This is a genomic window from Streptomyces sp. NPDC005266 (genome assembly GCF_040607655.1).
Lineage (GTDB): Bacteria > Actinomycetota > Actinomycetes > Streptomycetales > Streptomycetaceae > Streptomyces.
This window is the reverse complement of record NZ_JBEXHC010000001.1, coordinates 443229-485293: the sequence shown is the minus strand read 5'-3', so window position 1 is coordinate 485293 and position 42065 is coordinate 443229. Positions and strand designations below refer to the sequence as shown.

Sequence of the window (42065 nt, the reverse complement as noted above, 5' to 3'; positions counted from 1 at the left end):
TGCTCAGCCTCTGGTGAGGGACGCTACGGGGGGCCCGGGCTACGGCGGGCCCGGACTCGGTGGAGGGCCTGCTCAGCCTCTGGTGAGGGACGCTACGGGGGGCCCGGGCTACGGCGGGCCCGGACTCGGTGGAGGGCCTGCTCAGCCTCTGGTGAGGGACGCTACGGCGGGCCCGCGCTACGGCGGGCCCGCGCTACGGCGGGCCCGCGGCGCAGGCGTCAGCCCTCGCGGCGGCGGATCTTGTTGCCGAGCCAGACCAGCGGGTCGTACTTACGGTCCACCGCCCGCTCCTTCAGCGGGATCAGCGCATTGTCCGTGATCTTGATCTGCTCCGGGCAGACCTCCGTACAGCATTTGGTGATGTTGCAGTACCCGAGTCCCTGCTCCTCCTGGGCACCGCGCTTGCGGTCGATCCCCGCGTCGGCCGCGGCGTCCAGCGGATGCATGTCCAGCTCCGCGATCCGCATCAGAAAGCGAGGCCCGGCGAAGACCTCCTTGTTCTGCTCGAAGTCGCGCACCACATGGCAGGTGTCCTGGCACAGGAAGCACTCGATGCACTTACGGAACTCCTGCGACCGCCCCACGTCCTCCTGCCGCATCCGGTACTCGCCCGGACCCAGCCCCTCCGGCGGCACGAAGGACGGCACCTCCCGCGCCTTGGTGTAGTTGAAGGAGACGTCCGTCACCAGATCCCGCACCACCGGGAAGGCGCGCAGCGGGGTGATGGTGATCGTCTCGTCACGGCCGAACACCGACATCCGGGTCATGCACAGCAGCCCGGGCCGGCCATTGATCTCGGCACTGCACGAACCGCACTTGCCCGCCTTGCAGTTCCAGCGGACCGCGAGATCCGGCGCCTGGGTCGCCTGGAGCCGGTGGACGATGTCCAAAACGACCTCGCCGTCATTGACCTCGACGTGGAAGTCCTTCAGACCGCCGCCGTCCACATCGCCCCGCCACACCCGGAAGTGGGCCTCGTACGCGCTCACTGGGTCAGCTCCTCGTCCGTCAGGTACTTCACCAGCTCGTCCTTCTCGAACAGGTTCAGCAGATCGGGCCGGATGGGCGGCATCTCGCGCCGCTCCAGCCGGATCTGCCCGTGTCCGGCGTCCGGCGCCGCCAGCCCGCCCGAGGGGTCGGAGAGCCGGCAGACCAGATTGACCCGCCGCCATTCGCGGTCCATCTGCGGACAGTCGTCGCGGGTGTGCCCGCCGCGGCTCTCGGTCCGCTCCAGCGCCGCGCGTGCCACGCACTCGCTGACCAGCAGCATGTTGCGCAGATCGATCGCCAGGTGCCAGCCGGGGTTGAACTGCCGGTGCCCCTCGACCCCGGCGCGCCGGGCCCGGACCCGCAGGGAGGCCAGCCGGTGCAGCGCCTCCTCCATTTCCGGGGCCCGGCGGATGATGCCCACCAGGTCGTTCATGGACTGCTGGAGCTCCTGGTGGAGCGTGTACGGATTCTCGGCCGGGCCCACGGACCCGGGCGCCTCGCCGCCCTCCGCGCTGAACGGGCGCAGCGCCTCGGCCGCCGCCAGATCCAGCTGTGCCTCGGCCGGCACCGGGCGGGCGCCGGACTCGGCGGTCTCCCGCGCGTAACGGGCCGCGTGGAGCCCGGCGCGGCGGCCGAAGACCAGCAGGTCGGAGAGCGAATTGCCGCCGAGCCGGTTGGAGCCGTGCATCCCGCCCGCGACCTCACCCGCGGCGAACAGACCGGGCACTCCGGCCGCGGCGGCGGTGTCCGGGTCGACGTCCACGCCGCCCATCACGTAGTGGCAGGTCGGGCCGACCTCCATGGGCTCGGCGGTGATGTCGACGTCCGCGAGCTCCTTGAACTGGTGGTGCATGGAGGGTAGCCGGCGCTTGATGACCTCGGCGGGCATCCGGGTGGAGACATCGAGGAAGACTCCGCCGTGCGGGGAACCGCGGCCCGCCTTCACCTCGGCGTTGATGGCGCGGGCCACCTCGTCGCGGGGGAGCAGCTCGGGCGGGCGGCGGTTGTGGTCCGGGTCCTCGTACCAGCGGTCGCCCTCGTCCTCGGACTGGGCGTACTTCTCCTTGAAGACATCCGGGATGTAGTCGAACATGAACCGCTTGCCGTCGCTGTTGCGCAGCACCCCGCCGTCCCCGCGCACCGACTCGGTGACCAGGATCCCCTTGACCGAGGGCGGCCAGACCATTCCGGTCGGATGGAACTGCACGAACTCCATGTTGATCAGCGGGGCGCCCGCGAGCAGCGCCAGCGCATGGCCGTCACCGGTGTACTCCCAGGAGTTGGAGGTCACCTTGAAGGACTTGCCGATGCCGCCGGTCGCCAGCACCACGGCCGGCGCCTCGATGGCGAAGAAGCGGCCGGACTCGCGCGCGTAGCCGAAGACCCCGGCGACGCGCTCGCCGTCCTTGACGATCCGGGTGACCGTGCACTCCTGGAAGACCTTCAGCCGCGCCTCGTAGTCGCCCGTTTCGGCCTTGTCCTCCTGCTGGAGGGAGACGATCTTCTGCTGCAGGGTGCGGATCAGCTCCAGACCGGTGCGGTCCCCGACATGGGCGAGCCGGGGATATTCATGGCCGCCGAAGTTCCGCTGGGAGATCCTCCCGTCCGGGGTGCGGTCGAAGAGCGCGCCCCAGGTCTCCAGCTCCCACACCCGGTCCGGGGCCTCCTGGGCGTGCAGCTCGGCCATCCGCCAGTGGTTGAGGAACTTTCCGCCGCGCATGGTGTCGCGGAAGTGGACCTGCCAGTTGTCGCGCTCGTTGACATTGCCCATGCTGGCGGCGATCCCGCCCTCGGCCATCACGGTATGGGCCTTGCCGAACAGCGACTTGCAGATGACGGCGCAGCGCATGCCCTGCTCGCGGGCCTCGATCGCGGCCCGCAGCCCGGCGCCGCCCGCGCCGATCACGACCACGTCCCACGCCTGCCGCTCGACTTGCGTCATCGATGAGCACCTCTCCTAGAAAAAGCGGGGATCGTCGAAGGCGCCGCTCGCCACCAGATACACATAGAAGTCGGCGACGGCGACGCTGATCAGCGACGCCCAGGCCAGCTCCATATGGCGTGCGTTGAGTCCGCTCACCCAGCCCCAGAGCCGGTAGCGCACCGGGTGCCGGGAGAAGTGCTTGAGCCGGCCGCCGACGATATGCCGGCAGGAGTGGCAGGAGAGGGTGTACGTCCAGATCAGGACGATGTTGGCGAGCAGCACCAGCGTCCCCAGGCCCATATGGCCCCACCGGCCGCGCTCGTCCCGGAAGCCGAGCACGGTGTCATAGGTGAGGATCCCGGCGACGATCACCGCGAAGTAGAAGAAGTAGCGGTGGATGTTCTGCAGGATCAGCGGGAAGCGGGTCTCGCCGGTGTACTGGGCGCGCGGCTCGGCGACGGCACAGGCGGGCGGCGAGGCCCAGAAGCCCCGGTAGTACGCCTTGCGGTAGTAGTAGCAGGTCAGCCGGAAGCCGAGCGGGAAGATCAGGATCAGCAGGGCGGGGGACAGGCCCCACCACGCACCGAAGATCTCCCAGTTCGCGCCTCCCTTCATGGGCACGCAGTTCTGCGCGACGCAGGGCGAGTAGAAGGGCGAGACATACGGCTCGGCGTAGTAGTCGTCCCCGGCGAAGGCCCGCCAGGTCGAGTAGACGATGAACGCGAGCAGCCCGGCGGCCGTGACCGCGGGCGACAGCCACCAGCGGTCCGTCCGCAGATGCCGGGGGTGGATGGCGGCTCGCGACGGGCTGTGCACGCCGCTGACGGCGGCCTTCTGATCGGACGGCGTGGCGGCTTGGGGGTCGGTGCCTGTGGCCAAGGGGAACTCCGCGGTGGAGTGGTGTGAGGGGACGGCGGGGCGCGCCGTGGCGCCGGGCCGTCCCTAGGGCGCGTGGCGATCGCGCGCGCCGAGGCCTTCGTCGTCGACGTCCGACCACAGCGCACTGTTGTACGGCGCGTCGGGGACCGGAACCATCTCGGGGCGTGGTCGCTCCGCGGGAGCCGTGTCGCGCAGCAGGGCGAGGCTCTCGCGCAGATGGTTCGCGTCGGTGCGGACGCGGCGTATCTCCAGCCCGCCGGCGCCGACCCGCTCTTCCAGCCGGGTAACGGAGCGGACCAGGTCATCGAGACAGCGTTCGACGGCCGTCACATCGTCGTTCACGGACATGACGTGTCCTCCCTTCCGCTGTTGCGGTTGGCGACGCTCATGCGACAGCGAGTGTTACGCGACACCGTCGTGGTTGGGAAGGGATCTGCCGCGATTGGCGGAGCCACCGGCGCGATTCCGCCTTTGTGCGCCGGGGTGTGCGCCCGTCGTATTGATCCGGTCGGGTGATCCTGTCCTCTCCTGGCCGTCTCCGTGGCCCTCTCGACGTGCTGTCTCGTGAACCGTCGCTTTGGGTGAGCAGTATATGCGATCAGCGTCACACTATGCCAAATGAGCACAAACCCGGCACATACCGGAGGTACGAGCCATGTCCATCGCCAAGCGCCGCTGCGCCATGCTGCTCGCCGCGGGGGTGATGCTGCCGCTGCCCGTACTGACCGGCTGCAGCTCCGACGACGACGGCCCGCCGCCCCCGGCCGCCTGGGACGTCGCCAAGGCGCCGCGCGCCCAGACCACCGGCACCGGGACGCTGCGCTGGGCCGTGGACACGACGCCCACGACGTTCAACGCCTTCCAGGCGGCCGCCGGCACCGGCACGCAGCGGATCGCGGGCGCCGTGCTGCCCGTCCTCCACACGCTGGACGCCCGGGGCAGGCCCCAGCGCAACGGCGACTATCTGGAATCCGCCGACATCACCGCGCGCGAGCCCAAGCAGGTCGTCACCTACAAGCTCAACCCCAAGGCGGTGTGGAGCGACGGACGCCCGCTCGGCGCGGAGGACTTCCAGGCCCAGTGGAAGGCGCTGCGCGGTACGGAGAACGCGTACCGGACGGCGCGCAACGCCGGCTACGACCGGATCGCCGGGATCGAGCCCGGGGAGAAGGACCACGAGGTCAAGGTCACCTTCGCCAAGCCCTACACCGACTGGCGGTCGCTGTTCACCCCGCTGTATCCGAAGAACGTGATGAGCGACCCCGCCGTCTTCAACGCCGGCGCCCGCAAGGGGCTCGCCGTCAGCGCCGGGCCCTTCATGGTGCGGACCGTCGCGGACAAGTCCGTCACCCTCGTCCGCAACCCGCGCTGGTGGGGCGACCGGGCGCGGCTGAGCCGGCTGGTCTTCCAGACGGTGCCCGCCGAGCAGCGGGCCGCGGCCCTGATCGGCGGGCAGCTCGACATGGCCGAGGTCGACCGGTCCACCGCGCGGCGCATCCGGGCCACCTACCCCGACGGCAAGAAGCAGGCGGCCGGGGCCAAGAAGTCCGGCGGCGCGGGCGAGGCCGGAGCGCCGGACCCGGCCATGGACGGACAGGACCCGGCGGCCACCCCGCGCACCGGGGCGGCGGAGCACGGGCCGGGGCAGGACCGGCCCGAGACCGTCGCCCTGCGCAGATTCACCCTGCGCAAAGCCCTGGACCCCGGGTACACCCAGCTCGCCCTCAACGGCACCAAGGGCCCGCTCGCCGATGAGCGGGTGCGCCGGGCCGTGGCCCGCGCGATCGACCGGCAGGAGCTCGCGAAGCTGGTCCTCGGGCCGCTCGGCCTGCCCACCAAGCCGCTCGGCAACCATCTGCTGATGGCCGGGCAGAAGGGCTACAAGGACCACAGCGGTGCCCTCGGCGGGCGGGACACCCATGCCGCACAGTCGCTGCTCGCCGACGCGGGCTGGCGCGCCAACGGCTCGTCCACCCGCCAGAAGTCGCTCGACGGCAAGACGGACGACCGGGCCCCGCGGCGCGCCGCCCCGACCGCCATGGCCTCGGACACGGCGACTGCCACCGCCTCGGACACCGCCTCGGACACCGCCTCGGCGGGGACCGGCACCGCGTCCACCGCATCCCCCGCGTCCGAGGCGGGGACCGGCACCGCGTCCGGCGCGGCGTCCGGCACCCCATCCGCCACCGCCTCCGGGGCGCCCCCGGCGGCGGGCGACGCGGGACGGTCCGGCCGGGTCGGCGAGACGGCGGTCGTACGGAAGAAGGGCCGCCCGCTCGTCCTGCGCCTCGTGCTCCCGAACGACGCCGCCTCCGCCCCGCTGCGCACCGTCGGCGAGCGCATCGCGCGGATGCTGGAGGCCATCGGCGTCCGCACCGAGATCACCAAGGTCCCGGGCGCCGGCTACTTCAAGGACCACATCGCCACCGGCAACTACGACCTGGCCCTCTACTCCTGGCCCGCCAGCGCCTACCCGGCCACCGACGGCCGCCCGATCTACGCCAAGCCCCAGCCCGCGGCCGACGGCTCGCTGGTCGTCGAGCAGAACTACACCCGGGTCGGTACGGACCAGATCGACCAGCTCTTCGACCAGGCCCTCACCGAACTGGACGGCAGCGCCTCCCGGGCCCTGATCGGCAAGGCGGACGCCCGCATCTGGGCGGCGGCCGGATCCCTTCCGCTGTATCAGCGCCCGGAGCTGGTGGCCATGCGAAAGGGCCTGGTCAACGCGGGAGCATTCGGCTTCGCCACGCCGCGTTACCAGGACATCGGCTTCCGCAGGTAAGGCGCGCGAGCCCGTGGGCCGGGGTGTCCTACGGCCGCGGTGACGGGTGGCGGCACCCCTTCCCGCGGCCTCCCCGTACCATGGGGGCGAGGCCGCGGCGTGTTCAGCCCGGCGGACGGGCGGTCCGGACCGGACGCGCCGTCATCCACGATTCCGGGAGAAGCGCCGCGAGTATGCCCACGCGCCACGACATTCGTAACGTCGCCATCGTCGCCCACGTCGACCACGGCAAGACGACCCTCGTCGATGCCATGCTCAAGCAGGCCGGCGCGTTCGCCGCACACCAGCAGGTGGACGACCGGGTCATGGACTCCAATGACCTGGAGCGCGAGAAGGGCATCACCATTCTCGCGAAGAACACCGCCGTGAAGTACCACCCCGCGGACGGTGGCGACCCCGTCACCATCAACATCATCGACACCCCCGGCCACGCCGACTTCGGTGGTGAGGTCGAGCGCGGTCTGTCCATGGTCGACGCGGTGGTCCTGCTGGTGGACGCCTCCGAGGGCCCGCTGCCGCAGACCCGCTTCGTGCTGCGCAAGGCGCTGCAGGCCAAGCTGCCGGTCATCCTGTGCATCAACAAGACGGACCGCCCGGACTCCCGGATCGACGAGGTCGTCAACGAGGCGTACGACCTCTTCCTGGACCTGGACGCGACCGAGGAGCAGATCGAGTTCCCGATCGTCTACGCCTGCGCCCGCGACGGTGTGGCCTCGCTCACCAAGCCGGAGGACGGCACCGTTCCGGCCGACAGTGACAGTCTGCAGCCGTTCTTCTCCACCCTGCTGGAGACCGTCCCGGCGCCCGAGTACGACGCGACCGCCTCGCTCCAGGCCCATGTCACCAACCTGGACGCGGACAACTTCCTCGGCCGTATCGCGCTGCTCCGGGTCGAGCAGGGCGAGCTGAAGAAGGGGCAGACGGTCGCCTGGATCAAGCGCGACGGCACCGTCTCCAACGTCCGGATCACCGAGCTGCTGATGACCGAGGCGCTCACCCGCAAGCCGGCCGAGGTGGCCGGCCCCGGTGACATCTGCGCGGTCGCGGGCATCCCCGACATCATGATCGGCGAGACCCTGGCCGACCCGGAGAACCCGGTCGCGCTGCCGCTGATCACCGTCGACGAGCCCGCCATCTCGATGACGATCGGCACCAACACCTCCCCGCTGGTCGGCCGTGGCCCCGGCGGCAAGGGCGCGGACAAGGCGGCCGTGAAGGACCGCAAGGTCACCGCGCGGCTGGTCAAGGACCGCCTCGACCGCGAGCTGATCGGCAATGTCTCGCTGCGCGTCCTGCCCACCGACCGCCCGGACGCCTGGGAGGTCCAGGGCCGGGGCGAGCTGGCGCTGGCGATCCTGGTGGAGACCATGCGCCGGGAGGGCTTCGAGCTGACCGTCGGCAAGCCGCAGGTGGTCACGCGGGAGATCGACGGCAAGCTCCACGAGCCGATCGAGCGCATCACCATCGATGTGCCCGAGGAGCACATGGGCGCGGTCACCCAGCTCATGGGCACCCGCAAGGGCCGGATGGACAACATGTCCAACCACGGCTCCGGCTGGGTCCGCATGGAGTTCATCGTGCCGTCCCGCGGTCTCATCGGCTTCCGTACGGAGTTTCTGACCGCGACCCGCGGCACCGGTATCGCGCACTCCATCCACGAGGGCCACGAGCCGTGGTTCGGGGAGCTCAAGACCCGGAACAACGGCTCGCTGGTGGCCGACCGCTCAGGCGCGGTGACCGCCTTCGCGATGACCAACCTCCAGGAGCGCGGTGTGCTCTTCGTCTCGCCCGGCACCGAGGTGTACGAGGGCATGATCGTCGGCGAGAACTCCCGCTCCGACGACATGGACGTGAACATCACCAAGGAGAAGAAGCTCACCAACATGCGGTCCTCCACCGCGGATGTGACCGAGTCGCTGGTCCCGCCGCGGCTGCTCTCGCTGGAGCAGTCCCTGGAGTTCTGCCGCGACGACGAGTGCGTCGAGGTGACCCCGGAGACGGTGCGCATCCGCAAGGTCGTGCTGGACCAGAAGGAGCGCGCTCGCTCCGCCGCCCGCGCCAAGCGCTGACGTACCGCCGAGCGTTGGCGTACGGCGCCGAGCGTTGGCGTACGGCGCCGAGCGTTGGCGTACCGCGCCGAGCGTCGGCGCCCGTCGCGGGCGCCGACGCGCACGCCGGCGCCGGTTACGCAGCGTTGACGCCCTGCTGTGCGTCCGCAAGCTGCCGACAGCCCGCGATCCCCGCTTCCATGGCGGGGGTCCGGGCTGTTGCCATGTCAGGAAGGTGACAGTCAAACGGTTATCCGGGGAAAGGCGTCCGGATATCGGCGAGCGGGCTCCGCATGATGTGTTAACAGTCCGTTTCGCGTGTGTCTGTCTGCGGCAGTTTTGTCCGGATTTCGAAGCTCCGCGCGTAGATGATGTGACCAAAGCGAGACCCATAAACGGTGGTTTACAGGGTCGGAGTGCTCAATCATGGGGTCCATTGAGCTCGGGTCAATGGGTCACACGCTGTGGGGAGCGCGGACCTACGAGCACATCTGGGGGGTTCCGGTCCCTTTCGCTGTCAGGGGTGTCAGCGTGTCTCCGGACGCCCCCCTCTCGTAGTGACAGAGGACTCCTGAGGAGGCAAACCCATGCGCGGTGCCAAGAGCGCCAAGTGGGTCGCGTTGGCCGCAGTTGTGGCGCTGGCCGCAACCGCCTGCGGTGGCGGCGACAGCGACAGCGGCAGCAATGACATGAACAAGGGCAAGGCGGACCCGAATGGGATTCTGACCGCCCAGCTCAGCGAGCCGCAGAACCCGCTGCAGCCGGCGAACGCCAAGGAGAGCCAGGGCAGCCGCGTCATCCGGCAGATCTTCTCCCAGCTGGTGGACTACGAGCCCCGCACCGGCAAACTCCAGTACATCAACGCAGAGTCCGTGACTCCCAACAAGGACTCCTCCGTCTGGACCGTCAAGCTCAAGCCGGGCTGGAAGTTCCACAACGGCGAGGCCGTGACCGCCAAGTCCTATGTGGACTCCTGGAACTGGTCGGCCAACGTCAAGAACAACCAGACCAACTCCAGCTGGTTCCAGGACATCAAGGGCTACGCGGACGTCCACCCGGAGAAGGGCAAGCCCAAGGCCGACAAGATGTCCGGCCTCAAGATCGTAAATGATAACGAGTTCAAGATCGAGCTCGTTGGCCCGGTCTCGTACTTCGCCTACAAGCTGGGCTATGACGTGTGGTCGCCGCTGCCCAGCGGCTTCTTCAAGGACCCCAAGGGCTACGGCGAGAAGCCGGTCGGCAACGGCCCCTACAAGTTCGTCTCCTGGGACCACAAGAAGCTGATCAAGGTTCGTAGGTTCGAGGGCTACCAGGGCCCGAACAAGGCCAAGAACGGCGGCATCGACTTCAAGAACTACACCACCGCCGACGCCGCCTACTCGGACCTGCGCTCGAACAACCTCGACTGGATCGAGCAGGTCCCGACCACCGCCCTGACGAACTACAAGACCGACCTGGGCAAGCGCGCGATCGACGAGGAGTACTCGGCGGTCCAGTCGATCGTCCCGGCGTTCTACACCAAGCAGTTCAAGGACATCGACCCCAAGGTCATCCAGGGTCTGTCCATGGCGATCGACCGTGACACGATCACCAAGACCGTCCTCCACGGCTCCCGCACCCCGGCCGACAGCTATGTCGCCCGCGGTGTGCTCGGCTACAAGGCGGGCGCGCTCCAGGAGCAGGTCAGCTACGACCCGAAGAAGGCCAAGGCCCTCATCAAGGAGGGTGGCGGCGTCCCGGGCAACAAGATCTCGATCCAGTTCAACGCCGACCAGGACCACAAGCCCTGGGTCGACGCGGTCTGCAACAGCATCCGCAAGGCCACCGGCGTCGACTGCGTCGGCGCCTCCAAGCCCGACTTCCAGGCCGACCTGAACGCGCGCGACAAGCACCAGGTCAAGTCGATGTACCGCGGTGGCTGGGTGCTCGACTACCCGGTCAACTCGAACTTCATGAGGGACCTCTACGGCTCCAAGGCCGCCGGTAACACCAGCGGCTACAACAACCCGGAGTTCGACAAGCTGAGCAAGAAGGCCGACGAGGCCGCCACGCTCGACGAGACCGTGAAGCTCTACCAGGAGGCCGAGCAGGTCCTCGCCAAGGACATGCCGGCGATCCCGCTGTGGTTCTACAAGGTCAACAGCGGCCAGTCCAACAAGGTCCTCGGGAAGGTCCCGTACGGCCAGGACGGCGACCCCATCTTCACCGACGTCCAGGTGAAGAAGAAGTAACCATCGGGACCGCCGGCCGGTGCCGCCGCTCCTCCCACCGGGGAGTGGCGGCACCGGCCCGCAGGCGTGAGGCCCGCAGCTCTTCCCCCCACCCCAGTGGCGCAGACGAGACGTGGCCTTCGCCGCCCCCCAACGGCATGGAGGCATGATGGGGCGCTACGTCGCCAGGCGACTGCTCCAGATGATCCCGGTCTTCATCGGGACCACTCTGTTGATTTTCCTCATGGTCCACGTACTGCCCGGTGACCCCATCCGGGCGATGTGGGGAGACAAGGCCGCGGACCCCGCGCAGGTCGCGTCGCTCCGCCATGAGTTCGGGCTGGACCAGCCCCTGTGGAAGCAGTACATCGATTACATGGCCGATCTCTTCCGGGGAGACTTCGGCAAGACTTTCGGCGGCCGTCCGGTCTCCGAGGAGATGGGCATGGCCTTCCCGGTGACCCTCCGCCTCGCGACGGTGGCCCTCACCATAGAGATGCTCGTCGGCATCGGCCTCGGCGCCTGGGCCGGACTCAAGGCCGGCAAGGCCGTCGACACCGGCGTCCTGATCTTCACGCTGATCGTCATCTCGATGCCGGTCTTCGTGCTCGGCTACCTCGCCCGGTTCATCTTCGCCGATGAACTCGGCTGGCTGCCGCCCAACGTGCAGGACTCGATGGACCTGCAGCAGCTGCTGCTGCCGGGCTTCGTGCTCGCGATGCTCTCCATGGCGTATGTGGCCCGGCTGACCCGGACCACCTTCGCGGAGAACCTGCGCGCCGACTACATGCGCACCGCGCTCGCCAAGGGCCTGCCGCGCCGCCGGATCGTCGGCGTGCACCTGCTGCGCAACTCGCTGATCCCCGTGATCACCTTCCTCGGCACCGACGTCGGCGCGCTCGTCGGCGGCGCGGTGGTCACCGAGGGCATCTTCAACGTCCAGGGCGTCGGCAATCTGCTCTTCAAGGCGCTCGGGCAGCGGGAGGGCACCACGATCGTCGGCACCGTGACGGTCTTCGTGCTCGTCATTCTGCTGATCAATCTGCTCGTCGACCTGCTGTACGCGGTCCTGGACCCGAGGATCCGGTATGCCTGACGTGACCAAATCCCAGTCCGACACGGCAGTCGACAGCTCGGCCGCCACGGCGGTCGTCGACGCCGTGGCCCCGCCCACCGACGTGGACGCCCCGCCGGCTTCGGCTGCGGGCCCCGCCTCCCAGGGCAAATCGCGCTCGCTGTGGGGCGACGCCTGGTTCGAGCTGCGCCATCGGCCGCTGTTCTGGATCTCGGCGGTGCTGCTGCTCCTGCTGCTGGCCATCGCGGCCTTCCCCGGACTGTTCACCGGCGCCGACCCCCGGGACGGCGACCTGACCAACCACTTCCTGACCAAGCCGGAGCTGACCCACTTCTTCCAGCCGGACTGGTTCGGCTACGACGTGCAGGGCCGCTCCATCTACTCGCGCGTCATCTACGGCACCCGCGCCTCGATCCTCGTCGGCGTCGGCGTGACCGCGGTGGTCACCCTCGTCGGCGGCTTCCTGGGGATGATGGCCGGATACTTCGGCGGGCTGGTCGACTCGATCATCTCCCGGATCACCGACATCTTCTTCGGCCTGCCGTTCCTGCTCGGCACGATGGTGATCCTCAACGCGTTCACGGAGCGCAAGGTCTACGTCGTCATCGCGGCCCTCGCCTTCCTTGGCTGGACCACCATCGCGCGCGTCATGCGCAGCTCGGTGATCACGGCCAAGCAGGCGGACTACGTCACGGCGGCGCGGGCGCTCGGCGCGAACACCAGCCGGATCCTCTTCCGCCATGTGCTGCCGAACGCGCTGGCCCCCACCATCGTGGTCGCGACCATCTCGCTCGGCGCGTACATCTCCGCCGAGGCGACGCTGTCCTTCCTGGGCCTCGGCCTCGCCGACCCGACCATCTCCTGGGGCATCGACATCTCCGACGCGAAGGACGCCATCCGCGACAACCCGCATGTGATGCTCTTCCCGGCAGGCATGCTGAGCCTCACCGTGTTCGCATTCATCACGCTCGGCGACGCGGTGCGCGACGCCCTCGACCCCAAGCTGCGCTGAGGAGGGCGTACGTGACCACCATCGAGAAAACCGTGAGCGACGCCGTCCGCGAGGGCGCCGGCGACGACGGCACCCCGCTGCTGGAAGTCCGGGATCTGCATGTGGAGTTCCACACCCGGGACGGTGTCGCCAAGGCCGTCAACGGCGTCAACTACAGCGTCCACGCCGGTGAGACGCTCGCCGTCCTCGGCGAGTCGGGCTCCGGCAAGTCCGTGACCGCCCAGGCCATCATGGGCATCCTCGACATGCCGCCCGGCAGGATCCCGCAGGGCCAGATCCTCTACCGCGGCGAGGACATGCTCACCATGTCCGGCGAGGAGCGCCGGAAGATCCGCGGCCGCAAGATCGCCATGATCTTCCAGGACGCGCTCTCGTCGCTGAACCCCGTGCTCACCGTGGGCTATCAGCTCGGCGAGATGTTCCGGGTCCACCAGGGCCTCTCCAAGAAGGAGGCCAAGGCCAAGGCCATCGCGCTGATGGACCGGGTCCGCATCCCGGCGGCCAGGGAGCGGGTCGGCGACTATCCGCACCAGTTCTCCGGCGGTATGCGCCAGCGCATCATGATCGCCATGGCGATGGCGCTGGAGCCGGACCTGATCATCGCGGACGAGCCGACCACCGCGCTGGACGTCACCGTGCAGGCCCAGGTCATGGATCTGCTCGCGGAGCTCCAGCGCGAGTACAACATGGGTCTGATCCTGATCACCCATGACCTGGGCGTGGTCGCGGACGTCGCCGACAAGATCGCGGTGATGTACGCGGGCCGGATCGTCGAGACCGCCCCGGTGCACGAGCTCTACAAGCGCCCGGCCCACCCGTACACCCGTGGTCTGCTGGACTCCATCCCGCGGCTGGACCGCAAGGGCCAGGAGCTCTACGCGATCAAGGGCCTGCCGCCCAATCTGCTCAAGGTCCCCACGGGCTGTGCGTTCAGCCCGCGCTGCCCCAAGGCGCAGGACATCTGCCGTACGGATGTCCCCGCGCTGGTCCCGGTCACCGAGCAGGACGGCACCGAGCTGCCGGGCCGCGGCAGCGCGTGCCACTTCTGGAAGGAGACCATCCATGGCTGAGATCGAGAAGACCGACAAGGTCATGGAGCCGGCCGACGCCACCCCCAACGTCACGGAGGTGGAGACGGTCGACGCGGCCACCGAGCAGGAGGCCGTGGCGGCGATCGAGGCCCCCGTCGAGCGCGGTGAGCCGATCCTGCAGGTGCGCAACCTGGTCAAGCACTTCCCGCTGACCCAGGGCATCCTCTTCAAGCGGCAGATCGGCGCGGTCAAGGCGGTCGACGGAATCTCCTTCGACCTCTACCAGGGCGAGACGCTCGGCATCGTCGGCGAGTCCGGCTGTGGCAAGTCCACCGTCGCCAAGCTGCTGATGACCCTGGAGACCGCCACCGCGGGCGAGGTGTTCTACAAGGGCCAGGACATCACCCGGCTCTCCGGCCGCGCCCTGCGCGCCGTCCGCCGCAACATCCAGATGGTCTTCCAGGACCCGTACACCTCGCTCAACCCCCGGATGACGGTGGGTGACATCATCGGCGAGCCGTACGAGATCCACCCCGAGGTCGCGCCCAAGGGCGACCGCCGGCGCAAGGTGCAGGACCTGCTCGATGTGGTCGGCCTCAACCCCGAGTACATCAACCGCTACCCGCACCAGTTCTCCGGCGGCCAGCGTCAGCGCATCGGCATCGCCCGGGGTCTCGCCCTCAACCCGGAGATCATCATCTGCGACGAGCCGGTCTCGGCGCTCGATGTGTCGGTGCAGGCGCAGGTCATCAATCTGATGGAGAAGCTCCAGGACGAGTTCAACCTGTCCTACATCTTCATCGCCCACGACCTGTCCATCGTCCGCCACATCTCCGACCGGGTCGGCGTGATGTACCTGGGCAAGATGGCCGAGATCGGCACCGACACCGAGATCTACGACCACCCGACGCACCCCTACACGCAGGCGCTGCTGTCGGCCGTCCCCGTCCCGGACCCGGAGTCGCGCGAGGGCCGCGAGCGCATCATCCTCACGGGCGACGTCCCCTCCCCGGCCAACCCGCCCTCCGGCTGCCGCTTCCGCACCCGCTGCTGGAAGGCCGAGGACAAGTGCGCCAAGGAGGTCCCGCTGCTCGCCATTCCGGAGCGCTTCGCGGGCACGGACTCCCCGGCGGCGCACGAGTCGGCGTGCCACTTCGCGGAGGAGAAGGACGTGGTCCACGCCTGACGCTTCCGCGCGGGCCGCTGTTTAACGACGAGGGCCGCCCGGACCGTGATCACCACGGCCCGGGCGGCCCTCGTCGTCGTTCAGGCCCCGTCCGACGCGGGCCCATCGCTCACGCAGCGACCTCACAACGCGCGGTCTCCAGCAGCTTCCCGATCTCGGCCGAAGCGCGCCTGGCATCCTCGACGCTGGGCGCCTCGGCGACGGCCACCTCCAACTCGTGGAGCCGTCGAGCCCGCTCCGGATAGCGCCGCAGAGCCACGAAGACGCCCCAGCGGTGGAGGAAGGTGTGCATGGGGACGGTGCTGTCGGTCTGCACCGCCTCTTGCCAGGCACTGTGGAACTCCTCCTCGAACCGGACAGCCGCGCTGAGGTCCACGGAGCGCACGGCGACCCGCAGTGCCTGTTCGGTCAGCGGCGGCATGGGGAACAGCGGCTCGTCGTGGGAGTCCTCTATGGGCTGTGTGCTCACGGCGCTGTCTCCTCCGCTGTGCCGTAGGTCGTCCACGTAGAGTGATCGCTTCAGGCCAGTGTTCATCCAGTTTGCCCCATCGCAGGTGGCGGCGGGGTCAGCGTGAACCATACGGCCTTGCCGGTGACGCCCGCGTCGCTGCGTGTTCTCTACGGCGGTCGGGCGGTGATGCGTGATCAACTGCTCCGGCTGATCGAGCTGTCGCGCTTGCCGAACGTCACGATCCAGATCGTCCCCATCGACAACGAGGGAAGTGCGGCCTTCAGTCACCCGTTCATGGTGATCGAACCCGGCGTGGTGGAATTGGGTGCGGTGCTCGTCGACCAGGTGGGCAAAGGTCAGTTCCTCGACGAGCGCCAAGCGCTGGCCGAATATGGGGAGTCGTTCGTGAGGCTGAGTGAACTGGCCCTGCCTCCGGTCGATGCTGAGGCTGTGCCGGAGGCTCGTACGGCGAAGGATTCCCTCGGGCCATCCAGCACATCCTCTATCCGCTTCTCTAAGGAGAGAGCCGCATGTCCTCGCTTCCGTGGCGGAAGTCCAGCTTCAGCACGGGCGACGCCCCCAACTGCGTCGAACTCGCTGCCGACCCCACCGGCACCCCTCACCTCCGCGAGAGCGACGACCCGGAGGCCGTCATAGCCACGACCCCTGCCGCGCTCCGCGCGTTCCTGCGGGCCGCGAAGGCGGGGGAGTTCGACTACCTCGGGGGCTGATCGCCACGAGTGCGACGTCAGACCACCAAAACCCCCTCCGGGACGGTCCAACGTCGAACTCGACCCCCGCCCCTCCCGTACCCCTCCCGAAAGTGCTTGATCTAACGCAACCAATTCATCAGGGGATTGCCAGGAGGTACCCCCACCCCCTGGCACCCTGCTGTCCGGCATCGGCCCTGGCCCCCGCGCACGGATGCCGCCACCGGCGCCTACACCAACCGGCCCGGCGCTCGGCGACGCGGCCCGCGCCCCCCACCCCCGCCGCCGCTGCTCACATGCGCCGAACGGGGGCGTGAGACGAACGCAGCAGCCGACCGAGCCGAGGAGCCTCCCGAACGGCCCGCCGGAGGCTCAGGGCTCCGCCGCCACCGCCTGCCGCTCCTCCGCGAAGTGGCACGCCGAGGCGTGGGCGGCCGGTCCCGCCAAGCCTGGCGGGACCGTCAGCGTCGGCACCTCCACCGCGCAGCGCTCCCGCGCCTTCCAGCAGCGGGTGCGGAAGCGGCAGCCGGAGGGCGGGTCGGCCGGGGAGGGGACGTCGCCGGTCAGCAGGATGCGCTCGCGGCGGGCGCGGGCCCGCGGGTCCGGGACCGGGACTGCCGACAGCAGCGCCTGGGTGTAGGGGTGGGTCGGATGCTCGTAGATCTCGGTGTCGGTGCCGGTCTCGGCGAAGCGGCCCAGATACATCACCGCGACCCGGTCGCAGATATGGCGGACCACCGACAGATCGTGGGCGATGAAGACATACGCCAGACCGAACTCGTCCTGCAGCCGCTCCATCAGATTGACCACCTGCGCCTGCACCGACACGTCCAGGGCCGAGACCGGCTCATCGGCGACGATGATCTCCGGCCGCAGGGCAAGGCCCCGGGCGATGCCGATGCGCTGGCGCTGCCCGCCGGAGAACTGGTGCGGGTAGCGGTTGATGTGCTCGGGGTCGAGGCCGACGACGTCCAGCAGCTCCTGGACCCTGCGCCGCCGGTCGCCCTTGGGCGCGACCTCCGGGTGGATCTCGTACGGCTCGCCCACGATGTCCCCCACCGTCATCCGGGGGTTGAGCGAGGTGTACGGGTCCTGGAAGACCATCTGGATATTTCGGCGGACGCGGTGCAGCGCACGTCCGGAGAGCCGGGTGATGTCCTCGCCCCGGTAGTGGATCGAACCGGCGGTCGGCCGCTCCAGGTTGACCAGCATCCTGGCCACCGTGGACTTCCCGCAGCCGGATTCGCCGACGATGCCGAGCGTCTCACCGCGCCGCAGGGTGAAGGAGACGGTGTCCACGGCCCGGACCGCGCCGATCCGCCGCCTGACGACGACGCCCCGGGTGAGCGGATAGAACTTGGCGAGATCGCGGACCTCCAGGACCGCTTCCCCGGCGGCGGGTTCAGCCATGGAGCTCCTCCTTCCAGAAGTGGCAGGCGCTGGTCCTCCCCGTGGCGATCCCGTCGGTCACCTCGTGCAGCGGCGGCCGCTCGGTGCGGCAGATGTCCCGGGCGCGCGGGCAGCGGGGGTTGAAGGGGCAGCCCGGCGGGATGGCGTACGGGCTGGGCGGCAGCCCCTTGATGGCGTACAGCTCCTTGCCCCGGTGGTCCACGCGGGGGATGGAGTCCAGCAGCCCACGGGTGTACGGGTGGGCCGGGCGCTTGTAGAGCTCGTGCACCGGGGCGGTCTCCACGATCCGGCCCGCGTACATCACGGCGATGGTGTCGGCGACATCCGCCACCACGCCCAGATCGTGGGTGATGAGAATGAGCCCCATGTTGTACTCGCGGCGCAGCTCCCCGAGCAGATCCATCACCTGGGCCTGCACGGTGACGTCCAGCGCGGTGGTCGGCTCGTCGGCGATGATCAGCGCCGGTTCGAGCGCCATCGCCATGGCGATCATGATGCGCTGGCGCATCCCGCCCGAGAACTGATGGGGGTAGTCCCCGGCCCGCTGGGTCGCCGCCGGGATCCGGACCCGGTCCATCAGCTCGACCGCCCGCCGTCGGGCGTCCTTGCGGGACATCCCGCGGTGCACCTCGTACATCTCCCCGAGCTGGGCGCCGACCGGGATCACCGGGTTGAGCGCGGAGAGCGCGTCCTGGAAGATCATCGCCATCTTGGCGCCCCGGGCCCGGCGGCGCTCCTCCCGGCCCGCCGTCAGCAGATCCCGCCCCTGGAAGAGGACCTGCCCGCCGGTGACGAAGCCGGGCGGGGAGTCGAGGATGCCCATGACGGCGTGGGCGGTCACGGACTTGCCGGACCCCGACTCGCCCAGCACGGCGAGCGTCTGCCCCGCGTCCACGCCGTAGCTCACCCCGCCGACGGCCTCGGCGACGCCGTCCCGGGTACGGAACTCCACCCGCAGGTCGCGTACGTCCAGCAATCGGGTCACCGGCGGCTCCTTTACGACATGGCGGACGCGTCAGCGCAGCTTGGGGTCCAGGGCGTCGCGCACCGCGTCGCCGAGCATGATGAAGGCGAGGACCGTGAGGCTCAGCGCCCCGGCCGGCCACAGCAGCATGTGCGGGGCGTTGCGGATCTGGGTGGCCGCGGTGGAGATGTCGATACCCCAGGAGACGGTGGGCGGCTTCAGCCCCACGCCGAGAAAGGACAGCGTCGCCTCCAGCGCGACGTAGGTCCCGAGCGCGATGGTCGCGACGACGATCACGGGGGCGAGGGCGTTGGGCGCGATATGGCGCAGCAGGGTGCGGCCGCTGCCCGCGCCGAGCGCCCGCGCCGCCTGGACGTAGTCGTGCTGCTTGACGGCCACCACCGAGCCGCGCGCGATGCGGGAGATCTGCGGCCAGCCCAGCAGCACGATGAAGCCGACGACCGGCCAGACCGAACCGCTGGTGACCACGGAGAGGAAGACCAGGCCGCCGAGGAGGATCGGGATGCCGAAGAAGACATCGGCGATCCGTGAGAGCAGCGCGTCCCACCAGCCGCCGAAGAGCCCGGCGAGGCCGCCCAGCACGCTGCCGAGCAGGGCCGCGCCGGCGGTGGCGCAGATGCCGACGGTAATGGAGGCGCGGGCGCCGTAGACCGTGCGGGTGTAGACGTCGCGCCCCTGGAGGTCGTAGCCGAAGGGGTGGCCGGGGGCCGGACCGTCCTGTGCCTTGGCGAGATCTCCCTGGTACGGATTGCCGCTCGCGATCAGCTGCGGCCGGATCGCGATGACGACGAGGAAGAGGATGACGAGCGCGGAGACGATGAAGACGGGGTTGCGCCGCAGATCGCGCCAGGCGTCGGACCACAGCCCACGGGCGCCGGGAGCCGCCGGCCCGCCGCCTGGTGTGCCGCGCGGCCACCGGGCGCGCCACGGGCCGCGGCGTGACCCGCTCTCCAGGGTCTGGGCGCCGGAGGCGGCGAGGGCCGGCGCACCGCCGCCCCCGACGGACGGGGCGATGGCCTCGGGTCCGTCATGCGTCGCGTACGGCGTCTCGGGCGTCTCGGGCGGTGTTTCATACCGTGTGTCAAAGGGCTCAGGCATACCGGATCCTCGGGTCGAGCACGGCATAGAGGAGGTCGACGAGCAGATTGGCGAGCAGGAAGACGATCACCAGGATGGTGACGAAGCCGACGACGGTCGGTGAGTTCTGGCGCAGAATGCCCTGGTAGAGCTGGTAGCCGACACCGTGGATATTGAAGATCCGCTCGGTGACGATGGCCCCGCCCATGAGCGCGCCGACATCCGTGCCGATGAAGGTCACCACGGGGATCAGCGAGTTGCGCAGCAGATGCCGGGTCACGATGCGGCGGCGCGGCAGCCCCTTGGCGACGGCGGTACGGACGTAGTCGGCGCGGGCGTTCTCCGCGATCGAGGTACGGGTGAGCCGGGTGGTGTACGCGAGCGAGACCAGCCCCAGCACCACGCCGGGCAGCAGCAGTTCGGGCAGCGGCGCCTCCGGCGAGACGGACGGCCTGGCCCAGCCCCAGGTCACGCCGAACAGATACTGGAGCACCGTGCCGCTGACGAAGGTCGGGACGGCCACCACGAGGAGGGTCAGCAGCAGCACCGAGGTGTCGGTCGCCCGGCCGCGGCGCAGCCCGCTGAGCACACCGAGGGTGATCCCCAGCGCCATCTCGAAGACGACCGCGACCACGGTCAGGCGCAGGGTCACGGGGAAGGCGCCGGCCATCAGCTCCGTGACAGGCTGCCCGTTGAAGGCGGTGCCGAAGTGTCCGCTGAAGACCTGCCCCATGTAGTGGAGGTACTGGCTCCACAGCGGCTCGTCGAGGTAGAGGTCCTTGCGGATCCGGGCGGCGGTGGCGGGGTCGGGGGCCTTGTCGCCGAAGAGGGCCGCGACCGGGTCGCCGAGCGCGTACACCATGAAGAAGATCAGGAAGGTGCAGCCGAGGAACACCGGGACCATCTGCAGAAGCCGGCGCAGCGCATAGCGGCCCATGGCTCAGCTGACCTTGATCTGGTGGTAGACGGGGACGCTGAACTGGTTGAGGGTCACCTCGCTGAGCCGGTCCGAGTAGCCCGCGCTGCCGTTCTGGTACCAGAGCGGAATGGCGGGCATCTGCTGGGCGAGAATCTTCTCCGCCGCCTGGAAGCTCGTCATGGCGGCGCCGTCGGCGGAGGCGGCGTTGGCCTGGTTCACCAGCCGGTCGAAGCCGGTGTCGCTCCAGTGGCCGTCGTTGGAGGAGGCACCGGTGTAGTACAGCGGCTGGAGGAAGTTCTGGATCAGCGGATAGTCCATCTGCCAGCCGGCCCGGAAGGGCCCGGTCATCTTCTTGCCGGCCATCTTGTTGCGGTAGTCGGCGAAGGTGCCGACGGGCTTGCCGACGCACGCCCGATCGCTCCTCAGCACGGAGTTGACGCTGTTGCACACCGCGTCGACCCAGTCCTTGTGCGAGCCGGTGTCGGCGTTGTACGTGATCGTCATCCGGCCGCCGGGCAGTCCGCCCGCCGCTTTGATCAGCCTGCGCGCCCGCTCCGGGTCGAAGGAGCAGGCGTCCCCGCACAGCCCCGGCTGATAGCCGCCCTGGCGGCGCAGGACCGGTGAGGTCCAGTCGGTCGCCGGGGTCCGGGTGTTACGGAAGATCCGCTCGGTGATCTGTGCCCGATTGATCGCCATCGAGATGCCCCGGCGGAGCCCCGCCTTGCCCGGACCGCTCCAGGCGCGGTCGTACATCGGGAAGGTGAGGGTCTGGATGATCCCGGCGGGCTGGTTGATGTAGCGGTTGCCGAGGTCGGAGCGGACGAACTTCAGCTGCTGCGCGGGGACGTCGTCCACCAGGTCGAGATTGCCCGCCTGAAGATCGGTGTAAGCGGTGTTGCTGTCCGTATAGACACGGAGATCGACGCCCTTGTTACGGGCCTTGTCGGGGCCGGGGTAGCCGTCCCAGGTGCGCAGCTTCATCACCGAGCCCTTGGCGTACGACCGCACCAGGTACGGGCCGTTGCCGATGGGCTTCTTCAGCCAGGCGGCATGGTGCTCGAAGAAGGCCCGGGGCAGCGGTGCGTAGGCGTTGTAGCCCAGTGTCTCGGGCCAGGTGGAGAACTTCTGGGTGAGCCTGGCGGTGAAGGTCCGGTCGTCCTTGACCCGCAGACCGGAGAGCGCCTTCGCGGTGGGGCGGCCGGAGTCGGGGTGGACCTTGTCGTAGCCCTCGATGTACTCGAAAAAGTAGGCGTTGCGCTGCTTGTGGTCGATCCGGGCGCCGTAGTTCCAGGCGTCCACGAAGGACCGCGCCGTCACCTTCTCGCCGTTGCTGAACCGCCAGCCGTCCTTGATGGTGATGGTGTAGTTCCGCTGGTCGGAACTATGGATCCGCTGGGCGAGCGCGTCCTTGGCCTCACCGGTCCTCGGGTCGTACCGCTTGAGTCCCCGGAAGATCATGTCGAGGACCTTGCCGCCCTGGACCTCATTGGTGTTGGCCGGCTCCAGCGGGTTCGGCGGATCGCCCCAGGAGGAACGGACGATCCCGGAACCGGAACCACCGCCGCCACCACCGCAGGCCGTCGCGGTCACCCCGAGGGCGGCCACACACACGGCGCCCAGCACACACCGGGCACGCGTACGGTGCAGGGCTCCGCGCATGGCGCCTCCCGAGGATCCGGTCCACGATCCGCCTCACGGCCCATCAGACATCCGGTGGACCGACGGCGCACGTCGATGACCGCTGTCCGTGGTGGCAGGGGGAGCATTCCGGCGGCCTATGATCGCGACGTGTCGCACAGCGATCTTCAGCGCGTTCAGGACTTCCTGCTCTCCTTCGCCCGCCGCCAGGCCGGCGAGGTACGGGAGGTGCCCGGGGGATTCCTGGTGCGGCATGAGGGCTATGCGCGCTCCCACGAGCACAATCAGCTCCATATCGCCGGGCCCGTCGGCCCCGAGACGCTGCCGGTCGTCGCCGACGCCGCGATGTCCGATCTGCCGTACCGGCGGATCACCGTCCATGACGACGACCTCGGGCTCGCCTGCGCGCCCGTGCTCGGCCGGGCGGGTTACCGGCACGCCACCGAGGTCGTCATGGTCCACACGGGTCCGGTGCCGCCGGAGCCCGGGGCCGAGGTCGTGGAGCGGGATCTGGGGCCGGATCCGTACGGCCCGCTGCGGCGGGCGCTGACCGCCCAGCAGCGGCGGTGGATGCCCGACGCCGACGAGGAGACCGTGCACGACCTCGTGGACCGGCGCACGGCGCGCCGTGAGGGCGCCGACGAGGTGCTCTTTCTGGCCGTCCACGACGACATCGGCGAGGTCGCCTCCTGGGCCGACCTCTACATGGCGCCCGCCGACGCCATCGCCCAGATCGACGAGGTGGTGACCGCCGATCCGTATGTGCGCCGCGGCTATGCCGACGCCATACTGGCCGGCGCCGTGCGCCGCGCGGCCGCCGCCGGATGCGGGCTGCGCTTCCTGATGGCCGACCAGGACGACTGGCCCCGCCACTGGTACGCCCGCCGGGGCTTCACCCCCATCGGCCGCAGCCACGTCTTCACCCGCCCCTGAGCCACCCGGAAATGGCGTGCCGAGGCGCGGTGGCCGGGGCTATGGTCCCGTCATGCCCCACACCACCCCCTTGGACATCCGGATCGGCGTCTACGCGACCGAGGACGAGGCCAGGAGGCTCGGCGACGGGTGCGGACGGGTGCTGGACGGCCACGGGCTCGCCCACCGGCTGTCCGTCGCCGGGCCCGGGGAGCCGACGGCCGGGCCCGGGTCCATGCCGCTCGCCGCGTTCTACGACGACCTTCCCGAACAGTGGCGGATCGGCCACCCCGGAGAGGACCCCGGAGCCCGAGCCGTCCATGAGGTCCGGGTCGCGCTGCACACCACCCGCCCCCGGGCGGAGACCCTCCGCGAGGAACTGACCCGCGTCGTCTGCCCCGATCCCGAACACCGTTCGCCCTGCCCGGTCCCCTGGGCCTCCCACTGCGTCGGCCCGACGGCGTAGGCCCGGTCTCAGTCCTTCCGCAGGTCCTCCGCCGCGATCAGCGCCGGGTCCAGGACGACGTCCTCCTCGCGCGCCTCGATGGTCGGGGCCTCGGGGAAGTGGCAGGCGGAGAGATGGCCCTCGCGGTTGCCCTCGATGCGCACCAGCGGGGGTTCCTCCCGGGCGCACTTGTCCTGGGCCTTCCAGCAGCGGGTGCGGAAGCGGCAGCCGGAGGGCGGGTTGATGGGGGAGGGGACGTCGCCGGCGAGGCGGATGCGCTCGCGGCGGGCGGCGGTCTCCCCGGCGTCGTCGGCCATCACCACCGCCGCGTCCGGGACGGCGGACAGCAGGGCGTGGGTGTACGGGTGGCGGGGGCGGTGGTAGATGGAGTCGCGGTCGCCGACCTCGACGACCTTGCCCAGATACATGACGGCCACGCGCTGCGAGAAGTGCCGTACGACGGCGAGGTCGTGGGCGATGAACAGGAAGGCGATGCCCAGCTCGCGCTGGAGCTCCTGGAGCAGATTGACGACCTGGGCCTGGATGGAGACGTCGAGGGCCGAGACCGGTTCATCCGCGACGATCAGCCTGGGTTCGAGGGCGAGCGCGCGGGCGACCCCGATGCGCTGGCGCTGGCCGCCGGAGAACTCGTGCGGGAAGCGGTTGTAGTGCTCGGGGTTGAGGCCGACGGTCTCCAGCAGCTCGCGCACCCGGGCCTCACGGCCGCCGGGCGGGCGGATGCCGTTGATCTCCATCGGGCCGGAGATGATCGTGCCCACGGTCTGCCGGGGGTTCAGCGAGGAGTACGGATCCTGGAAGATCATCTGGATCTCGGAGCGGATGGGCGCGAGCGCCTTGCGGTCCGCGTGGGTGATGTCCCGGCCCCGGTAGGTGATCGTGCCTCCCGTCGGCTCCAGCAGCCGGGTCAGCAGCCGGCCGGTCGTGGACTTGCCGCAGCCGGACTCGCCGACCAGGCCGAAGCTCTCGCCCGCGTGCACGGTCAGATCGATGCCGTCCACCGCTTGGACGGCACCGACCCTGCGCTTGATCGGAAAGCCGCCCAAGATCGGGAAGTGTTTGGTCAGCTTCTCGGTGACCAGAAGGGGTTCGGGTGTCCCCGGCGCGCTGCTCATGTGTACCGCTCCCTAGGCCCTAGCCCAGCCGGGGCTTGATCTGCTCGATGAAGAGGGTCTGCTTCCGTTCGGCCGTGAGGTGGCAGGCGGCGCCCCGCCGCTCGGGCAGCACGGGCCGCTCGCCGGCGCACCGCCCGTCGGCCACCTCGTCCGTGAAGCCGCACCGCGGATGGAAGGGGCAGCCCGGCGGCGGGGCGAGCAGGCTCGGCGGGGTGCCGGGGATGGGGTTCAGCGGCTCGTCGATGTCGGAGGAGAGCCGCGGCATGGAGCCCAGCAGCCCCCAGGTGTACGGATGCTGGGGCGCCCGCAGCACCTCGCGGACCGTGCCGCGCTCGACGGCCCGGCCCGCGTACATCACCAGCAGATCGTCGGCGGTGTTGGCGACCACGCCCAGATCGTGGGTGATGAGGATGATCGCGGAGCCGAACTCCTGCTGGAGGTCTTTCAGCAGATCGAGGATCTGGGCCTGGACGGTGACGTCGAGCGCGGTGGTCGGCTCGTCGGCGATAAGGAGATCCGGGTTGCAGACCAGGGACATGGCGATCATCGCACGCTGCCGCATTCCGCCGGAGAACTGATGCGGATAGTCGTCCACGCGCAAGCGCGCGTTGGGGATGCCGACCTTCTCCAGCATCCCGATCGCCCGCGAGCGCGCCTCCTGCTTGGAGGCGCCGGTGTGCTTGCGGAACGGCTCGGCGATCTGGCGGCCCACCGTGTAGTACGGCGACAGGGCGGTCAGCGGATCCTGGAAGATCATGGCCATCTTGTTGCCGCGCAGCCTCTCCAGGGTGCGCTCGGGCGCGCCGGTCAGCTCCTGCCCGTCCAGCAGTATCTCGCCCCGGACCTCGGTGGTGCGCGGATCGTGGAGGCCGAGCACGGTGAGATTGGTGACGGACTTGCCCGACCCGGACTCGCCGACGATGCCGAGCGTGCGGCCGCGTTCGAGGTCGAAGGAGAGGCCGTCCACGGCCTTGACGACGCCGTCCTCGGTGGAGAAGCGGACATACAGGTCGCGTACGGTCAGGAAGGCGCCGCCGTCCGGGGCGGGGGGCGGTGTGGCGCCGGCGCCGTCGTCGGGTTTGGTGAGTGTGGTCATCTCGGCAGGCTCCGGGTCTCTCAGGCGAGGCGCACGCGCGGGTCGATGAAGGCGTAGGCGGCGTCGACCAGGATGTTGAACACCACGATGGCCGCGGCGCTGACCAGCATCACGCCCATCAGCATCGGCAGATCGGTGAGCTGCACGGATTCGACCGCCAGCCGGCCGATGCCGTGCAGGGTGAAGGTGTACTCGGTCACCATGGCCCCGCCGAAGAGCGATCCGAGGTCGATGCCGAAGATGGTGACGATGGGGGCGATGGCGCCGCGCCAGGCGTACCGGAAGAAGACCGTACGGCCGGACAGGCCCTTGGCCCGGGCCGTGCGGACATGGTCCTCCTGCAGCTGCTCGACCATCTGGGAGCGGGTCATCCGGCTGTAGTTGGCCATGAAGATCAGCGAGAGCACCAGCCAGGGCAGCAGCATGCCGCTGAACCACTTCGCGGGATTGTCGGTGAAGGGGTAGTAGGCGGGCTGGTCCATGATGGCCAGGCCGCTGACGAACCAGGCCAGAGCGAGCACGCCGACGAAGTAGATCTGCAGGGACGCGCCGAGCAGCGACAGCGAGCTGAAGAACTTGTCGATCCAGGTGCCGCGCCGCCAGGCCGCGATCATGCCGATGCCGACCCCGCAGACCAGGAAGACGGCGGCGCCGCCGACGGCGAGCGAGAGGGTGGTGGGGAAGCGGTCGACGACGGTGCCCCAGACGGGCTCCTGGCTGACGAAGGAGTAGCCGAAGCAGGGGGCGTCACAGTGACCCACGGAGAAGTCGCGCCCCGCGAAGATCCCGACCATGAACTTCGCGTACTGGACCGGCACCGGCTGGTCCAGGCCGAGGTTCTTGTTGATCATCGCGAGCGATGTGGGATCGCAGTTCTTGCCGCAGGCGAGCCGGGCGGGTTCGGCGGGCAGGGCGAAGAAGAGGAAGAAGGTGATCGCACTGATCAACAGGAGGATCACGATCGCGCCGAGGGACCGGCGGGCGAGGAATCTCAACATGGCGTCGGGGATCTTCCGCTAGGGGCGGGCCCCGGCCGCGCCGCGTCAACCGTAGTACCGCGGTGACGGGGTGCGCGGCGCGGCCGGGCTCCGGGCGGCGCTGGGGGCTGCCGCGGTTACTTGACGAAGACGGCCGTCGGGTCCACGGCTCCGTAGACCGAGTTGTACTTCACCCCGCCGAGGCCGGGGCCCCAGAGGGTGAACAGCCGGTTGTAGAAGGTCGGGACCGCGGCGACCTCATCGGTGAGGATCTTCTCGCTGAGCTTGATCCACTCCGTGGTGGCCTGGTTGAGATCGCTGAGCTTGGCGACCCGGTCGATCTCCTTGTCGATCGCCGGGACCTTGAGATGGGAGTAGTTCGCGGAGTCGTCGTAGACGTTCTTCCCGCCGTAGACCGGCGGGACGACGGTCGAGGCCGACGGCCAGTCGGCGCCCCAGGAAGACCGGTACAGATCGTACTTGTTCTTGATCTTTCCGATCTGGGTGTAGTAGGTGGTCTGGTCGATCTCCTTCTTCTGGACCTTGAATCCCGCCCGCTCCAGGGCCTGCTGGACGACCACCGAGGCGTCCTGGTGGGTGTCGCCGTTGCCGTAGGCGTAGACGAGCTCGTAGCCCTCCTTGCCCGCCTCCTTCAGCAGCTCCTTGGCCTTCTTGGCATTGCCGCCGGGGTACTTCTTCTTCTGATACGGGTCGAAGGACGGGTCGTAGCCCTTGAGCGTGGGGCCGACCAGCCCGCCGCCGACCTCACCGGCCTTGGGGCCGCCGAACTGCTGGAGGTACTGGCCGCTGGGGAAGGCCCAGGCGATCGCCTCGCGCACCTTCTTGTCCTTGACGCGGTCCATGTTGATCGAGACGACATCGACATAGGGCTGGGTCTCGGTCAGCGACCGGGCCATCGCGGCCTTGTCCTTGAGGACCGAGGAGATCTGCGAGGGGTCGACCGCGTTGGTGAACGTCATGCCGTTCCGGTCGGCGCCCTTGGCGGCCTGGAGCCGGCGGGTGGAGTCCACCCACTGGTGGCCGAAGGAGACGTCGAAGGTGTTGACGTACTGATGGCGGATCGAGTCGGTCTTGGGATCCCAGTGCTCGTTCTTGACGAACTGGATGCCCTTGCCCGGCTTGAAGTTCTTGATCTTGTACGGTCCGGAGGCCACCGGCGCCTTGTCGTACTTCTCCTTGGTGTCCTTGGCCGGCGGGACCGCGCCGATGTTCGGCATGGCCACCGCGAAGGGCACCTCGGCGCGCGGCTGGTCGAAGTGGAAGACGATCGTCTTGTCGTCCGGGGTGTCCAGCACCGACTTCGGCAGATGCTTGCCCTTGTACGGGCCGTCGGGCAGCGCCTTGCGGTACTTCTGGCCCTCCCCGGAGAGCCACTGCTGCAGGTAGGTCGGGCCGTTGGTCTCGAACGGGGCGTAGAGCCGCTCGATGGCGTGGCGGACGTCCTTGGAGGTGATCGGCGAGCCGTCCTCGAACTTCAGCCCGTCCTTGAGGGTGTACGTCCAGGTCCGGCCGCCGTCCGAGGACGTGCCGGTGTCGGTGGCGAGGTCGCCGACCAGCTTGGCCTTCCCCGTTTTGTCGTCGAACTGGTAGTTGGTCAGCGTCCGGTTGTAGAGCGTCTGCATGATCAGCTCATCGCTGACATAGATCTGCCCCGGGTCCAGATGCTCGAACGCGTCCCGCTGCAGCACCGTCACGGTGCCGCCCTTCTTGGCGCCCGGCAGATCCTTGGCGGGGCCCGTGGAGTCGGCGGCGGTGCCCAGGGTGATGTCCTGGGCCTCCATCTTGCGTTCCTTGGACTCCTTGGGGTCGGAGCCGCCGCCCCCGCTGCTGCACGCCGAGAGCGCCAGGGCGCCCGCGGCCAGGGCGATGGCATATGTGCGCGCTCTGCGCCTGCTGTTCAACGTCATGGTCGTCACTGCACCTGCCTCGTCGGACGGAACACTTGCCGTGTCGTGCGTCTGCCGTATCTGTCGGCGCCGGCTCCGGGGTCAGCGCGTGGTCTTCGGGTCCATCGCGTCCCGGACCGAGTCCCCGAGCAGGTTGAAGGCGACCACGAAGACCACCATGGCGATGCCGGGGAAGAACATGTAAGTGATGTCGCCCTCGTAGAAGTTGGCGCCCTTGGCGAACATCCGGCCCCAGTCGGGGGTCGGCTCGACCACGCCGACGCCGAGGAAGGACAGTGCCGCCTCGGTCGTCACGAAGTTCGGCAGCATCAGGGTGGACTGCACCAGGATCGGGGTGCCGAGGTTGGGCAGCAGCTCCCTGCGGACGATCCGCCACGGCGAGGCACCGGTCACCTTGGCCGCCTCGACGAACTCACGCTCCCGCAGGGAGAGCACCTGACCGCGCAGCAGCCGGGCCAGCTGCATCCAGCCCAGCAACCACAACACCACCACCAGGGCCGTCACCCGGAAATAGGTGGGCGTCTCCTTCTGCGGACTGACGAACAGCGCGGTGACCACCGGCATGAAGGCGACGAAGAACAGCTGCTGCGGGAACGAGAGCAGCAGATCGATGAGCCGCCCGAGGAAGTAGTCGGTGCGCCCGCCCATATAGCCCGCGACGACGCCGATCACGATGCCGGTGAGCGTGGACAGCACGGTCGCCGCCAGCCCGATCAGCAGCGAGGTGCGGATGCCGTACACCAGCTGCGTCAGCACATCACGGCCGAGCTTGGGCTCGATGCCGAACCAGAACTCCCCGTCGATGCCGCCGTTGGGCTTCATCGGATAGCCGGTGATGGGGTCCAGCAGCTCGGGGCGGTCGAGACCGTAGGTGGTGTACGGATCCTTGCCGTACAGCCACCCGATCACCGGGGCCAGGACGGCGACGACGAAGAAGAACAGCACGACGAAGCCGGAGATCACCCCGGTCCGGTCCCGCCGGAATCGGCGCCACATCAGCTGGCGGGGAGCCAGCCCCGTCGGCTGGCCGCCCTCCGCGACCGGCGCGGTCTTCTCGACCACGGTGGTCCGGGGTGGACTCGTCATCGCGTAACGCCCCCCGCACTGTTGTCACACCGTCAACTCGGGTTGTCTATGCGCGTCATCCCGCTGCCCGCTCGCCAGGGTCGTGCGTGCGTGTCTGGATGAGCGGACTTTCGCAACCGATGAATGGCCCAGTCAAGGGGCGGGCGAGGGCGGATCCGCCGCTCATCGGGTTCTTGAGCGAACATTTGGCAGATCGACGTGCCGACGTGCTTGACAGCGATCGCCGTATGACGACAAAGCATGGCCTATGAGCATGAAAAGCGTTAACACGCGGGCAACTCGACTGTCGCGACACCGATATACGGACGCGTCAGGCTGAACTGCGTACGGCCGTGCGGGTGCCGTAGACCGGCCGGGGCGCGCCATGTCGTCCCGGCCGGTCACCATCCGTGATTTCTTCGTCCCACGACGGTTGCCCGGGGTGCGAGATGGGGGAAACCTACGGCTATGGGGCAAGGACGGATACTCAACCGCGGAGCGCGCGTCTTCGGCGCGCTCGTCTGCACTGTGCTCGGGCTGATCTCGCTGGCGTGGATCATCCGTGACCTGGACAAGGCCGACGAGGCGAGCCATCTGTGGTGGACCTGGTCGGGACTGCCCTTCCGGGCCTCGGGGTCGGTCTTCGGCTCGTCCCTGCTCGACCTCGTCCTGCTGGTGGTCTACGCGGCCGTCGGGATCGCCGCGCTGCGCTCCCCGTCCGCCGCGGGCGCGCTCGGCACGGTCGCCGTGGTGACCGTCGTCCTGCGCCTGCCCAGCCTGTGGAATTTGAACGCGGACTGGATGCAGGGCATACCCGACGATCTGAAGACCCGGGCCGATCTCAGCGCGTGGGCCGCCGTTGTGCTCGGCGGTCTGCTGCTGGCCACCGTGGCCGCCGCGCGCCGCCCCGCCGATCTCGACCCGCCCGGGTACGCGGCGTCGCCCGCGGATCAACCGCCCGCCCGGCCGGGGCCCGGGCCGGCGGTGATCGCCGCGCTCTTCCTGGGCGCCGTCGGGGCCGTCCTCGCCGCCTGGCAGATCTACTGGGCCCAGGAGCGCGGCTGGGACAGCTACAAGTACCTGCTCACCGGCAAGCACACCCTGGCCACGCTGCTCTCGGCGCCCGCCGCCTGGAGCGAGTGGGCGGCGGCCGCGCTGTGCCTGGCCGCCGCCGTCACCGCGCTGGCGCGGGCGCCGCTGGCGCGCCCGCTGGGGATGACGGCGGCGGCGCTGGTGCTGGCCAAGGGGATCAGCGAGGTCTCGCTCTGGTTCAAGCTGGACTACGTCGACCATCTGGACGATCTGCCGACGGTGGGCGTGCTGAGCGTGCTCAGCGCGTTCTTCGAGGCGGCGGCGGGGCTGATCGCCCTGGCCGCACTGGCGCGGCGGCCCGCGGGCGCCGGCGGGGCGCCGCTGGGCGGCCCGCCGCCCCCCGGGGCCCCGGCGTACGGCTACGGCTATGGCGGCGGCGGGGGTTACGGAGACAGCGGCTATGGGGACGGCGGCTACGGGGGCGGGGGTTACGGAGACAGCGGCTATGGGGACGGCGGCTACGGGGGCGGGGGTCACGGCAGCGGCGGCTATGCCCCGCCACCACCCACCACCCCACCTACGGCCCCGCCGCCCCCGGCCCCGGCTCCGCCGTCTTCGCCGCCGCCCGCACCCCCGCCGGGCTGGTAGCGGCCGGGCGAAGCGGCCGGCCGTCGTCCACGACGCAGCGGGCCAGACGCAGACGCCCGGTCTCGGTCAGGGGTGCGTTACGGTGCGGCATGAGGGCCTTTCTGGTCGCCGGTGCGGATATCGCAATCCACTCCGAGCCAGAAGGCCCTCACCCATTTCAAGATCACTCAGCCATGACGTCCGTCACCAACCTCAGTGGACAGAACACCTAAGCGGTTACGGCGAGGTCAAGTGCTGATCCTTCTCGGCGTCCAGGCCCTCGGCCAGGCCGAACGGCGAGGGATCAGCGGCGAACTTCACCGAATCCGCTCAGCGCGGCCCCAGGGACCGCTTGAGGAAGTCCACCTGCAGCAGGAGCAGATTCTCCGCGACCTGCTCCTGCGGGGTCATATGGGTCACTCCGGACAGCGGCAGCACCTCGTGCGGGCGGCCCGCGGCGAGCAGGGCCGAGGAGAGGCGCAGGGTGTGCGCGACGACCACATTGTCGTCGGCCAGACCATGGATGATCATCATTGGCCGGGCCTCGTCCGCCGCGCCGGACAGCCCCTCGTCGGTCACCAGCGAGTTGGCGGCGTAGACCTCGGGCTGTTCCTCCGGGTGGCCCAGGTACCGCTCCATGTAGTGGGTGTCGTACAGCCGCAGATCGGTGATCGGCGCGCCCACCACGCCCGCGTGGAAGACATCGGGGCGGCGCAGCACGGCCAGCCCGGCGAGATAGCCGCCGTAGGACCAGCCGCGGATGGCGACCCGGCCGAGGTCCAGCGGATAGCGCTCGGCCAGCGCCGTCACGGCCTCGACCTGGTCCTCGAGCGTGATGCCCGCGAGATCGTCGCGGACGGCCTTCTCCCAGCCGGGGGACCGGCCGGGGGTGCCCCTGCCGTCGGCGACGACCACCGCGAAGCCCTGGTCGGCGAACCACTGCGAGGTGAGATGGGCGTTGTGCGCGGCGACCACCCGCTGGCCGTGCGGGCCGCCGTACGGGTCCATGAGGACCGGCAGCGGCCCGTCACCCTCCCGGTAGCCGGTGGGCAGCAGGACGGCGCACGGGATGTCGCGCTTGCCCGCGAAGACGAGCTCGGGGCGGGCGGTGATGACGGGTTGCTCGGCGTACGAGGGGACCTCGGCGAGCCGTTCGGCCGCGCCGTGGTCCGCGGGGCGCAGCAGCTCCACCCGGGCCCCGGGCCGGTCCACCCCCGCGTACGACAGGGCGACCACCTCGCCGCCGCGCACGGCGGAGTGCACCGCCGGGAAGGGCCGCTTGCCGACCGGCTCCCATCCGCCCTGGTCCCCGCTGCCGCGGAACCAGGCCCGGTAGACGGCGATCTCGCCCGGCTGCTCGGGCAGCTCGGCCCCGGCCCCCGGGGAGGCGGCGAAGAGCACATCGTCCTCGCCGATGCCGAGGACCGCGCGCACCTGGAGGGCGCCGGAGGTGAGCTTGCGGTCGCCGACCATCAGCACCCGGGCGCCGCCCTCGTCGGCGATGCGGACGAGTCGTCCATCTTCCGTCCAGGCGGGCACTCCGGGGAAAAGATCCAGCCAAACAGGGTCCTCGTCGACATGGACCGTGCTGGTCCGCCCCGACTCGGTGTCCACGGCCAGATAGAGCTGACTGCGCTGGTCCCGCGCCTGGACCAGAAGGAGCGGCGGACCGTAGGCCGACCAATGCACCCGCGCGAGGTACGGATAGCGCGTCCGGTCCCACTCGATCTCAGTACGGGAGCCGTCGAGGCCGAGCAGAACCAGCCGTACATCGGCGTTGGCGGTGCCCGCGGCCGGATACGCGATCTCGGCCGGCTCATGGCCGGGGTGCGCGGGGTCGGCGATCCACCAGCGGCGTACGGGGGCGTCGTCGACCCGCGCGACCAGGAGCGCATCGCTCCGCGGTGACCACCAAAAGCCGCGGGAGCGGTCCATCTCCTCTGCCGCGATGAACTCCGCGAGGCCATAGGAGACCGTGTCGCCCTCCGGCTCCGCAAGGGCCCGGTCGCCCTCACCGTCGGCGCCCGTCACGCGGAGCGCGCCGCCCGCCGCGTACACGATGTGGCGGCCGTCGGGCGAGGGGCGCGGGTCCACGACCGGACCCCGGGCCCGCAGCTCGCGGGTGGCGCCGGCGGCCAGGTCGGTGGCGAACAGCCGCCCGGAGAGGGCGAAGGCCGCGAGCTCCACCGCCGCGTCCACCGCGTAACCGACCACCCCGGCCGATCCCTCGCGGCTGCGCTCGCGCCGCGCCCGTTCCTCGGCGGACAGCTCCTCGTCGGCGCCGCCGAGCAGCGCGACCGGGTCCGCGGCCGCGTACTCGCGCTGGCCGGCGAGGTCGTACACCCACAGGAGGCCCGCCCGGTCGGTGCCCGAGCGGGAGCGCAGGAAGACGACGCGGGAGTCGTCGGGGGCCACGGTGAAGGCCCGCGGCGCCCCGAGGGTGAACCGCTGGGTGCGCGCGTGCTGCCGAGGGAAGGAGAGCTGTCCGGTCATAGGGGGAGCCTAAGGCTCCGCTGATCGCGAAGGCCGTACGGCCCGCTCGCCGGGAGCGTGGTTGCCCACGGCACAATCCGGCCGCCGGGGCGTCCGGATCAAGTCCGTGCGCTCGGTGGTGACATGGCGCATATCCAGCGGGAAATCGCCCCGGGACCTGGGCAGTTGATGCGATCAGGCATGCGCCCCTGTCATGCTCCCGTGCACCGAGTCATGCGCAGGCGCCCATAGTTATGATCGATTGCGCATAGTGGGTAGGACTTTCGTGGCATCAATATGTTGTCCGTCCGAGCGCGTGTACCTGGAGGTGAGCCGCTGTGGCGCTCTCGATCTCGTTGTCAGTGCTGCTGCTGATCATCGTCTTCATGCTCGTCAACAAGGCAGGGCTGAAGGCGGGGCACGCGGTCATCTGTGTGCTTCTCGGTTTCTATCTCGCGAGCTCGTCGGTCGCTCCGACGATCGACGACCTCACCACCAACGTGGCGGACATGATCGGCGGCGTGAAGCTCTGACCCCGCGCGGGGCCGGGGCGCGCCGTCCATGGGCACAGGTGTGCGACTCGTAGGCTGTGCCCATGACCGTTCTTCCCGCCCGTCGTCTGCTGCTGGTACACGCGCATCCGGACGACGAGTCGATCAATAACGGCGCGACCATGGCGAAGTACGCCGTCGAGGGCGCTCATGTCACCTTGGTGACCTGCACCCTCGGCGAGGAGGGCGAGGTGATCCCGCCCGGCCTGGCGCATCTCGCCGCCGACCGCGACGATGCGCTCGGCACGCACCGGATCGGCGAACTCGCGGCGGCGATGAAAGCCTTGGGGGTCCAGGACCACCGCTTCCTGGGCGGCCCCGGCCGCTACCGCGACTCCGGGATGATGGGCGCCCCGCAGAACGACCGGCCGGACTGCTTCTGGCAGGCCGACCTGGACGAGGCCGCCGGCCATCTGGTGGCCGTGGTCCGTGAGATCCGGCCGCAGGTCCTGGTGGCGTACGACAGCGACGGGGGCTACGGCCACCCCGACCACATCCAGGCGCACCGGGTCGCGATGCGCGCGGTGGAGCTGGCCGCCGACCCGGACCATCGTCCGGAGCTGGGCGCGCCGCACGAGATCGCCAAGGTCTACTGGAACTGCGTTCCGCGCTCGGCCGTGGAGGAGGGCTTCGCCCGGCTGCGGGCGGCGGGGCGGGAGCCGCTCTTCCCCGGGATCGCCACGGTGGACGACGTCCCGGGCGTGGTGGACGACGCCGAGGTGACGGCGGCGATCGACGGCACCGCGTACGCGGCGGCCAAGACGGCGGCCATGCGCGCCCATGCCACCCAGATCGCCGTGGACGGGCCCTTTTTCGCACTCTCCAACGACCTGGGCCAGCCGCTGTTCGTCACGGAGCACTATCGGCTCGTCCGGGGTGAGGCCGCGGCCGACCGCGAGGACGACCTCTTCGCGGGGGTGACGGCATGACGGTCGCGCGGCTGGGAGGTTACGCGCTGCTGGCCGTGGCCGGAGCGCTGGTGGGCATCGCGGGCGCGCTGGTCCAAGCCGCCTGGTTCCCCGGCGGGTTGCTGCTCGCGCTGCTGGGCGTCGTGGCCGTCTGCTACGGCGGGGTCAAGGTCACCGGGACCAGGATGGGTGGCGGAATCCCCGCCGGGACGTGGACGGTGGCCGTCCTTCTGCTCACCGCCAGCCGTCCGGAAGGGGACTTCCTCTTCGGCGCGGGCCTGGGGTCGTACGCTTTCCTCCTGGGCGGAATGTTTGCCGGTGTGATGTGCGCCACGTTGCCCTTGGTGCCGCAACCGGGCAGGCCGCCGGCCCGACTTGGTAAGTGACGTGACGTTTAGGGCGTGACGTCCCCGAGCCTCCACGGGGCGTTCCGAGCGCGCAGGACGGGCTGCCACTGGCACACCGGGTGCGGTGACAGGGCGGCCGTCAGGTACGCGACCGCGACGCCCAGTATGGTGGTGCGCGCCGCCGAGCCGCCCGCGCGAGTCTGACGGGCGGCGGAGCTAACTGGGAGAACCTGCTTTGAGCCGTGAATCTGACAGTTCGTCCTCCGGGCCCCGGGGGGGTAGCGGTGGTGCCGCCTACCCGTCGGGCACCCCGCCGTACGGATCGCGCCAGTACCCCTCGCCGAATCCGGCGCAGGAGGGCCCTCAGGGCGGCGCCGGCGACGGCGAGGGGCGTGCCGCGGCCAAGCCGGAGGAACCGAAGACCGAAACCACGCTGACGACCCGGATCAGGATCAACATTCCGGGCTCGCGGCCCATCCCGCCGGTCGTGATGCGCAAGCCCGTCGCTGAGGACGGCGTGCCCGCCCCGCGCTCCGGTGAGGACGAGGAGTCCTCCGCGCGCACCGGCAGTACGCCCCTGCCCGGCCTCGGGTCGTCTCCGGAGCCCGGCGCGGCGTCCGGGCCACGGGTGGGCGCCCCGGAGGACAGGGAGACCAGGGGGGGCAAGCCGGGCAAGGGAGACGGCGAGCGGACCAGCGACTGGTTCGCGCCCCGGAGGTCCAAGGGCAACTCGTCCACGACCGTGAACTCCCCGAAGGCGCCGGTGCCCCCGGCCCCGGAGACCACTCAGCAGTTCCCTGCCCCGTCGGTGGGCGGCGGACCGGTCGCCGATCTGCCGTACTTCACCGACCCCCCGGCCACCGGCGGCACCCCCGAGCGGGAGCCGAACGGCCCGACCACCGGCCCGGTCACCGGCGACATGCGGATGCCGCCGCAGGGCCCCGGCGCCGGCCGGCGCGACGACGATCTGCTCGCCCCGCCCGGACCGGGCCCCGCGGGCGGCCCGTTCGACGCCGGCCCCCGCACGCCTCCGGGCGGTGTGGGGCCGCTGGGCGGCGGTGCCCAGCCGCCGACTCCGCCGGGTGGCTCACCGCTGTCCGGCAGCCTCGGTGCCACCACGGGCACGGGCCGCGGCCTCGGCGGGGACCTCGACACGAGCCCGTCGCTGTTCCGCGACCCGGACCCGACACCCAGCGGAGGGGTGCCGCCCGAGCAGGTCTCCAGTGACACGCTGGTCAGCGGGATCCCCGTGGTCCCGCCGACCGCCGGCCGGCAGGGGCCGCCGTCCCCGCCCGCCGGCGACAGCGCCCCGCCGAGCGCCCCCGCGCCGTCCGCCCCCGCGGCCGGCAAGCCCAAGAAGGCGGCCGGCAAGCCCAAGAAGAAGGGCCGCTCCAAGCTCGTCATGGCCGCGGCCCTGCTCGTGGTGATCGGCGGTGGGGCGTACAGCGCGGGCCTGGTGATGAACCACGCGGATGTGCCGAACGGCACCACCGTCCTCGGCGTCGATATCGGCGGCACCTCCAAGGAGGCCGCCGTCGACAAGCTCGACTCCGCGCTCGGCGACCGCACCAGCGCCCCGCTGAAGGTGTCGGTCGACGGTGAGCAGAAGGAGATCAAGCCGTCCGTCGCGGGTCTGGAGCTGGATACCGAGGCCACGGTCCGGGGCGTCGCGGGACGGGACTACAACCCCGTCACCGTCGTCGGCTCGCTCTTCGGCGGCACCCACGAGGCCGACCCCTCCGTCAAGGTCGACGAGGAGAAGCTCCGGGACGCCCTGGTGCGGCTCGCGGGCACCTCGGGCACGGCCCGCGAGGGCACGATCAAGTTCGAGGCCGGCCGGGCCGTCCCCGTGTACGGCAAGGCGGGCAAGGCCCTCGATGTGGACCGGGCGGTCCAGGCCGTCTCCGACGCCTACCGCGGGCGGGCCGAGACCGGCCAGGACAAGGTCATCACGCTGCCCGTCGGCGCCAAGCGGCCGACGATCAGCAAGGCCGAGGTCGACCAGAAGATGAAGACCTTCGCCAAGCCCGCGATGTCGGGGCTGGTGACGGTCCGGACGGACGCTCAGCACAGCATCCCCTTCGGTCCGGACAAATCGCTGCCGAAGATCCTCTCCATGCGGGTGGTGAACGGCAAGCTGGTGGAGCACTACGACCTGCCCGTGCTCAAGCAGCTGTACGGCAGCACCTTCGACGGTGTCCTCATCCGGCGAGGCAACGGCTCGAAGAAGCCCGTCACGCCGCAGGACGTGGTGGTGGCGCTGCGGCAGGCGCTGGTCGGGAAGACGGCGGCCGATCGCGTCGGCGTCATCGGCCAGGCCGGCTGAGCAGCCCGTGCGACGGTCACACGGCCCCTGCCCGGTACCGGGCAGGGGCCGGCCACGCTTCCCATCCGGCTCGCGCGGTTCGCGATCCCGCTGACCACCGTGGCCCTGGTGGCCACCGGACTGCTGCCCGCAAGCCGGGACGGGCTGCTGATCGCAAGCCGGGACGGGCTGCTGATCGCAAGCCGGGACGGAGTGCTGATCGCAAGCCTGGACGGACTGCTGCCCGCCCTGGTCGTCCCCTCGTCGCTGGGCGGCTTCGCGATGAGGCGGTCCGCATCGCCCGCGACAAGGGCTGGTTCTAGTACGGCGGCCCGGGGGCCTAAGCGGTTACGGCGAAGTCAAGTGCTGATCCTTCTCGGTCCAAGCCCTCGGCCAGGCCGAACGGCGAGGGATCAGCGGCGAACTTCACCGCATCCGCTCAGTTGAGCATCGCGCGGGCCGCGCGCGCCTGGCGCCGTACCGCTTCCGCCGCTTCGGGCTCCACCGCCGCCACGACCTCCGCGTAATCGTCCAGCTCCCTGGCGCCGGCCGTGAAGTCACCCCGTTCCACCAGTAGTTGTGCCCGCTCGTAGCGCAGTCGGGCCGGATGGCTGGGCAGCAGCAGGGCCAGCTCGACCGCCCAGAGCCGGACGTCGGTGCGCTCGGGGCGGGCGGCGGCCCAGGCCCGGATGTTGTTGAGGATCCGCGCCACGATGTCCAGCGGGGAGGCCGGGGTGAGCATCGACGGCGACAGCGGGGTGCCGGTCGCCCCCGCCACCAGCAGGGACGCGTCCTCGTCGGACAGGCGCCGCCCGCCGTCGAAGGGGTCGGCCAGCGCATGCTGTCCGTACGGGTCGCCGAAGCCGACCACGAAGTGGCCCGGCAGCGCCACCCCGTACACCGGTGCGCCCGCCCGCCGCGCCACCTCGATCCACATGACCGACAGCAGGATCGGCAGACCGCGGCGGTGCCGCAGGACCTGGTGGAGCAGCGAGGACTCCAGCCGCCGGTAGTCGGCCGCGGAGCCCCGGAAGCCGTAGCGCTCGCCGAGGAGCCCGGCCAGCGCGCCGGCCCAGTCCTCGGGGCCGCCGGGGGAGAAGGGGAGCAGACCGGCCAGCCGGTCGAGCTCGATCTGCGCCTCGTCGATCCCGGTCTCGTCCAGCCCGGGGTCGGCCTCCAGGCCCACCAGCAGGCACAGCAGGGCCAGGTCGGGGCGCTCCTCGCGCGCCGCCTCGGCGAACCGCCGCCGTGTTGTGTCGTTCGTCCGTGACATAGCCGCTCTTTACCCGCTCAGCGGGCATCCTGCCGTGGCGCACGCCAATGGTGATAGGCGTGGTGCACGCTGAACCCCATGTCCTCGTAGAGGGCGTGGGCACCCTCATTGTCCGTCTCCACCTGGAGGTACGCGGCCGAGGCGCCCTCCTCCAGGGCCCTGCGGGCCAGCGCCGTCATCACGGCGCCCGCCAGCCCCTGCCGCCGCCGCTCCAAAGCGACCTCAACCGCCGTGAACCCGGCCCAGCGGCCGTCCACCACACAGCGCCCGATCGCCGCCGGTGCGCCGCCCTCGGACCGTATCGTCGCGAACCACACCGACGGGCCGCCGGCGAGCACCGCCCGCGCCTCGGGGGAGGGCCGGGTGGAGCGCTGGTAGCCGGCCAGCCAGGCGTCGTCGAGCTGCCGGGAGAGCACCACGGCGGTGGTCTCGGCGTCCCGGTCGCCGATGGGGGCGAGGGCCGCGACGCGCACCTGCGCGGAGACCTCGCGGCTCCAGCCGCGGGTGCCGAGCTCTGCGGCGAGCAGCTCCTGGGTGTCCTCGGCGCCCGTGCTGACCTGGATGTACGCGGGCAGATCGCGCGCGGTGTACCAGTCGGTCACCCGGCGCAGCGCGTCGTCCAGCGGTATACCGGGGTCGCCGAGCGGCAGGACGGAGTTGGCGCGCCGGGTGAAGCCACCGGAAGCGCGCAGCTCCCATGCGCCCAGCGGCTCGCTCACAACCGGCGGCCAAGCGCGGGCGGCGACCCGGGTCAGCTCATGGGCGGTCGCGGCAGGGCCGCGGCGGCGGGCCGGGGCGGCGGGCACCACCTTGCCGGCCACCAACGACTCCTCGGTGATCTCCACGGCCTCCCCGGTGCGCCGGGTGACGGACAGCTTTCCCCCGGTCCAGGATGTGAGAACGCCGACCACGTCGGTGAACTTCTCCCGGTGATCCCCGGCGCCGGTCAAAAGCCTCACCGAGACGCGTTTTCCCACGTCATCCGGGGTGATCCGGACTTCGAGACGTCCGCCAGTGGTGAAATCCACAGCTCTGCCAGCCCCTCATGTGCGTCTGGTGCCCAAGAACGGAGATACTAGGTGCGGGCATCGACGACGCCGCGCTCCCGCGCGATAGCAGCCCTAACGAGGAGGAACGACAGCGTGACCTACGTCATCGCGCAGCCTTGTGTCGACCTGAAGGACAAGGCGTGCATCGAGGAGTGCCCCGTCGACTGTATCTACGAGGGCCAGCGGTCCTTGTACATCCACCCGGACGAATGCGTCGACTGCGGGGCCTGTGAGCCGGTCTGCCCGGTCGAGGCGATCTTCTATGAGGATGACACTCCGGAGGAGTGGAAGGACTACTACAAGGCGAACGTCGAGTTCTTCGACGAGCTCGGTTCGCCCGGCGGTGCGAGCAAGCTCGGCCTGATCGAGCGCGACCACCCCTTCATCGCGGCGCTTCCGCCGCAGGAGCACAACGAGTGACCCTGCTCCTGTCCCGGCCCTAGCGCCCGGCGCAGCCCTCGGTCCCGTACGGCCTGTGGCCTGCGGGGCCGGACTGTTTCGCAGAAGAAAGCGAGCCACCCCGTGCCACCCGTCTCCGCCCGCCTCCCGGTCTTCCCCTGGGACCGGCTCGAACCGTACAAGGCGACCGCCGCCGCCCACCCCGACGGCATTGTCGACCTTTCGGTGGGCACCCCCGTCGACCCGGTTCCCGAGCTGGTCCAAAGGGCGCTCGCCGATGCCTCGGACAGCCCCGGCTATCCGACCGTCTGGGGAACCGCCGAGCTGCGGGACGCGCTGGCGGGCTGGGTGGAGCGGCGGCTGGGCGCGACGCGGGTCGAGCACACGCAGGTGCTGCCGGTCGTCGGGTCGAAGGAGCTGGTGGCCTCGCTGCCGGCGCAGCTGGGGATCGGCCCGGGGCACCGGGTCGGCTTCCCGCGGCTCGCCTACCCGACGTACGAGGTGGGCGCGCGGCTGGCGGGTGCCGAACCGGTTCCGTACGACGAGCCGGCCGAGCTTGACCCGGCAGGGCTCAAGCTGCTGTGGCTGAACTCCCCGTCCAACCCCACCGGCCGGGTGCTGGACCAGGACGAGCTGCGGGCCGCGGTCGCCTGGGGCCGGGAGCACGGGGTGCTGATCGTCAGCGACGAGTGCTATCTGGAGCTGGGCTGGGAGGCGGACCCCCGGTCGGTGCTGCACCCGGAGATCTCCGGGGGGAGCTTCGAGGGGCTGGTCGCGGTCCACTCGCTGTCCAAGCGATCCAACCTGGCGGGCTATCGCGCGGCGTTCCTCGCCGGTGACGAGGCGGTGCTGGGCGAGCTGCTCAAGATCCGCAAGCACGGCGGGATGATCGTGCCCGCACCGGTGCAGGCCGCCACGGCCGCGGCGCTCGGCGACGACAAGCATGTGGTCGAGCAGCGCGAGCGCTATGAGCGGCGGCGGGCCGCGCTGCGGCCGGCGCTGGAGGGCCACGGCTTCCGGATCGAGCACAGCGAGGCGTCGCTGTATCTGTGGGCGACGCGGGACGAGCCGTGCTGGGACACCGTCGGCGCCCTGGCCGAGCTGGGCATCCTGGTGGCGCCCGGCGAGTTCTACGGCGCGGCGGGGGAGCGGCACGTACGGGTCGCGTTCACCGCGACCGACGAGCGGGTGGCGGCGGCGGTCCGCCGGCTGGCGG

35 protein-coding genes and 1 pseudogene are annotated in these 42065 nt (G+C 70.3%); 18 read left to right on the top strand and 18 right to left on the bottom strand.

Going from position 1 to position 42065, the window contains the following annotated elements; translation table 11 throughout:
- Positions 1–218: 218 nt before the first annotated feature.
- From ABZU99_RS02185 to ABZU99_RS02170, 4 genes are all read right to left on the bottom strand, one after another.
- Positions 219–989, bottom strand: a complete 771-nt coding sequence (locus ABZU99_RS02185) for a succinate dehydrogenase/fumarate reductase iron-sulfur subunit (protein WP_355943370.1) — start codon at positions 987–989, stop codon at positions 219–221.
- On the bottom strand, positions 986–2932 hold the full coding sequence (locus tag ABZU99_RS02180; protein WP_355943369.1) for a fumarate reductase/succinate dehydrogenase flavoprotein subunit: 1947 nt from the start codon (positions 2930–2932) through the stop codon (positions 986–988). The genes ABZU99_RS02185 and ABZU99_RS02180 overlap by 4 nt, the downstream gene beginning before the upstream one ends.
- 15 nt (positions 2933–2947) lie before the next feature.
- Positions 2948–3793: a hypothetical protein gene (locus tag ABZU99_RS02175; protein ID WP_356044186.1), complete on the bottom strand. Its 846-nt coding sequence runs from the start codon at positions 3791–3793 to the stop codon at positions 2948–2950.
- Between the two features lie 63 nt (positions 3794–3856).
- Positions 3857–4141 carry a hypothetical protein gene (locus ABZU99_RS02170; RefSeq protein WP_355943366.1) on the bottom strand — a complete coding sequence of 95 codons (285 nt, stop codon included), beginning with the start codon at positions 4139–4141 and terminating at the stop codon, positions 3857–3859.
- Between the two features lie 307 nt (positions 4142–4448).
- Here ABZU99_RS02170 and ABZU99_RS02165 point away from each other — a divergent pair, with 307 nt between their 5' ends.
- The 7 genes from ABZU99_RS02165 to ABZU99_RS02135 all read left to right on the top strand — a co-directional run bounded on the left by ABZU99_RS02165 (position 4449) and on the right by ABZU99_RS02135 (position 15140).
- A complete protein-coding gene (locus ABZU99_RS02165; RefSeq protein WP_356044189.1) occupies positions 4449–6578 on the top strand; it encodes an ABC transporter family substrate-binding protein in 2130 nt (709 codons plus the stop codon).
- A 173-nt stretch (positions 6579–6751) separates the two neighbouring features.
- Positions 6752–8647, top strand: a complete 1896-nt coding sequence (typA, locus tag ABZU99_RS02160; protein WP_355943362.1) for a translational GTPase TypA — start codon at positions 6752–6754, stop codon at positions 8645–8647.
- Positions 8648–9213: 566 nt separating this feature from the next.
- Positions 9214–10857, top strand: a complete 1644-nt coding sequence (locus tag ABZU99_RS02155) for an ABC transporter substrate-binding protein (protein WP_355943360.1) — start codon at positions 9214–9216, stop codon at positions 10855–10857.
- Positions 10858–11005: 148 nt separating this feature from the next.
- The gene (locus ABZU99_RS02150) at positions 11006–11932 is read left to right on the top strand and encodes an ABC transporter permease (RefSeq protein ID WP_355943359.1); all 927 of its coding nucleotides are present in this window, start codon (positions 11006–11008) and stop codon (positions 11930–11932) included.
- Positions 11925–12923: an ABC transporter permease gene (locus tag ABZU99_RS02145; protein WP_355943358.1), complete on the top strand. Its 999-nt coding sequence runs from the start codon at positions 11925–11927 to the stop codon at positions 12921–12923. Before ABZU99_RS02150 ends, ABZU99_RS02145 begins: the two co-directional genes overlap by 8 nt.
- 11 nt (positions 12924–12934) lie before the next feature.
- Positions 12935–13993, top strand: coding sequence for an ABC transporter ATP-binding protein (locus ABZU99_RS02140; protein WP_355943357.1), 1059 nt, complete (start codon positions 12935–12937; stop codon positions 13991–13993).
- A complete protein-coding gene (locus tag ABZU99_RS02135) occupies positions 13986–15140 on the top strand; it encodes a dipeptide ABC transporter ATP-binding protein (RefSeq protein ID WP_355943356.1) in 1155 nt (384 codons plus the stop codon). Before ABZU99_RS02140 ends, ABZU99_RS02135 begins: the two co-directional genes overlap by 8 nt.
- 109 nt (positions 15141–15249) lie before the next feature.
- On the opposite strand, the gene ABZU99_RS02130 is transcribed toward ABZU99_RS02135, so the two are convergent.
- Positions 15250–15609 carry a hypothetical protein gene (locus ABZU99_RS02130; protein WP_355943354.1) on the bottom strand — a complete coding sequence of 120 codons (360 nt, stop codon included), beginning with the start codon at positions 15607–15609 and terminating at the stop codon, positions 15250–15252.
- Between the two features lie 168 nt (positions 15610–15777).
- Between ABZU99_RS02130 and ABZU99_RS02125 the strand changes: the two are divergent.
- Positions 15778–15978: pseudogene (locus ABZU99_RS02125) on the top strand (Scr1 family TA system antitoxin-like transcriptional regulator); the annotation flags it as partial.
- A 143-nt stretch (positions 15979–16121) separates the two neighbouring features.
- The gene (locus tag ABZU99_RS02120) at positions 16122–16322 is read left to right on the top strand and encodes a DUF397 domain-containing protein (protein ID WP_355943350.1); all 201 of its coding nucleotides are present in this window, start codon (positions 16122–16124) and stop codon (positions 16320–16322) included.
- A gap of 351 nt (positions 16323–16673) precedes the next feature.
- Here ABZU99_RS02120 and ABZU99_RS02115 read toward each other — a convergent pair whose 3' ends face one another.
- The 5 genes from ABZU99_RS02115 to ABZU99_RS02095 are packed head-to-tail and all read right to left on the bottom strand — an operon-like array spanning position 16674 to position 22351.
- Positions 16674–17711: a dipeptide ABC transporter ATP-binding protein gene (locus tag ABZU99_RS02115; protein WP_355943348.1), complete on the bottom strand. Its 1038-nt coding sequence runs from the start codon at positions 17709–17711 to the stop codon at positions 16674–16676.
- A complete protein-coding gene (locus ABZU99_RS02110) occupies positions 17704–18696 on the bottom strand; it encodes an ABC transporter ATP-binding protein (protein WP_356044197.1) in 993 nt (330 codons plus the stop codon). Before ABZU99_RS02110 ends, ABZU99_RS02115 begins: the two co-directional genes overlap by 8 nt.
- Positions 18697–18726: 30 nt before the next feature.
- Positions 18727–19794, bottom strand: a complete 1068-nt coding sequence (locus ABZU99_RS02105; RefSeq protein ID WP_356044199.1) for an ABC transporter permease — start codon at positions 19792–19794, stop codon at positions 18727–18729.
- Positions 19787–20710, bottom strand: a complete 924-nt coding sequence (locus ABZU99_RS02100; RefSeq protein ID WP_355943342.1) for an ABC transporter permease — start codon at positions 20708–20710, stop codon at positions 19787–19789. The genes ABZU99_RS02105 and ABZU99_RS02100 overlap by 8 nt, the downstream gene beginning before the upstream one ends.
- A 3-nt stretch (positions 20711–20713) precedes the next feature.
- The gene (locus tag ABZU99_RS02095) at positions 20714–22351 is read right to left on the bottom strand and encodes an ABC transporter substrate-binding protein (protein ID WP_355943341.1); all 1638 of its coding nucleotides are present in this window, start codon (positions 22349–22351) and stop codon (positions 20714–20716) included.
- Between the two features lie 129 nt (positions 22352–22480).
- Between ABZU99_RS02095 and ABZU99_RS02090 the strand changes: the two genes are divergently transcribed.
- Positions 22481–23263 carry a GNAT family N-acetyltransferase gene (locus ABZU99_RS02090; RefSeq protein WP_356044203.1) on the top strand — a complete coding sequence of 261 codons (783 nt, stop codon included), beginning with the start codon at positions 22481–22483 and terminating at the stop codon, positions 23261–23263.
- A gap of 52 nt (positions 23264–23315) precedes the next feature.
- The gene (locus ABZU99_RS02085; protein ID WP_355943337.1) at positions 23316–23708 is read left to right on the top strand and encodes a hypothetical protein; all 393 of its coding nucleotides are present in this window, start codon (positions 23316–23318) and stop codon (positions 23706–23708) included.
- Between the two features lie 8 nt (positions 23709–23716).
- Here the strand turns inward: ABZU99_RS02085 and ABZU99_RS02080 are convergent, their stop codons facing one another.
- The 5 genes from ABZU99_RS02080 to ABZU99_RS02060 all read right to left on the bottom strand — a co-directional run bounded on the left by ABZU99_RS02080 (position 23717) and on the right by ABZU99_RS02060 (position 29907).
- A complete protein-coding gene (locus ABZU99_RS02080) occupies positions 23717–24820 on the bottom strand; it encodes a dipeptide ABC transporter ATP-binding protein (protein ID WP_355943335.1) in 1104 nt (367 codons plus the stop codon).
- A gap of 19 nt (positions 24821–24839) precedes the next feature.
- Positions 24840–25916: an ABC transporter ATP-binding protein gene (locus tag ABZU99_RS02075; protein WP_355943333.1), complete on the bottom strand. Its 1077-nt coding sequence runs from the start codon at positions 25914–25916 to the stop codon at positions 24840–24842.
- 20 nt (positions 25917–25936) lie between these two features.
- Complete coding sequence (locus ABZU99_RS02070; RefSeq protein WP_355943331.1) at positions 25937–26914, bottom strand: ABC transporter permease; 978 nt, start codon at positions 26912–26914, stop codon at positions 25937–25939.
- Positions 26915–27030: 116 nt separating this feature from the next.
- Positions 27031–28821: an ABC transporter substrate-binding protein gene (locus ABZU99_RS02065; protein WP_355943329.1), complete on the bottom strand. Its 1791-nt coding sequence runs from the start codon at positions 28819–28821 to the stop codon at positions 27031–27033.
- Between the two features lie 81 nt (positions 28822–28902).
- Positions 28903–29907: an ABC transporter permease gene (locus ABZU99_RS02060; protein ID WP_355943327.1), complete on the bottom strand. Its 1005-nt coding sequence runs from the start codon at positions 29905–29907 to the stop codon at positions 28903–28905.
- A 447-nt stretch (positions 29908–30354) separates the two neighbouring features.
- On the opposite strand from ABZU99_RS02060, the gene ABZU99_RS02055 reads away from it, so the two are divergent.
- Positions 30355–31566 (top strand): hypothetical protein, encoded by a 1212-nt coding sequence (locus tag ABZU99_RS02055; RefSeq protein ID WP_355943325.1) that lies wholly within the window; start codon positions 30355–30357, stop codon positions 31564–31566.
- A 309-nt stretch (positions 31567–31875) separates the two neighbouring features.
- Here the strand turns inward: ABZU99_RS02055 and ABZU99_RS02050 are convergent, their stop codons facing one another.
- The gene (locus tag ABZU99_RS02050) at positions 31876–34038 is read right to left on the bottom strand and encodes a prolyl oligopeptidase family serine peptidase (protein WP_355943323.1); all 2163 of its coding nucleotides are present in this window, start codon (positions 34036–34038) and stop codon (positions 31876–31878) included.
- 317 nt (positions 34039–34355) lie between these two features.
- On the opposite strand from ABZU99_RS02050, the gene ABZU99_RS02045 reads away from it, so the two are divergent.
- From ABZU99_RS02045 to ABZU99_RS02030, 4 genes are all read left to right on the top strand, one after another.
- Entirely contained in the window at positions 34356–34550 is a 195-nt protein-coding gene (locus ABZU99_RS02045) for a hypothetical protein (RefSeq protein WP_355851029.1), read from the top strand.
- A gap of 62 nt (positions 34551–34612) precedes the next feature.
- Complete coding sequence (mshB, locus tag ABZU99_RS02040; RefSeq protein ID WP_355943321.1) at positions 34613–35497, top strand: N-acetyl-1-D-myo-inositol-2-amino-2-deoxy-alpha-D-glucopyranoside deacetylase; 885 nt, start codon at positions 34613–34615, stop codon at positions 35495–35497.
- On the top strand, positions 35494–35862 hold the full coding sequence (locus ABZU99_RS02035) for a DUF6113 family protein (RefSeq protein ID WP_355943319.1): 369 nt from the start codon (positions 35494–35496) through the stop codon (positions 35860–35862). Before mshB ends, ABZU99_RS02035 begins: the two co-directional genes overlap by 4 nt.
- A gap of 196 nt (positions 35863–36058) precedes the next feature.
- Positions 36059–38149: a hypothetical protein gene (locus ABZU99_RS02030; RefSeq protein WP_355943318.1), complete on the top strand. Its 2091-nt coding sequence runs from the start codon at positions 36059–36061 to the stop codon at positions 38147–38149.
- Positions 38150–38567: 418 nt separating this feature from the next.
- Here ABZU99_RS02030 and ABZU99_RS02025 read toward each other — a convergent pair whose 3' ends face one another.
- Together ABZU99_RS02025 and ABZU99_RS02020 are read right to left on the bottom strand one after the other, a co-directional pair.
- Positions 38568–39401: a transglutaminase-like domain-containing protein gene (locus ABZU99_RS02025; RefSeq protein ID WP_356044210.1), complete on the bottom strand. Its 834-nt coding sequence runs from the start codon at positions 39399–39401 to the stop codon at positions 38568–38570.
- A 17-nt stretch (positions 39402–39418) separates the two neighbouring features.
- Positions 39419–40429 (bottom strand): GNAT family N-acetyltransferase, encoded by a 1011-nt coding sequence (locus ABZU99_RS02020; RefSeq protein WP_356044213.1) that lies wholly within the window; start codon positions 40427–40429, stop codon positions 39419–39421.
- Positions 40430–40543: 114 nt separating this feature from the next.
- On the opposite strand from ABZU99_RS02020, the gene fdxA reads away from it, so the two are divergent.
- Together fdxA and dapC are read left to right on the top strand one after the other, a co-directional pair.
- Complete coding sequence (gene fdxA / locus ABZU99_RS02015) at positions 40544–40870, top strand: ferredoxin (RefSeq protein WP_355851011.1); 327 nt, start codon at positions 40544–40546, stop codon at positions 40868–40870.
- A 102-nt stretch (positions 40871–40972) separates the two neighbouring features.
- Positions 40973–42065: succinyldiaminopimelate transaminase (gene dapC, locus ABZU99_RS02010; RefSeq protein ID WP_356227672.1), on the top strand; the 1093-nt coding region annotated here is incomplete at its 3' end.

Bases quoted from the DNA above. Each gene is read 5' to 3' on its own strand.
- ABZU99_RS02085 (WP_355943337.1), top strand. From the start codon at position 23,316: ATGCCCCACACCACCCCCTTGGACATCCGGATCGGCGTCTACGCGACC.
- ABZU99_RS02135 (WP_355943356.1), top strand. From the start codon at position 13,986: ATGGCTGAGATCGAGAAGACCGACAAGGTCATGGAGCCGGCCGACGCC.
- ABZU99_RS02155 (WP_355943360.1), top strand. From the start codon at position 9,214: ATGCGCGGTGCCAAGAGCGCCAAGTGGGTCGCGTTGGCCGCAGTTGTG.
- ABZU99_RS02055 (WP_355943325.1), top strand. From the start codon at position 30,355: ATGGGGCAAGGACGGATACTCAACCGCGGAGCGCGCGTCTTCGGCGCG.
- ABZU99_RS02080 (WP_355943335.1), bottom strand. From the start codon at position 24,820: ATGAGCAGCGCGCCGGGGACACCCGAACCCCTTCTGGTCACCGAGAAG.
- mshB (WP_355943321.1), top strand. From the start codon at position 34,613: ATGACCGTTCTTCCCGCCCGTCGTCTGCTGCTGGTACACGCGCATCCG.
- ABZU99_RS02095 (WP_355943341.1), bottom strand. From the start codon at position 22,351: ATGCGCGGAGCCCTGCACCGTACGCGTGCCCGGTGTGTGCTGGGCGCC.
- ABZU99_RS02105 (WP_356044199.1), bottom strand. From the start codon at position 19,794: ATGCCTGAGCCCTTTGACACACGGTATGAAACACCGCCCGAGACGCCC.
- ABZU99_RS02035 (WP_355943319.1), top strand. From the start codon at position 35,494: ATGACGGTCGCGCGGCTGGGAGGTTACGCGCTGCTGGCCGTGGCCGGA.
- ABZU99_RS02165 (WP_356044189.1), top strand. From the start codon at position 4,449: ATGTCCATCGCCAAGCGCCGCTGCGCCATGCTGCTCGCCGCGGGGGTG.
- ABZU99_RS02025 (WP_356044210.1), bottom strand. From the start codon at position 39,401: ATGTCACGGACGAACGACACAACACGGCGGCGGTTCGCCGAGGCGGCG.
- ABZU99_RS02145 (WP_355943358.1), top strand. From the start codon at position 11,925: ATGCCTGACGTGACCAAATCCCAGTCCGACACGGCAGTCGACAGCTCG.
- ABZU99_RS02150 (WP_355943359.1), top strand. From the start codon at position 11,006: ATGGGGCGCTACGTCGCCAGGCGACTGCTCCAGATGATCCCGGTCTTC.
- ABZU99_RS02060 (WP_355943327.1), bottom strand. From the start codon at position 29,907: ATGACGAGTCCACCCCGGACCACCGTGGTCGAGAAGACCGCGCCGGTC.
- ABZU99_RS02170 (WP_355943366.1), bottom strand. From the start codon at position 4,141: ATGTCCGTGAACGACGATGTGACGGCCGTCGAACGCTGTCTCGATGAC.
- ABZU99_RS02075 (WP_355943333.1), bottom strand. From the start codon at position 25,916: ATGACCACACTCACCAAACCCGACGACGGCGCCGGCGCCACACCGCCC.
- ABZU99_RS02065 (WP_355943329.1), bottom strand. From the start codon at position 28,821: ATGACGTTGAACAGCAGGCGCAGAGCGCGCACATATGCCATCGCCCTG.
- ABZU99_RS02070 (WP_355943331.1), bottom strand. From the start codon at position 26,914: ATGTTGAGATTCCTCGCCCGCCGGTCCCTCGGCGCGATCGTGATCCTC.
- typA (WP_355943362.1), top strand. From the start codon at position 6,752: ATGCCCACGCGCCACGACATTCGTAACGTCGCCATCGTCGCCCACGTC.
- ABZU99_RS02100 (WP_355943342.1), bottom strand. From the start codon at position 20,710: ATGGGCCGCTATGCGCTGCGCCGGCTTCTGCAGATGGTCCCGGTGTTC.
- ABZU99_RS02120 (WP_355943350.1), top strand. From the start codon at position 16,122: ATGTCCTCGCTTCCGTGGCGGAAGTCCAGCTTCAGCACGGGCGACGCC.
- ABZU99_RS02115 (WP_355943348.1), bottom strand. From the start codon at position 17,711: ATGGCTGAACCCGCCGCCGGGGAAGCGGTCCTGGAGGTCCGCGATCTC.
- ABZU99_RS02180 (WP_355943369.1), bottom strand. From the start codon at position 2,932: ATGACGCAAGTCGAGCGGCAGGCGTGGGACGTGGTCGTGATCGGCGCG.
- ABZU99_RS02050 (WP_355943323.1), bottom strand. From the start codon at position 34,038: ATGACCGGACAGCTCTCCTTCCCTCGGCAGCACGCGCGCACCCAGCGG.